At 69.7% G+C, this 57,282-nt stretch carries 51 protein-coding genes (2 of these 51 running past the window's edge); 28 read left to right on the top strand and 23 right to left on the bottom strand.

Going from position 1 to position 57,282, the window contains the following annotated elements:
* Nucleotides 1-1,129, bottom strand: partial view of a cation:proton antiporter gene (locus tag OG194_RS30300; RefSeq protein ID WP_327403956.1) — the 5' portion only. The gene continues 77 nt to the left of window position 1, outside the view; 1,129 of the gene's 1,206 nt are visible here — the first part of the coding sequence; its start codon is at nt 1,127-1,129; its stop codon lies off the left edge, out of view.
* A gap of 61 nt (nt 1,130-1,190) precedes the next feature.
* Between OG194_RS30300 and OG194_RS30295 the strand changes: the two genes are divergently transcribed.
* From OG194_RS30295 to OG194_RS30285, 3 genes are all read left to right on the top strand, one after another.
* A complete protein-coding gene (locus tag OG194_RS30295) occupies nt 1,191-2,141 on the top strand; it encodes a PrsW family intramembrane metalloprotease (RefSeq protein WP_327403955.1) in 951 nt (316 codons plus the stop codon).
* An 83-nt stretch (nt 2,142-2,224) separates the two neighbouring features.
* Nucleotides 2,225-2,464 carry a heavy-metal-associated domain-containing protein gene (locus OG194_RS30290; RefSeq protein WP_327403954.1) on the top strand — a complete coding sequence of 80 codons (240 nt, stop codon included), beginning with the start codon at nt 2,225-2,227 and terminating at the stop codon, nt 2,462-2,464.
* A 185-nt stretch (nt 2,465-2,649) separates the two neighbouring features.
* Nucleotides 2,650-4,917: a heavy metal translocating P-type ATPase gene (locus OG194_RS30285; RefSeq protein WP_327403953.1), complete on the top strand. Its 2,268-nt coding sequence runs from the start codon at nt 2,650-2,652 to the stop codon at nt 4,915-4,917.
* 861 nt (nt 4,918-5,778) lie between these two features.
* On the opposite strand, the gene OG194_RS30280 is transcribed toward OG194_RS30285, so the two are convergent.
* The 4 genes from OG194_RS30280 to OG194_RS30265 all read right to left on the bottom strand — a co-directional run bounded on the left by OG194_RS30280 (nt 5,779) and on the right by OG194_RS30265 (nt 10,598).
* Nucleotides 5,779-7,068 (bottom strand): citrate synthase, encoded by a 1,290-nt coding sequence (locus OG194_RS30280; RefSeq protein ID WP_327403952.1) that lies wholly within the window; start codon nt 7,066-7,068, stop codon nt 5,779-5,781.
* 159 nt (nt 7,069-7,227) lie between these two features.
* Nucleotides 7,228-9,534, bottom strand: a complete 2,307-nt coding sequence (gene recD2, locus OG194_RS30275) for an SF1B family DNA helicase RecD2 (RefSeq protein WP_327403951.1) — start codon at nt 9,532-9,534, stop codon at nt 7,228-7,230.
* A 39-nt stretch (nt 9,535-9,573) separates the two neighbouring features.
* Nucleotides 9,574-9,759: a DUF397 domain-containing protein gene (locus OG194_RS30270; protein ID WP_327403950.1), complete on the bottom strand. Its 186-nt coding sequence runs from the start codon at nt 9,757-9,759 to the stop codon at nt 9,574-9,576.
* Nucleotides 9,760-9,767: 8 nt separating this feature from the next.
* Nucleotides 9,768-10,598, bottom strand: coding sequence for a helix-turn-helix domain-containing protein (locus tag OG194_RS30265; RefSeq protein WP_327403949.1), 831 nt, complete (start codon nt 10,596-10,598; stop codon nt 9,768-9,770).
* Nucleotides 10,599-10,705: 107 nt separating this feature from the next.
* On the opposite strand from OG194_RS30265, the gene OG194_RS30260 reads away from it, so the two are divergent.
* From OG194_RS30260 to OG194_RS30220, 9 genes are all read left to right on the top strand, one after another.
* The gene (locus OG194_RS30260; RefSeq protein WP_442811648.1) at nt 10,706-11,245 is read left to right on the top strand and encodes an ATP-binding protein; all 540 of its coding nucleotides are present in this window, start codon (nt 10,706-10,708) and stop codon (nt 11,243-11,245) included.
* A gap of 315 nt (nt 11,246-11,560) precedes the next feature.
* Nucleotides 11,561-12,151 carry a hypothetical protein gene (locus OG194_RS30255; protein ID WP_327403948.1) on the top strand — a complete coding sequence of 197 codons (591 nt, stop codon included), beginning with the start codon at nt 11,561-11,563 and terminating at the stop codon, nt 12,149-12,151.
* Between the two features lie 14 nt (nt 12,152-12,165).
* Entirely contained in the window at nt 12,166-12,438 is a 273-nt protein-coding gene (locus tag OG194_RS30250) for an FAD-dependent monooxygenase (RefSeq protein ID WP_327403947.1), read from the top strand.
* 353 nt (nt 12,439-12,791) lie between these two features.
* Nucleotides 12,792-13,964, top strand: coding sequence for a LacI family DNA-binding transcriptional regulator (locus OG194_RS30245; protein WP_327403946.1), 1,173 nt, complete (start codon nt 12,792-12,794; stop codon nt 13,962-13,964).
* On the top strand, nt 13,961-15,514 hold the full coding sequence (locus OG194_RS30240) for a sugar ABC transporter ATP-binding protein (RefSeq protein ID WP_327403945.1): 1,554 nt from the start codon (nt 13,961-13,963) through the stop codon (nt 15,512-15,514). The genes OG194_RS30245 and OG194_RS30240 overlap by 4 nt, the downstream gene beginning before the upstream one ends.
* Nucleotides 15,504-17,456 (top strand): ABC transporter permease/substrate-binding protein, encoded by a 1,953-nt coding sequence (locus tag OG194_RS30235; protein ID WP_327403944.1) that lies wholly within the window; start codon nt 15,504-15,506, stop codon nt 17,454-17,456. Before OG194_RS30240 ends, OG194_RS30235 begins: the two co-directional genes overlap by 11 nt.
* 89 nt (nt 17,457-17,545) lie before the next feature.
* Entirely contained in the window at nt 17,546-18,448 is a 903-nt protein-coding gene (locus OG194_RS30230; RefSeq protein ID WP_327403943.1) for a ribokinase, read from the top strand.
* Nucleotides 18,445-18,837, top strand: coding sequence for a D-ribose pyranase (gene rbsD, locus OG194_RS30225; RefSeq protein WP_327403942.1), 393 nt, complete (start codon nt 18,445-18,447; stop codon nt 18,835-18,837). The genes OG194_RS30230 and rbsD overlap by 4 nt, the downstream gene beginning before the upstream one ends.
* Nucleotides 18,838-18,989: 152 nt before the next feature.
* The gene (locus tag OG194_RS30220; RefSeq protein WP_327403941.1) at nt 18,990-19,256 is read left to right on the top strand and encodes a hypothetical protein; all 267 of its coding nucleotides are present in this window, start codon (nt 18,990-18,992) and stop codon (nt 19,254-19,256) included.
* Nucleotides 19,257-19,372: 116 nt separating this feature from the next.
* Here OG194_RS30220 and OG194_RS30215 read toward each other — a convergent pair whose 3' ends face one another.
* Both OG194_RS30215 and OG194_RS30210 read right to left on the bottom strand, forming a co-directional pair.
* Nucleotides 19,373-19,723: a hypothetical protein gene (locus OG194_RS30215; protein WP_327403940.1), complete on the bottom strand. Its 351-nt coding sequence runs from the start codon at nt 19,721-19,723 to the stop codon at nt 19,373-19,375.
* A gap of 313 nt (nt 19,724-20,036) precedes the next feature.
* Nucleotides 20,037-21,116 (bottom strand): Acg family FMN-binding oxidoreductase, encoded by a 1,080-nt coding sequence (locus OG194_RS30210; RefSeq protein WP_327403939.1) that lies wholly within the window; start codon nt 21,114-21,116, stop codon nt 20,037-20,039.
* 144 nt (nt 21,117-21,260) lie between these two features.
* On the opposite strand from OG194_RS30210, the gene OG194_RS30205 reads away from it, so the two are divergent.
* Nucleotides 21,261-21,794, top strand: a complete 534-nt coding sequence (locus tag OG194_RS30205; RefSeq protein WP_327403938.1) for a MarR family winged helix-turn-helix transcriptional regulator — start codon at nt 21,261-21,263, stop codon at nt 21,792-21,794.
* An 85-nt stretch (nt 21,795-21,879) separates the two neighbouring features.
* Here OG194_RS30205 and OG194_RS30200 read toward each other — a convergent pair whose 3' ends face one another.
* Genes OG194_RS30200 through OG194_RS30190 form a run of 3 tightly spaced genes read right to left on the bottom strand, consistent with a single transcriptional unit; the run spans nt 21,880 to nt 25,024 of the window.
* Nucleotides 21,880-22,680: a sugar phosphate isomerase/epimerase family protein gene (locus OG194_RS30200; RefSeq protein WP_327407252.1), complete on the bottom strand. Its 801-nt coding sequence runs from the start codon at nt 22,678-22,680 to the stop codon at nt 21,880-21,882.
* A 35-nt stretch (nt 22,681-22,715) separates the two neighbouring features.
* Nucleotides 22,716-23,870 (bottom strand): dihydrodipicolinate synthase family protein, encoded by a 1,155-nt coding sequence (locus OG194_RS30195; protein WP_327403937.1) that lies wholly within the window; start codon nt 23,868-23,870, stop codon nt 22,716-22,718.
* Nucleotides 23,867-25,024, bottom strand: coding sequence for a Gfo/Idh/MocA family protein (locus OG194_RS30190; protein WP_327403936.1), 1,158 nt, complete (start codon nt 25,022-25,024; stop codon nt 23,867-23,869). Before OG194_RS30190 ends, OG194_RS30195 begins: the two co-directional genes overlap by 4 nt.
* A 265-nt stretch (nt 25,025-25,289) precedes the next feature.
* Between OG194_RS30190 and OG194_RS30185 the strand changes: the two genes are divergently transcribed.
* A complete protein-coding gene (locus tag OG194_RS30185) occupies nt 25,290-26,336 on the top strand; it encodes a LacI family DNA-binding transcriptional regulator (RefSeq protein WP_327403935.1) in 1,047 nt (348 codons plus the stop codon).
* Nucleotides 26,337-27,413: 1,077 nt separating this feature from the next.
* Here OG194_RS30185 and OG194_RS30180 read toward each other — a convergent pair.
* Nucleotides 27,414-28,250, bottom strand: a complete 837-nt coding sequence (locus tag OG194_RS30180) for a helix-turn-helix transcriptional regulator (protein ID WP_327403934.1) — start codon at nt 28,248-28,250, stop codon at nt 27,414-27,416.
* Between the two features lie 55 nt (nt 28,251-28,305).
* On the opposite strand from OG194_RS30180, the gene OG194_RS30175 reads away from it, so the two are divergent.
* Both OG194_RS30175 and OG194_RS30170 read left to right on the top strand, forming a co-directional pair.
* On the top strand, nt 28,306-29,607 hold the full coding sequence (locus tag OG194_RS30175; protein WP_327403933.1) for an MFS transporter: 1,302 nt from the start codon (nt 28,306-28,308) through the stop codon (nt 29,605-29,607).
* A 49-nt stretch (nt 29,608-29,656) separates the two neighbouring features.
* Complete coding sequence (locus tag OG194_RS30170) at nt 29,657-30,679, top strand: NAD-dependent epimerase/dehydratase family protein (RefSeq protein ID WP_327403932.1); 1,023 nt, start codon at nt 29,657-29,659, stop codon at nt 30,677-30,679.
* On the opposite strand, the gene OG194_RS30165 is transcribed toward OG194_RS30170, so the two are convergent.
* A complete protein-coding gene (locus OG194_RS30165; protein WP_327403931.1) occupies nt 30,643-31,341 on the bottom strand; it encodes a Type 1 glutamine amidotransferase-like domain-containing protein in 699 nt (232 codons plus the stop codon). The genes OG194_RS30170 and OG194_RS30165 overlap by 37 nt on opposite strands.
* A 103-nt stretch (nt 31,342-31,444) precedes the next feature.
* Here OG194_RS30165 and OG194_RS30160 point away from each other — a divergent pair, with 103 nt between their 5' ends.
* From OG194_RS30160 to OG194_RS30145, 4 genes are all read left to right on the top strand, one after another.
* Nucleotides 31,445-32,260, top strand: a complete 816-nt coding sequence (locus OG194_RS30160; RefSeq protein ID WP_327403930.1) for a DUF4253 domain-containing protein — start codon at nt 31,445-31,447, stop codon at nt 32,258-32,260.
* A gap of 125 nt (nt 32,261-32,385) precedes the next feature.
* The gene (locus OG194_RS30155) at nt 32,386-33,321 is read left to right on the top strand and encodes a bifunctional helix-turn-helix transcriptional regulator/GNAT family N-acetyltransferase (protein ID WP_327403929.1); all 936 of its coding nucleotides are present in this window, start codon (nt 32,386-32,388) and stop codon (nt 33,319-33,321) included.
* Nucleotides 33,322-33,345: 24 nt separating this feature from the next.
* Complete coding sequence (locus OG194_RS30150) at nt 33,346-34,146, top strand: sugar phosphate isomerase/epimerase family protein (protein WP_327403928.1); 801 nt, start codon at nt 33,346-33,348, stop codon at nt 34,144-34,146.
* A gap of 79 nt (nt 34,147-34,225) precedes the next feature.
* The gene (locus OG194_RS30145) at nt 34,226-35,470 is read left to right on the top strand and encodes an MFS transporter (RefSeq protein ID WP_327403927.1); all 1,245 of its coding nucleotides are present in this window, start codon (nt 34,226-34,228) and stop codon (nt 35,468-35,470) included.
* Here the strand turns inward: OG194_RS30145 and OG194_RS30140 are convergent.
* From OG194_RS30140 to aroA, 3 genes are all read right to left on the bottom strand, one after another.
* Entirely contained in the window at nt 35,448-36,038 is a 591-nt protein-coding gene (locus tag OG194_RS30140; protein ID WP_327403926.1) for an RBBP9/YdeN family alpha/beta hydrolase, read from the bottom strand. The genes OG194_RS30145 and OG194_RS30140 overlap by 23 nt on opposite strands.
* 70 nt (nt 36,039-36,108) lie before the next feature.
* Complete coding sequence (locus OG194_RS30135) at nt 36,109-36,762, bottom strand: GNAT family N-acetyltransferase (protein ID WP_327403925.1); 654 nt, start codon at nt 36,760-36,762, stop codon at nt 36,109-36,111.
* 11 nt (nt 36,763-36,773) lie between these two features.
* Nucleotides 36,774-38,027, bottom strand: coding sequence for a 3-phosphoshikimate 1-carboxyvinyltransferase (aroA, locus tag OG194_RS30130; protein WP_327403924.1), 1,254 nt, complete (start codon nt 38,025-38,027; stop codon nt 36,774-36,776).
* 402 nt (nt 38,028-38,429) lie between these two features.
* Between aroA and OG194_RS30125 the strand changes: the two genes are divergently transcribed.
* Nucleotides 38,430-40,250 carry a glycoside hydrolase family 3 protein gene (locus OG194_RS30125; protein ID WP_327403923.1) on the top strand — a complete coding sequence of 607 codons (1,821 nt, stop codon included), beginning with the start codon at nt 38,430-38,432 and terminating at the stop codon, nt 40,248-40,250.
* A 111-nt stretch (nt 40,251-40,361) separates the two neighbouring features.
* Entirely contained in the window at nt 40,362-41,015 is a 654-nt protein-coding gene (locus OG194_RS30120; protein ID WP_327403922.1) for a hypothetical protein, read from the top strand.
* 40 nt (nt 41,016-41,055) lie between these two features.
* On the opposite strand, the gene OG194_RS30115 is transcribed toward OG194_RS30120, so the two are convergent.
* The 5 genes from OG194_RS30115 to OG194_RS30095 all read right to left on the bottom strand — a co-directional run bounded on the left by OG194_RS30115 (nt 41,056) and on the right by OG194_RS30095 (nt 49,079).
* The gene (locus OG194_RS30115; RefSeq protein WP_327403921.1) at nt 41,056-42,480 is read right to left on the bottom strand and encodes a S28 family serine protease; all 1,425 of its coding nucleotides are present in this window, start codon (nt 42,478-42,480) and stop codon (nt 41,056-41,058) included.
* Between the two features lie 104 nt (nt 42,481-42,584).
* The gene (locus tag OG194_RS30110) at nt 42,585-42,965 is read right to left on the bottom strand and encodes a hypothetical protein (RefSeq protein ID WP_327403920.1); all 381 of its coding nucleotides are present in this window, start codon (nt 42,963-42,965) and stop codon (nt 42,585-42,587) included.
* A gap of 226 nt (nt 42,966-43,191) precedes the next feature.
* On the bottom strand, nt 43,192-46,923 hold the full coding sequence (locus OG194_RS30105; protein WP_327403919.1) for an ABC transporter ATP-binding protein: 3,732 nt from the start codon (nt 46,921-46,923) through the stop codon (nt 43,192-43,194).
* Between the two features lie 187 nt (nt 46,924-47,110).
* Complete coding sequence (locus tag OG194_RS30100) at nt 47,111-48,157, bottom strand: esterase-like activity of phytase family protein (RefSeq protein ID WP_327403918.1); 1,047 nt, start codon at nt 48,155-48,157, stop codon at nt 47,111-47,113.
* Between the two features lie 70 nt (nt 48,158-48,227).
* Nucleotides 48,228-49,079, bottom strand: a complete 852-nt coding sequence (locus OG194_RS30095) for a serine hydrolase (protein ID WP_327403917.1) — start codon at nt 49,077-49,079, stop codon at nt 48,228-48,230.
* Between the two features lie 145 nt (nt 49,080-49,224).
* Between OG194_RS30095 and OG194_RS30090 the strand changes: the two genes are divergently transcribed.
* On the top strand, nt 49,225-51,549 hold the full coding sequence (locus tag OG194_RS30090) for a glycosyltransferase family 39 protein (protein WP_327403916.1): 2,325 nt from the start codon (nt 49,225-49,227) through the stop codon (nt 51,547-51,549).
* 227 nt (nt 51,550-51,776) lie between these two features.
* Nucleotides 51,777-52,580, top strand: a complete 804-nt coding sequence (locus tag OG194_RS30085) for an endonuclease I family protein (RefSeq protein WP_327403915.1) — start codon at nt 51,777-51,779, stop codon at nt 52,578-52,580.
* Nucleotides 52,581-52,668: 88 nt separating this feature from the next.
* On the opposite strand, the gene OG194_RS30080 is transcribed toward OG194_RS30085, so the two are convergent.
* Nucleotides 52,669-53,031 carry a hypothetical protein gene (locus tag OG194_RS30080; RefSeq protein ID WP_327403914.1) on the bottom strand — a complete coding sequence of 121 codons (363 nt, stop codon included), beginning with the start codon at nt 53,029-53,031 and terminating at the stop codon, nt 52,669-52,671.
* Nucleotides 53,032-53,663: 632 nt separating this feature from the next.
* Entirely contained in the window at nt 53,664-54,425 is a 762-nt protein-coding gene (locus OG194_RS30075) for a GntR family transcriptional regulator (RefSeq protein ID WP_327403913.1), read from the bottom strand.
* Nucleotides 54,426-54,622: 197 nt separating this feature from the next.
* Here OG194_RS30075 and OG194_RS30070 point away from each other — a divergent pair, with 197 nt between their 5' ends.
* The 3 genes from OG194_RS30070 to OG194_RS30060 all read left to right on the top strand — a co-directional run bounded on the left by OG194_RS30070 (nt 54,623) and on the right by OG194_RS30060 (nt 55,889).
* Nucleotides 54,623-55,060 carry an ATP-binding protein gene (locus OG194_RS30070; RefSeq protein WP_327403912.1) on the top strand — a complete coding sequence of 146 codons (438 nt, stop codon included), beginning with the start codon at nt 54,623-54,625 and terminating at the stop codon, nt 55,058-55,060.
* Between the two features lie 80 nt (nt 55,061-55,140).
* Nucleotides 55,141-55,440 carry a hypothetical protein gene (locus OG194_RS30065; protein WP_327403911.1) on the top strand — a complete coding sequence of 100 codons (300 nt, stop codon included), beginning with the start codon at nt 55,141-55,143 and terminating at the stop codon, nt 55,438-55,440.
* The gene (locus tag OG194_RS30060) at nt 55,437-55,889 is read left to right on the top strand and encodes a type II toxin-antitoxin system VapC family toxin (protein WP_327403910.1); all 453 of its coding nucleotides are present in this window, start codon (nt 55,437-55,439) and stop codon (nt 55,887-55,889) included. Before OG194_RS30065 ends, OG194_RS30060 begins: the two co-directional genes overlap by 4 nt.
* Here the strand turns inward: OG194_RS30060 and OG194_RS30055 are convergent.
* A complete protein-coding gene (locus OG194_RS30055) occupies nt 55,846-56,439 on the bottom strand; it encodes an HXXEE domain-containing protein (protein WP_327403909.1) in 594 nt (197 codons plus the stop codon). The genes OG194_RS30060 and OG194_RS30055 overlap by 44 nt on opposite strands.
* A 163-nt stretch (nt 56,440-56,602) precedes the next feature.
* Here OG194_RS30055 and OG194_RS30050 point away from each other — a divergent pair, with 163 nt between their 5' ends.
* On the top strand, nt 56,603-57,282 hold the 5' portion of the coding sequence (locus OG194_RS30050; protein WP_327403908.1) for a VOC family protein. The gene runs 103 nt beyond the window's last position; 680 of the gene's 783 nt are visible here — the first part of the coding sequence; the start codon lies at nt 56,603-56,605; its stop codon lies off the right edge, out of view.

Here is a 57,282-nt window from a genome sequence, read left to right as displayed (position 1 = left end):
GCGGGAACACCAGCACCGACACCATCGCCGCCCCGACCAGCGCCGCCGCGTCCGCCGACTTCAACACCTTGTCGTCGACCCCGATGGTGGTGATCGCGACGACCAGTGGCAGTGCGGTGGACGCGAACAGGGTGAGGGCACGCCGGTCCCGTCGTACGAGATCGCGCGGGGCGAGGACGTAGACCGGAAGGCCGCGGACGAGCAGGAAGAGGGCCAGGAACACCGGGAGCAGCAGCAGGGCGTGGCCCCCGGAGAGCAGGGCGTCCAGGTCGAACTCGATGCCGGTGACCACGAAGAACACCGGCACCAGGAAGCCGAAGCCCATCCCCTCCACCTTCTCCAGGACCGAACCCGCGCTCTCCGGGGCCGCGCCGTGCAGCACCAGGCGGGTGATCAGGCCGGCGGCGAAGGCGCCGAGGAGGGTGTCGAGGCCGAGGGCCCCGGAGATGCCCAGCATGACCGCCAGGAGGAGCACCACCAGCCGTACGGCGAACTGGCCGCTGCTGTGCAGGGTCTTGGCGATGACCCGGGAGAACCATGGCGGGCGGGGACGTAGCGCCCACCACACGGCCGCGGCGGTGAGCAGTGCGAACGCGGCCAGGAGTGCTGTGGAACGGCCCGGCGCCCGCCCGCTCAGCAGCAGCGCCATCGCGATGATCGGGCCGAACTCCCCCACCGCGCCGACCGCCAGCATCACGGAGCCGAAGCGCGAGTGCAGGTCCCCCGCGTCGCGCAGCACCGGCAGGACCGTGCCCAGGGCGGTGCTGGTGAGGGCCGTGCCGACGTAGACGCCCTTGGACCAGCCGGAGAGGAGGGTCGCCAGGGCCAGGCCGAAGGCCAGGGAGATCAGCCACGCGCGTACCGACCGTTTGAGGGTGTCCCCGCGGATCTTGTCGAACTCGATCTCGTACCCGGCGAGGAAGATCAGCATCGTCAGACCGAGGTCGGACAGGGTGTCGATCACTTCTCCGTCGCCCGCCCAGCCGAGTACGTCGGGACCGACCAGGATGCCGAGGACGATCTCGAAGATGACCAGCGGGACCGGGAGCAGGCGGCTGATTCCGTAGGCCAGCAGGGGGGCCAGTACCGCGATGGCCATGATCAGAACGAGCGTCCCGGACTGCGACATGAGGCCTATCTACCATAAAGTGCCGGTAAATCTGCCCTGTAGGAGTACGAGGGGATTTGCCGTGACCTACTCTCCGCCGCCCGGTGCGCCCCGGGCCCGTATCCCCGGGCCGCAGCAGCCGCCGCCGACGTACCCCCAGATCCGCACCGGCCTGTGGAAGCACTGCCTGGGCGGCGGGCTGGCGCTGTGGGTGCTGACCGCGCTGGTCACGTACGCGACGAAGAACACCACCCTGCTGCCGACGCTGATCCTGCTCGGCAGCTTCCTGGTGCCGGTGACCTTCGTCCTGTGGGCGTACGAACGGCACGGGCGCGACCTGGGCGTCAGCGTGATCCTGGGCTGCTTCCTGACCGGCGGCACGCTCGGGGTGCTGGGCGCCTCGGTGATGGAGTACTACCTGTTGCACCCCTCCTTGTGGATGTTCGTCGGCGTCGGTCTCATCGAGGAGGCCGTGAAGCTGGGGGCGCTGATGTTCGTGCTGCGCCGGCAGCCCCGGCTGCACGGGATGCGTGCCGGGCTGATCCTCGGCGCGACGGTCGGCTTCGGGTTCGCCGCCCTGGAGAGCGCCGGGTACGCCTTCAACGCGGCCGTCTCCGCGAAGGGCATCGATCTGCGCGCGCTCCTGGAGACCGAGATCCTGCGCGGGGTCCTCGCCCCCTTCGGGCACGGCCTGTGGACGGCGATCGCGGGTGGCGTGCTGCTCACGTACCGGCAGTTGAACGGGCGCTTCCGGTTCACCGCGCCGGTCGTCGGCACGTATGTCGGCGTCTCCTTGCTGCACGCCCTGTGGGATTCGACGCACGGCATCGCCATCTGGCTGGTGGCCCGGCTCTCGGGCACGGGCCTGGACAGACAGCTCTTCGCCCAGGGGTACATCCCGACCCCGACCGACCGACAGGAGCATCTGTTCACGATGTTCTCGGTGGGCGGGATGGTGCTCGTGGCCCTGCTCGGCATCGCCTGGGTGCGGTCGCTGGCCCGGCGCGACCCCTCTTGGAGAAATACCCCCTAGGGGTATAGTGTGGAGCACAGAGTGAGCCACCGTGGGCCACTCCGACCCCATCTGCCTCCACACGCCTCCACGAGGAGAACGACATGACCGCCCAGACCGACACCCAGGGTTCCGTCACCACCGTCTACAAGGTGAGCGGGATGAGCTGCGGACACTGCGAGGGCTCCGTCTCCGGCGAGATCTCCGGGCTGCCGGGCGTCACCTCGGTGAAGGCCGTCGCGTCGACCGGCGAGGTCACGGTCGTGTCGGCCGCCCCGCTCGACGACGAGACCGTCCGCGCGGCGGTCGACGAGGCGGGCTTCGAGCTCGTCGACCAGGCCTGAATGACCCGCGCCCCGAAGGGGGCGCGGGGAACTGCGCGACCAGCCACGGCGCCGCAGACGACCGACGGCACATCGCAGCACTCCCAGCGGAACGCCCCCGCACGACACTTCCGTTTTTCGACCGGGCCGTGCCGACCAGCTGATACTGGCTCCGTGCGGTCCGGTCCGATGTCTGGAGTCCGGACATGACCAGCACCACCACAGCGACACCCACCGCAGAGACACCCATAGCCGCGGCCCCCGAGTCCGCCGCCGAGGTCGAGCTGCTCATCGGCGGGATGACCTGCGCCTCCTGCGCGGCCCGCGTCGAGAAGAAGCTCAACCGCATGGACGGCGTCAGCGCCACGGTCAACTACGCGACCGAGAAGGCGAAGGTCAGCTACCCCGCGGGCATCCAGGTCGCCGACCTCATCGCGACCGTGGTGAAGACCGGGTACACCGCCGCGGAACCCGCGCCCCCGGAGCCGGAGACGGAAGCTCCCGAGGACGCCCCGGATCCCGAACTGGCCTCCCTGCGCGAGCGGTTGACCGTCTCCGCCCTCCTCGCCGTGCCCGTCGTACTGCTCTCGATGATCCCGGCCCTCCAGTTCGACAACTGGCAGTGGCTCGCGCTCACCCTCGCCGCGCCCGTCGTCGTCTGGGGCGGACTCCCGTTCCACAGGGCCGCGTTCACCAACGTCCGGCACGGCGCCGCCACCATGGACACCCTCGTCTCGGTCGGCACGCTCGCCGCGTTCGGCTGGTCGCTGTGGGCGCTGTTCTGGGGCGACGCGGGCATGGCCGGCATGCACGACGAGTTCCGCCTCACCGTCTCGCGCACGGACGGCGCCTCGACGATCTACCTCGAAGTGGCCGCAGGAGTCGTCGCGTTGATCCTGCTGGGCCGCTATCTGGAGGCCCGCTCGAAGCGCCGTGCGGGCGCGGCCCTGCGCGCGCTCATGCAACTGGGCGCCAAGGACGTGGCAGTTCTGCGGGACGGTCGTGAAGTGCGGCTGCCCGTGGCCGAGTTGGCGGTCGGCGACCGTTTCGTCGTACGGCCCGGGGAGAAGATCGCGACCGACGGCACCGTCGTCGAGGGCGCCTCGGCGGTCGACGCGTCGATGCTGACCGGCGAGTCGGTGCCGGTGGACGTGGCACCGGGTGACAGGGTCACCGGCGCGACCGTGAACGCCGGCGGGCGACTCGTCGTAGAAGCGAGCCGGGTCGGGGCGGACACTCAACTCGCGCGGATGGCGCGGCTGGTGGAGGACGCGCAGAACGGCAAGGCCGAGGTGCAGCGGCTCGCGGACCGGATCTCCGGGATCTTCGTGCCGGTGGTGCTGTTGATCGCGGTCGGCACGTTCGGGGTGTGGCTCGCGGTCACCGGCGATGTGGCCGCCGCGTTCACCGCGGCCGTCGCCGTGCTGATCATCGCCTGCCCGTGCGCGCTGGGCCTGGCCACCCCGACCGCCCTCATGGTCGGCACCGGCCGCGGCGCCCAGCTCGGCATCCTGATCAAGGGCCCCGAGGTCCTGGAGTCCACCCGCCGTGTCGACACGGTCGTACTCGACAAGACCGGCACGATCACCACCGGCCGCATGACCCTCCAGGAGGTCTACGTCGCCGACGGCACCGACGAGCGGGAGCTGCTGCGGCTCGCGGGCGCCCTGGAGCACGCCTCCGAGCACCCCGTCGCGCGGGCCGTCGCGGCGGGCGCGGAGGAGCGGGTCGGACCGCTGCCGTCCGCCGAGAACTTCGAGAACGTGCCAGGGCGCGGCGTCCGCGGCCGCGTGGAGGGCCGTGAGGTGGCCGTGGGGCGCCTCTTCGACGACCTTCCGGAGGAGTTGGCCCGCGCCAGGTCCGAGGCCGAGAGCGGCGGACGTACGGCCGTGGTGGTCGGCTGGGACGGAACCGCGCGCGGAGTCGTCGCGGTCGCCGACGCGGTCAAGGAGACCAGCGCCGAGGCCGTTCGGCAGCTGCGGGCCCTCGGACTCACCCCCGTGCTGCTGACCGGCGACAACCGCGCGGTGGCCGATTCCGTCGCCGCCGCCGTCGGGATCGACCCCGGGGACGTCATCGCCGAGGTGCTGCCCGAGGACAAGGTCGCTGTCGTACGACGGCTTCAGGGCGAGGGGCGGAGCGTCGCCATGGTCGGGGACGGCGTGAACGACGCCGCCGCGCTCGCCACCGCCGATCTCGGGCTCGCGATGGGCACCGGGACGGACGCGGCGATCGAGGCGAGCGACCTGACGCTGGTGCGCGGGGACCTGCGGGTGGCCGCGGACGCGATCCGGCTGTCCCGGCGGACACTCAGCACCATCAAGGGCAATCTCGTGTGGGCTTTTGGATACAACGTGGCGGCGCTGCCGTTGGCCGCCGCGGGGATGCTGAATCCCATGATCGCGGGGGCCGCGATGGCCTTCTCGTCGGTGTTCGTGGTCTCCAACAGCCTGCGACTTCGGACATTTCGCTGAAGTTCCGCAAAGTTACCGGGAGTTACGGGAACTCGAAGTAAGAGTCCCCCTAGAGACGGACGACGGCCTCACATAAGCTCTTCACAAGGCTCGCGCATCATCCTTACGCTGGGGTCCCGACGACGACATCGGGGCTCTTGCGCATCTAACGGACAAATGCAAGAGACGCAGATCACAGTGGTGTGAACGTAACCATCGAAGGGCTTCGAAGGTCTAAGTTGACGATGTCAGCAAGCGTCTTGGGGGGCGCGAACTGGCATCTGAGGATGTCTTGGGGGACTTCCTCAGAGATGCGTTGCCGGGACACGTACACCGGGGAGCTTTGAGCGGCCCTCCCGTCGTGCGATGTCCCGGCAGATCGCACACATCACTGGCTCCACCCAGTAGTACGAGGAGTTTTGCTCGTTCTACTCAACGAGGCTCAGCTTCATCGAGCTTCGGCAGTACGCAGTACAGCGATTCAGGCGCTGGTTCTCTAAGACGCCCGGCCGGATCCCGTGGGGGGAATCCGCACCGGGACATGGGAAGGCGCCCTGTACGCCGGCCCGTGGGGGGACCGTCGGCAGGGCGCCTTCTCCCCTCTTTTTTTCGAGCTCGGTTCGCCTCCGGGGCGCCAAAGCCTGTGTCGAGAGCCCCACCGTGCTCGGCGCTGCGCGCCTCCGCGCGCTGGGGCTCTCGACACAGGCGCGCCCCTTCGGCTCACTCGCCGACTTGAGGCGAGGGGGTCGAAAGGGCGCCGTATTGCCGTGATCCGGAGTTGTTGCCGTGCTGCAACGCCCCTTCTTTTAGGGGCGCGGGGAACTGCGCGACCAGCCCCCGCCGGGCCCGCGGTAAACGAACTACGCGGACCCAGCGGAGCGATCAGCGACCCTCGACCGGGATGAAGTCCCGCTCGACGACACCCGTGTAAATCTGGCGCGGGCGCCCGATACGAGAACCCGGCTCCTTGATCATCTCGTGCCACTGGGCGATCCAGCCCGGCAGGCGGCCCAGGGCGAACAGGACCGTGAACATCTCGGCCGGGAAGCCCATGGCCCGGTAGATCAGGCCGGTGTAGAAGTCGACGTTCGGGTAGAGGTTGCGCGAGACGAAGTAGTCGTCCGACAGCGCGTGCCCTTCGAGCTTCAGAGCGATGTCCAGCAACTCGTCGGACTTGCCGAGGGCCGAGAGGACGTCGTGCGCCGCCGCCTTGATGATCTTCGCGCGCGGGTCGAAGGACTTGTACACCCGGTGGCCGAAGCCCATCAGGCGGACGCCGTCCTCCTTGTTCTTCACCTTGCGGATGAAGGAGTCGACATCGCCGCCGTTCGCCTGGATGCCTTCCAGCATCTCCAGGACCGACTGGTTGGCGCCGCCGTGCAGCGGGCCCCACAGCGCGTTGATGCCGGCCGAGATCGACGCGAACATGTTGGCCTGCGAGGAGCCGACGAGGCGGACCGTGGACGTGGAGCAGTTCTGCTCGTGGTCCGCGTGCAGGATCAGCAGCTTGTCGAGCGCGGAGACGACGACCGGGTCGAGGTCGTACTCCTGCGCCGGGACCGAGAAGGTCATGCGCAGGAAGTTCTCGACGTAGCCGAGGTCGTTGCGCGGGTAGACGAACGGGTGGCCGATCGACTTCTTGTACGCGTACGCCGCGATCGTCGGGAGCTTGGCGAGCAGCCGGATCGTGGAGAGGTTGCGCTGCTTCTCGTCGAACGGGTTGTGGCTGTCCTGGTAGAAGGTGGACAGCGCCGAGACGACCGACGACAGCATCGCCATCGGGTGGGCGTCGCGCGGGAAGCCCTTGTAGAAGTTCTTGACGTCCTCGTGCAGCAGGGTGTGCTGCGTGATGTCGTTCTTGAACACGGTGAGCTCGTCGACGGTCGGCAGCTCGCCGTTGATGAGCAGGTAGGCGACCTCCACGAAGGTGGAGCGCTCGGCCAGCTGCTCGATCGGGTAGCCGCGGTACCGGAGGATGCCCTGCTCACCGTCGAGGTAGGTGATGGCGGATTTATAGGCGGCGGTGTTCCCGTAACCGCTGTCCAGCGTCACCAGACCGGTCTGGGCGCGGAGCTTCCCGATGTCGAAGCCCTTGTCGCCGACGGTGCTGTCGATCACCGGGTAGGTGTACTCGCCGTCGCCGTACCGCAGTACTACAGAGTTGTCGCTCACGTCATCCCTCACCGACGTTGTGCCTCTTCTTCGAGGTTGCCCTGACTGTCTCTACCATCCCCCATTTGGCGCAGGAGAGTGCACTCGGGGTCGACCATTGGGCCTATTGGCGGCACTCAGTGCCGCCAACCTGCTCATCCTGCCCCCTCCACCCCGCTATCAGGAAGTGCTGTGTGACCTTCCTGACTCATTTGATCGATCATTTTTCATGCTCAGTCTGAAGTCCAGTGCCGTGCAGCGTCGTCCCGCCGACACCGTGCGCACGGCCTGTCCGATCGCCTTGCGCGATCCGACCAGCACAACCAGCTGTTTGGCCCGGGTGACGGCCGTATACAAAAGGTTCCGCTGAAGCATCATCCACGCGCCCGTGGTGACCGGGATCACCACGGCCGGGTACTCGCTGCCCTGGGAGCGGTGGATGGTCACCGCGTACGCGTGCGCCAGCTCGTCGAGTTCGTCGAATTCGTACGGCACTTCCTCGTCCTCGTCCGTCAGCACGGTGAGGCGCTGGTCCACCGGGTCGAGTGAAGTGACGACGCCCACCGTGCCGTTGAAGACGCCGTTCTCGCCCTTCTCGTAGTTGTTGCGGATCTGGGTGACCTTGTCGCCGACGCGGAAGACCCGGCCGCCGAACCGCTTCTCGGGGACGTCGGGGCGGCCGGGCGTGATCGCCTGTTGCAGCAGGCCGTTGAGGTTGCCCGCGCCCGCCGGTCCCCGGTGCATGGGCGCGAGGACCTGTACGTCCCGGCGCGGGTCGAGCCCGAACTTGGCCGGAATCCGCCGCGCCGCCACGTCCACGGTGAGCCGGCCGGTCTCCTCCGTGTCGTCCTCGACGAAGAGGAAGAAGTCCTTCATCCCGTCGGTGACCGGCTGCTGCCCGGAGTTGATCCGGTGCGCGTTGGTGATCACGCCGGACTGCTGGGCCTGGCGGAACACGCGCGTGAGGCGTACGGCGGGGATCGGACCGCCGTCGGCCAGCAGGTCGCGCAGCACCTCGCCGGCGCCGACGCTGGGGAGCTGGTCCACGTCTCCGACGAAGAGGATGTGTGCTCCTGGGGGGACCGCCTTCACCAGCTTGTTGGCCAAGAGGAGGTCGAGCATGGAGGCCTCGTCGACCACGACCAGGTCGGCGTCCAGGGGGCGGTCCTTGTCGTACGCCGCGTCGCCGCCGGGCTTGAGTTCCAGCAGGCGGTGGACAGTTGAGGCCTCGGCGCCGGTGAGTTCGGCGAGGCGTTTGGCGGCGCGGCCGGTGGGGGCGGCGAGGACGACCTTGGCCTTCTTGGCGCGGGCCAGCTCGACGATCGAGCGGACCGTGAATGACTTTCCGCAGCCGGGACCGCCGGTGAGGACGGCGACTTTCTTGGTCAACGCGAGCTTGACGGCGGCCTCTTGCTCGGGCGCGAGCTCCACGCCCGTCTTCCCCTTCAGCCATCCCAGCGCCTTGTCCCAGGCCACGTCGTGGAAGCCGGGCATGCGGTCCGCGGTGGTGTGCAGCAGGCGGCGAAGCTGGGCGGCGAGGGAGAGTTCGGCGCGGTGGAAGGGGACCAGGTAGACGGCGGTGACGGGTTCCGAGTCGCCGTCGGGGCCGGGGACTTTTTCGCGTACGACCCCGGGGTCGCCCGACTCCTCGTCCGGGAGGGCGAGTTCGGCGAGGCACTCGATGACGAGGCCGGTGTCGACTTGCAGGAGCTTCACCGCGTCGGCGATGAGCCGCTCTTCGGGGAGGTAGCAGTTGCCCTGGTCGGTGGCCTGCGAAAGGGCGTACTGGAGGCCTGCCTTGACGCGTTCCGGGCTGTCGTGCGGGATGCCTACGGACTGGGCGATCTTGTCGGCGGTGAGGAAACCGATGCCCCAGACGTCGGAGGCGAGGCGGTACGGCTGGTTCTTCACTATCGAGATCGAGGCGTCGCCGTACTTCTTGTAGATGCGGACCGCGATCGACGTCGACACCTCGACGGTCTGGAGGAAGAGCATGACCTCCTTGATCGCCTTCTGCTCCTCCCAGGCCTCGGCGATCTTCTTGGTGCGTTTTGGTCCGAGCCCGGGGACCTCGATGAGGCGCTTGGGTTCGTCCTCGATGATCTGGAGGGTGTCCAGGCCGAAGTGCTGGGTGATGCGGTCGGCGAAGACGGGGCCGATGCCCTTGACGAGGCCGGAGCCGAGGTAGCGCCGGATGCCCTGGATCGTGGCGGGGAGGAGTGTTGTGTAGTTCTCCACGGTGAACTGCTTGCCGTACTGGGGGTGCGAGCCCCAACGGCCCTCCATGCGCAGGGATTCACCGGCCTGGGCGCCGAGCAGCGCGCCTACGACGGTGAGGAGATCGCCGCCGCCTCGGCCGGTGTCGACGCGGGCGACCGTGTAGCCGTTCTCCTCGTTGGCGTAGGTGATGCGTTCCAGGGTGCCTTCGAGGACGGCGAGGTGGCGCTCGCCTGCGGGGGGCCCCGGTTTTGCCGCCTGGTTGGACATGGGTCGACGGTACCGGGCGGGTGTGACAGGGGGGTGGGGTCAGGGGTGGGGGTGCTGTTTCAGGGCTTCCATGAAGGTGGTGAAGGTGGGGGTGGGGAAGGTGAGGGTGGCCCTGGAGGGGGTTTTCGTGTCGCGGACCGCTACTTGGGTGGGGGTGTTCGCAATCTCCACGCAGCTGTTGCCGTCGCCTTCGCCGGAGTAGGACGACTTCCGCCAGTTGTCCATACGTTGCCTCACAGCTCTTTCGCCAGCTTGTGGATGAATTCGCGTGACCGTTCGGGTTCGAGTGACGCGGCCTCCACTCTACGGAAGCTTGTTCGGTAGGTGTTGAGCTGAGCCTCGGAATCGATGAGGACCGAGCCATGGGGCGCATCACGGGCCACGGTGTCCAGCTTCGGCAGCGGGCCGCCCGCATACGTCATCGTGCTTGAGGCTTTGGCGAAGCCGTCCAGGTCGAAGGGGACGACACGCAGGGTGATGTGATCCGCTTCGGAAAGCTCAAGCAGCCGACGGAGCTGAGCCTTTGCTGTGGCACGGTCGCCGACCCTGATGCGCAGCGCCGCCTCGTGAATGACAACCTCGTGCGGGATGACGATCTGCTGGCGTGCCGTGCGGTGGGAGACGCGCAAGTCCAGCTCTTCATGGGTGAGTTCGGGCAGCCTGGATCCGAAGACGGCGCGGGCGTAGTCCTCCGTCTGCAATCGGCCCGGTACATACAGGATCGCCACGTCGCGCAGGAACACGGCATGGTGCTCCAACTCTGCGAGGTCCAGGAACGATGTGGGCAGCAGACCTCGGTACTCCTCCCACCAGCCTCGCGTCCGGTCGGTCGCCATCGCGACCAGAGCATCCACGAACTCCGCGTCCGTGCAGGCGTAGTGGGATGCAAGGCGCCGAAGCCGCTGCTCGCTCACTCCCGCGAGAGCCGACTCGATGTGTGTGATCTGAGCCGGGCTCACTCCGAGCAGAGCAGCCGCCTCACGGGAGCTGAGTCCTGCCGCTTCGCGGAGCCTGCGTAGCTCAGTGGCCAGACGCAACTGGCGGGCCGTTGGTTCGCGCCTCAAAGCTCTCGACCACTCCTCGGTTCAACACGCCTGCGCGCGCTCCTCGTTCGGGGGTCAGACTACGCGAACGGCTTGCCCTATCTCTATATTTAGATCTACCGTCGGTGATGCGACGCACACTCTGCGGAAATGCCGGACCCCGGAAGCGCACCGCCCCGTCCTGCCATGACGGCCGCGGCAGAGCCACAGCCGGCGCTCTCCAACCCCCCATCGCCGAACCGGAGTTGATGCATGCCCGAAAACCCCGCCCGTGCCCTGGGAAGTACTGCCTCTACGTCCCGAACGACCTGCGTGCCGTCACCGTCAGCCGCCGCACCCTCCGGCTGATCCTCACCGTGCACGGACTGATCCGGCTGGCCGACACCTCCGAGCTTCTCGCGACGGAGTTGGTGGCCAACGCCGTACTGCACGCGGAGGGGCCCGCCGCCCTGCGGGTGGGCTGGTCGGCGGGGGTGCTGCGGTTCGGGGCCTGGGACGCCGATCCCGAACCGCCGGAGCCACCAAGGGCGTTGGAGGAACTCGGTGACGCGGAGGACGGGCGCGGTCTCGCGTTGGTCCGGGTCTGTACCGATCAGTGGGGCTGGCAGCCGTTGTCCCGGCACGGCAGGCGGGGGAAGCTCGTGTGGTGCGAGCTCGCTGCGGCTTGAGGAGTCTTCGACGTCGAGTGACGTGCGGGGCGCCCAGCCCCAAGAGAGGTGACCCGCAGAAGTGTGACACTCCTGCGGAAAGTGTCACACTTCTGCGGGGAGGGTCCCCTCCAGCGGGGACGGGCAAAGGGCCGCACCGCTCACGTGGCCGTGTTCGGGATGCCTGGCACCTCTGTGGGCATGGAGATCAAGGCGCCGGGTTTGTAAGCGTGCGGGTCGAGGACACGGCCCGGTACGGGTCAGTCCGGGCAGCGCCGAACACCTCACTTCGCCGGCGGCCTCCGTGTACGGGACCGCCAACGCCAGGTGTGACCTGTGTGTCCCTCGCTGCGCCGGATATTGCTGACGGGGCTGGAGGATGCCGTCAGGTTCGGCAAAAGGTTCACCCACTACCGCACCGGGGCGGACGGCCGGGTCGTGGCCTGCTTCGGCGACGGGACCGAGGCGAGCGGCGATGTGCTCGTCGCCGCGGACGGGGTCAACTCACCTGTACGCCGTCAATATCTGCCGCACGCACGGGTGGTGGACACGGGCCTGCGGCAGCTGCACGGGAAGGTGCCCCTCACGAAGACGACCAGGCCCCTCTTCCGTGAGGAGATGTTTGCCGTGTTCACGCCGGTCATCGGACCGGAAAGGCAGTTCGTCGGAATCGCCCCGGTCGAGTTTCCCGAGCCGCCGAGACGGGCAGCCGACCGCCTCGCGCCGATGGCGGCCCTGGACGACAGCGCGGACTACATGACGGTCTCCTTCGGATCCCACCGGGATCATCTCCCGTACGACGACGCCCAGTTGCAGACAATGACCGGATCCGAACTGCAGCGGGCAACCCTCCAGCTGATCGAGGGGTGGCACCCGCAGGTCCGCCGGATCATCGAACACTGGATTCCTGAAAGCGTCTTCCCCTGACCTTGCGCACCAGCGTGCCCGTCCCCGCATGGCACCCGAGCCGCATCACGCTGCTCGGGGACGCTGTCCACGCGATGAGCCCGGCAGGCGGGATCGGCGCGAACACCGCCCTGCGCGACGCCGGCCTGCTCGCCGCCGCGCTGGGGAAGGCAGCCCATGGCCGGCCGATCATCGACGCGCTCGCCGACTACGAATCCGTGATGACCGGATGTGGATTCGACGCGGTGCGCACCTCGGCCGACAACGGACGGCGCATGCTCGGCCAGGACCCATTGCCGAGGTCCTGACAACATCCGGGCCCCGAGGGCCGTCACGGGCACGATGGCGTCGGCGCTCGTGGGTTCTCCGCCGGCGCCGGCCGGCACGGACCACGGGTTCACGTCGGAGGTCGGCTGCACCGGCATCGCGTCCGACGACCTGACCAGCCCACCTGACCAGCCCCTACAGGAGGCCGATCACGTGAGCGACGTATGACCGGCAGCAGTCCCGCACGGGTGGAAACAGCCGCCGCGTACGCGACGCTCCGGTGAGCAGGGTTCATCACGATCGGGTCTCAGAGGTCGGTCGGGGGCTTGATTTACTCCCGTGTAATCGATTCCAATCCTCCATGTAATCGATTCCACGAGGAGGTGGAACGGCGATGGCGAGCATCAAGGACGTCGCCGCCGAGGCCGGGGTCTCCGTGGCCACGGTGTCGCGGGTGCTGAACGACCATCCGTCGGTCAGTGACGACGCGCGTACCCGCGTGCTGGCCGCCGTAGAGGCGCTGGGTTATCGCCCGAACGCCGTCGCCCGTTCGCTGCGCACCGATCAGACCCGCACCCTCGGGCTGGTCATCAGCGACGTGCTCAACCCGTACTTCACCGAGCTGGCCCGTTCCGTCGAGGAAGAGGCCCGCGCGCTCGGGTACAGCGTCATCATCGGCAACGCCGACGAACGGCCGGAGCTCCAGGACCACCACGTGCGGACGCTGCTGGACCGGCGTATCGACGGACTGCTCGTGTCCCCCACCGACGGCGGCTCCCCCGGCATGCTGGACGCCGCGCGCGCCGGGACCCCGATGGTGTTCGTGGACCGGTGGATCCCGGGCCTGGACGTGCCCGTCGTGCGGGCCGACGGACGGGCCGCGATCCGGGATCTCGTCGCCCATCTGCACGGACTCGGGCATCGCAGGCTCGCCATCATCGGGGGGCCTGCTGCTACGACCACCGGTAGCGAGCGCGTCGCCGCCTTCCGGGACGCGCTCGGTGAGTACGGGATTCCGCTCCCCGGCGTCTACATCGGCCAGGGCGACTTCCAGGTCGAGAGCGGGCGGCGGGTGACTGAAGGGTTTCTCGATCTGCCCGAGCCTCCCGAAGTCGTGTTCGCCGCGGACAACCTGATGGCCCTGGGTGCCCTGGACGCCGTACGCGCGCGTGGGCTGCGGGTTCCGGAGGATCTCGCGCTGGCCGCGTTCGACGACATCCGGTGGTTCGTGCACACCGATCCGCCGATCACCGCGATCGCTCAGCCGACGGGTGACCTGGGGCGGGCCGCTGTACGTGCGCTCGTCGACCGGATCGAGGGGCGGGTGCCGCGGTCCGTCACCCTTCCCGCGCGGCTCGTCGTGCGCCGCTCGTGCGGTGAGCCGGGGGTCGCGCGGTCACCCGGCAGATCCGACCCCGTCCAACCCCCTCATCGGCCGGACCCCGCGCACTCCCCCGCGCAACCCGACCCCACCCCACCCCCCGTCCCGCCGGACCCCACCCCACCCCCCGTCCGACCGGACCCCGCGCAACCCCCTGTTCAACCCGTTCGAAGGAGCCAGTCGTGAGCAACCAGGACGAGTTGCTGCGCATCGAGGGCATCCGCAAGACCTTCCCCGGTGTCGTCGCGCTGGACGGCGTCGACTTCGATCTGCGTCGGGGTGAGGTCCATGTGCTGCTCGGTGAGAACGGTGCGGGCAAGAGCACGCTCATCAAGATGCTCTCCGGCGCCTACCGCCCCGACGGCGGCCGCATTCTGGCCGCCGGCGAGGAGGTGCGCATCCACAGTGCGCAGGACTCCGCGCGGCTCGGGATCGCCACCATCTACCAGGAGTTCAACCTCGTTCCCGATCTGACGGTCGCCGAGAACATCTTTCTGGGGCGGCAGCCGCGTCGCCTCGGGATGATCGACCGGAAGCGGATGGAGGCCGATGCCGCCGTTCTGCTGGAGCGGGTGGGTGTGAACGTCTCGCCGCGCGCTCGGGTGCGTGAACTCGGTATCGCGCGGCTCCAGATGGTCGAGATCGCGAAGGCGCTCAGTCTGAACGCGCGCGTGCTGATCATGGACGAGCCGACCGCCGTGCTCACCTCCGAAGAGGTCGAGAAGCTGTTCGCGATTGTGCGTCAACTGCGCGCTGACGGCGTCGGGATCGTGTTCATCACTCATCATCTTGAGGAGATCGCCGCCCTCGGGGACCGCGTCACCGTCATCCGGGACGGGAAGAGCGTGGGGCAGGTGCCTGCCTCCACGCCCGAGGACGAGCTCGTACGGCTCATGGTCGGGCGGTCGATCGAGCAGCAGTATCCGCGTGAACGGCCGCACACCGGCGCCGCGTTGCTCTCCGTCGAGGGGCTCACCCGGGACGGGGTCTTCCACGACATCAGCTTCGAGGTGCGGGCCGGTGAGGTGGTCGGCATCGCCGGGCTCGTCGGGGCCGGTCGTACCGAGGTCGTACGGGCTGTCTTCGGGGCGGACCCGTACGACCAGGGGGCGGTCACCGTCTCCGGTGGACTGGTCCCCAAGCATGACGTCAACGCGGCCATGTCTGCCGGGATCGGGCTCGTGCCCGAGGACCGTAAGGGGCAGGGGCTTGTCCTGGACCAGTCGGTCGAGGAGAACCTCGGGCTCGTCACCATGCGGGCCGCCACCCATGGTGGGCTTGTCGACCTCAAGGGGCAGCGCGAGGCCGCCGCGCGGATCGCGAAGCAGCTCGGCGTGCGGATGGCCGGACTCGGCCAGCAGGTACGGACGTTGTCCGGCGGCAACCAGCAGAAGGTCGTCATCGGCAAGTGGCTCCTCGCCGACACCAAGGTGCTGATCCTCGACGAGCCGACGCGCGGTATCGACGTCGGCGCCAAGGTCGAGATCTATCAGCTGATCAATCAGCTCACCGCCGGCGGTGCCGCCGTTCTCATGATCTCCAGTGATCTGCCCGAAGTTCTCGGCATGAGCGACCGGGTGCTCGTGATGGCCCAGGGGCGCATCGCGGGTGAACTCTCCGCCGAACAGGCCACGCAGGACTCCGTGATGGCACTCGCCGTCAGCACACCCAGCACACCGACCCAAGCAACAACCGCTCAAGCAACTACCGCTGTGGAGGGCCACCGTGGCCACTGACACGCTCAAGAGCACGCCGGGCGCGAGTGGCGCCTCGGGGATCCGTCGACTGCTGCTCGACAACGGGGCGTTGACCGCGCTCATCGTCCTGGTCATCGCCATGTCGGCGCTGTCCGGTGACTTCCTGACCACCGACAACCTCCTCAACGTCGGTGTCCAGGCGGCCGTGACCGCGATCCTCGCCTTCGGCGTCACCTTCGTGATCGTCTCGGCGGGCATCGACCTGTCGGTCGGTTCGGTGGCGGCCCTGTCGGCCACCGTGCTGGCCTGGAGCGCCACGCAGCACGGCGTCCCGGTCTTCCTCGCCGTCGTCCTCGCGATCGCCACGGGTATCGCGGCCGGTCTCGTCAACGGTTTCCTCATCGCCTACGGCAAACTGCCGCCGTTCATCGCGACGTTGGCGATGCTGTCGGTGGCGCGCGGTCTCTCGCTGGTGATCTCGCAGGGCTCCCCGATCGCCTTCCCGAACTCGGTCTCGCACCTCGGTGACACCCTCGGCGGCTGGCTGCCGGTGCCGGTCCTGGTGATGATCGTGATGGGGCTCATCGCGGCCTTCATCCTCGGGCGGACGTACATCGGCCGCTCGATGTACGCGATCGGCGGCAACGAAGAGGCCGCGCGGCTCTCGGGGTTGCGCGTCTCCAAGCAGAAGCTCGCGATCTACGCCCTGTCCGGTGTCTTCGCCGCCGCCGCGGGCATCGTCCTCGCCTCCCGGCTCTCCTCCGCGCAGCCGCAGGCCGCCGACGGTTACGAGCTGGACGCGATCGCGGCCGTCGTCATCGGCGGCGCCTCCCTCGCGGGCGGCACCGGCAAGGCGTCCGGCACGCTCATCGGCGCGCTGATCCTCGCGGTGCTGCGCAACGGCCTCAACCTCCTCTCGGTGTCGGCCTTTTGGCAGCAGGTCGTCATCGGTGTCGTCATCGCGCTGGCGGTCCTGCTCGACACCGTGCGCCGCAAGGCGGGTGCGACTCCCGCCTCCGGTGCGGGCGGTGGCGGTGGCAGCAAGGGCAGGCAGGCGACCACGTACGCGCTCGCGGCCGTCGTCACCATCGCGATCGTCGGCGCGACCTCCTTCCTGCACAACGACTCCTCCACGACGTCGAAGCCCAAGCTCGGCCTGTCCCTCTCCACGCTCAACAACCCGTTCTTCGTGCAGATCCGGTCGGGCGCGCAGGCCGAGGCGAAGAAGCTGGGCCTGGACCTGACCGTCACGGACGCGCAGAACGACGCCTCGCAGCAGGCCAACCAGCTCCAGAACTTCACCAGTTCGAACTACGGCGCGATCATCGTCAACCCGGTGGACTCGGACGCGGCGAGCAACTCCGTGAAGGCCGCCGACAAGGCGAAGATCCCGGTCATCGCCGTCGACCGGGGCGTCAACAAGGCGGCCGTGGACACGCTGGTCGCGTCCGACAACGTCGTGGGCGGTGAACTCGCCGCCAAGACCGTCGCCGAGAAGCTGGGCGGCAGCGGCAAGATCGTCATCCTCCAGGGCCAGGCGGGCACTTCGGCGGCGCGTGAGCGGGCGGAGGGCTTCGCCAAGGGGCTGAAGGCCTACCCCGGCATCCAGGTCGTCGCCCAGCAACCGGCCGACTTCGACCGCACCAAGGGCCTCGACGTGATGTCGAACCTGCTCCAGGCACACCCCGACGTCCAGGGCGTCATCGCCGCCAACGACGAGATGGCGCTCGGCGCGATCAAGGCGCTCGGCTCCAAGGCCGGCAAGTCGGTCTCGGTCGTCGGTTTCGACGGCACGCCGGACGGCCTGACCGCCGTCAAGCAGGGCACGCTGTACGCGTCCGTGGCACAACAGCCCAGCCAGCTCGGCAGGATTGCCGTGGACAACGCGCTGCGCGCCGCTCAGGGCAAGAAGGTGGAGACGACGGTGAAGGTGCCGGTCAAGGTCGTCACCAAGGAGAACGTGGCCGGCTTCACCGGCTGACCACGACCGCCTGACAGCCACCACCTGACAACAACCGCCTGAAAACGACCGGATCAACGCTCCAAGTCACCACTGTGGGGAGTCAATTGATGTACGACTACGACCTCCTGGTCGTGGGATCGGCCAACGCCGACCTCGTGATCGGCGTCGAGCGGCGGCCGGGCGCCGGCGAGACGGTCCTCGGTTCCGACCTGACCGTCCACCCCGGCGGCAAGGGCGCCAACCAGGCGGTCGCCGCCGCCCGGTTGGGAGCCCGTACGGTCCTGCTGGCCCGGGTCGGCGACGACGCGCACGGCCGGCTGCTGCTCGACTCGCAGCGGGCCGCCGGTGTCGACACGGTGGGCGTGCTGGTCGGCGGCGCGCCGACCGGGGTCGCGCTGATCACCGTGGACCCGTCCGGCGACAACAGCATCGTGGTGTCGCCCGGCGCCAACGGAAAGCTGTTCCCCGTGGACGTCCAGGCCGCCGGGTGCCTCTTCCAGGCCGCCCGGGTGGTCTCCGTACAGCTGGAGATCCCGCTGGAGACGGTCGTGGAGGTCGTACGGAGTCTCGCGGACGGCAGCCGCTTCGTGCTGAACCCGTCGCCGCCGCGGCCGCTCCCGGCCGAAGTCCTGGCCGCCTGCGACCCGTTGATCGTCAACGAGCACGAGGCGAAGGTGATCCTCGGGGACGCGTGTGTGAGCGAGCGGCCCGAGGACTGGGCCCGCATTCTGCTCGCGAAGGGGCCGCGTTCGGTGGTCGTGACGCTGGGCGCGGAGGGCGCGTTGGTGGCCTCGCGGGAGGGGGTCACCCGGGTGCCGTCCGTGAAGGTGGACGCCGTGGACACGACGGGCGCGGGCGACGCGTTCACCGCGGCGCTGGCGTGGAAGCTGGGTGCGGGGTTGTCGTTGGCCGAGGCGGCGGAGTACGCGGCCCGGGTCGGGGCGGTCGCCGTGACCCGTAAGGGTGCCCAGGACTCCTTCCCCACGGCGGACGAGGTCGCCGCGCTGTGAAGAAGGCAGGGATTCTCAACCGTCATCTCTCCGGCGCGCTGGCCGAGTTGGGGCACGGGGACGGGGTGCTGGTGTGCGACGCCGGGATGCCGATCCCCAAGGGTCCCCGGGTGGTGGACCTGGCGTTCCGTGCCGGGGTGCCGTCGTTCGAGGAAGTGCTGGACGGGCTGCTGGCCGAGCTGGTGGTGGAGGGCGCGACGGCGGCGAGCGAGGTGCGCGGCGCCAACCGCGCGGCCACGGCCCTGCTCGACGCCCGCTTCCCCGACGGCCTGGACCTCGTCTCCCACAAGCGGCTCAAGGAGCTGTCGGCGGACGCGCGACTGATCGTACGGACGGGCGAGGCGCGGCCGTACGCGAACGTGCTGCTGCGGTGCGGGGTGTTCTTCTAGCGGAGAAAAATTCGAGGGGGCCGGGTCCGTCGACCAAGCCCCCTCGGGTTTTCCCCTCCAGCATCAGGACCCCCATGATCCCCCCAGATCCCCCTCCAAGAGTCCTGATGCCAAGTACGACCCGCGTGGTAGGGAGAGGGTTGTACGACATCTTGAGAATTCTTCAAGACGGCTTCGAAGTGCCGACAACGGACGAGGCGGGCGCCAGGGAAGTCGTCGGTACGACGGCATCGGCGCTGTCCGGTGAGGCGGCGGCCGGGGTGCTGGCGGCCGGGGTGCTGGCGAAGGCGGCCAGGCCCGTGGCGAACGCGGTGGCCAAGAAGACGGGGCTGCCGCCGGCGGCCGTGGCGCGGGTCGTGGAGATGCTGATCCCGGTGGTGCCGGCGGTGCTCACGAAGCGGGCGGCGAAGAAGAAGTAACCCGTGCGGTGCGGGTGTTGACCGGTCGGTACGGCATACTCCTGACCTCCTGCCCCACCCCGGATCGAACGGGGTGGGGCAGGGCTCAGGGGTGTGTCAGCGCGGGGTGGCCGGCGTCAGCGGACGGTGACCGAGACACCCTTGGACACGGCGGCGCCGTCCTTGACGCGCAGGACCTGGACGCCCTTCTTCTGGAACTTGTCGGTCAGCTTGTAGGCGCTGTGGTTGACCTTGGCGGTCACGGGCAGGGACTTCCAGGTCGGGCCGCTCTTGACCTGGAGCGTCACCTTGCTGCCCTCCTTCAGGCCGGCGGTCTTGCCGGTGAAGGTGACCACGTCGCCGAGCTTCACGGAGGCGTGGTTGGCCTTGAGGGTGATGCTCGGCGCCGGGGCGGCGACAGCGGCGGTGGTGCCGACGGCGACGAGCGCGGCGGAGACCACGGACACGGCGGCGATACGCACGTTCACAGATAACTCCTTGTTTTGTTTCTCGAATTACTTCTCTTATGCACCTCTCAGGCTTCTCTCATACAAGAGAAAGCCCGGAAGACCGCGCTTCCGGGCTTTATCCCGGCCCCGCGGCGAGCACGATCCTACAGACATGACCTGGGGAGATACGGTTCCGGAAAGCTCCGAAAAACCTAAATCGACAGGCTGTTCACAGGAATAGCGCGCACCGCACGGACCCTGATCTGCATTTATAAAAACGAGCTGTGTGAAGGTGACTCTCACATTCCGGGAGTCGAACACCGACAGCGTCGTCGAGCCGGCGCGCCGGCTCTCACCGGGGTCGCAGGATGTCGCGCAGGTCGCGGCGGGGTGAGAGGGCGGGGGTCCGGGTGTGCCCGACGCGGACCAGCATCTGGAGCTTCGCGGGCGGGGTGACGTCGGCGAGGGCGTCCATCCGGGCGCGCAGCCGGTCCATCTGCGGGAACTCCTGGAGGGTCTGGCTGAGCGGCTGGAAGCTCAGGCCGTAGCCGGCCGCGGTGAGCTGCGCGCGCACATAGGCACGCCCGGTGGTGATCCAGTCCGCCATGGTGTTCGCCTGGGTCGTCAGGGTGAGCAGCGCCCTGGTGTCACGGACGGTCTTGGTGAAGGTCCTGAGGTAGCCGGACCGGTTGAACCAGCTGTGCCAGTTGCTCGGCCGGGTCGTCCGGCGGGCCGCGGCCAGGGGCAGGCCGGTCATGCCGGCGGTGTCGAGGTTGAGCCCGTCGCCCTTCGCCGCGACCTCGGCGTCGGTGAACCGGAACCACTGGTTGGTCTCCTCGAACGTGCCGTGATCGTCGGCCTCGACGGTCATGCCCCGCACGGCACACTCGATGGCGTCGGCCATCCGCTGCGCGCCGATCCAGCCCGGTTGTAAGCCGGGACGGGTGGCGGCGGCCGATATCGCGGCCCGCTCCTCGTCGGTGAGCGGCTGCGGTGTGTGCGGCAGGCGGCTGCTGCGCCGACGCAGGATCTGCGCGAACAGCGGGTCCTCGGCCACCTCGGAGTCGGCGACGAGGCTCAGGTGCGCGGTGGGTTTCGTACCGTACTCCGCGAGGGTCATCCCGCCCTCGGGCAGCACGTCGACGTCCGTGCGGTACCCGAGATGGGTGGCGGCGATCGAGGTCATCTCGACCAGAGTGCCGTGGCTGATGTGTACCTGCCTGCCGGGCGGGTCGGTGACGGGAAGCAGCCGGGCCGGGTCGAAAGAGACCCGCGCCTCGGTGTCCGACACCACCTCGACCCGCCACGGCTGGGTGTTGTGCGCGCTCGGCGCGGTGATTCCGTAGCGCAGCGCCCGCACGATCGGCGGGCTGTCCTGGGCCACCGTCGACAGCGGACGGTCTCCCTCGGAGCCGAGGCGGTAGAGGGTCATCCCCGCTCCCCACTCGGTGTCGAGCAGCCCTGCCCCGGCGGACTCTTCTTGCGGATGCCCTCGTTCATACGCCACCCCTCAGATCTCTTCCCAGGAAGTATCTCGCGCGGAAGATATTCCGTTCTGGAGGTAAGGTCAATGCCCGTGGGAAACTCAGAGATCGCGCCGACCGCGTTGGCCGCGCAGGTGGAGCGGGTGCTCGCGGAATGGCGGGTGGCCCGGCCCGACCTCGACCCCACGCCGTTCCGCCTGTTCAGCGCCCTCGCCGTGGCCGGCCGCCAGGTCCAGGAGTTCTACGACGCCAGCACCGCCCAGCACGGCCTGTCGGGCCCGGATTTCTTCCTGCTCGCCGAGCTGCGCCGCCGCGGCGAACCCTTCCAGGCCACGCCCGGGGAGCTCACCCAGGTGCTGGTCCGCTCCTCGGGCGGCACGACGAAGCTGCTCGACCGGCTCGTCGCCGTCGGGCACATCACCCGTGTCGCCAACCCTGACGACCGCCGCTCCACCCTGGTCCAGCTGACCGAGAACGGCCGTCGCCTGATCGACGTAGCCCTCCAGGACCACCTGGCCGCGGAGGCGACGCTCCTACAGGACCTCGACCCCGCCGACACGAGTCGGGTCATCGACCTGCTGTGGGCCCTGACCAGCCGCCTACGCGCCTGGCCCCATCCGGACTAGGCGCTTTCCCGCGCACACCGGCACGAGACGGGAGGCCGTGGCCTGCCCCTCACTGCGGGTAGCAGGCAGGCCACGGACCCGCCCGCTACCGGATCACGTGCTCCACGAACCGCGCCGCCGTCTCCGCCAGCACCTCGCGTCCGTCCCGCGCCCACAGTCCGTCGTTGAACAGCTCGACCTCGATAGGACCGGAGTAGCCCGCCGCCTCGACGTACGACAGCCACTCACGCATGTCGATCGCGCCGTCGCCGATCTGCCCGCGGCCGTTGAGCACGCCCTCGGGCAACGGGGTGGTCCAGTCGGCGAGTTGGAAGGTGTGGATACGGCCGCCCGCACCCGCCCGGGCGATCTGCTCGGGCGCCCGGTCGTCCCACCAGATGTGGTACGTGTCCACCGTGACGCCGACCTGCTGCGCGGGGAAGCGCTCGGCGAGGTCGAGGGCCTGGGTGAGCGTCGAGACCACACAGCGGTCGGAGGCGAACATCGGGTGCAACGGCTCGATGGCCAGCCGTACGCCCCGCTCCTCGGCGTAGGGCCCCAACTCCCCCAGCGCGTCGGCGATCCGCTCCCGCGCGCCGTGCAGGTCCTTGGAGCCGGCCGGCAGACCACCGGACACGAGCACGAGGGTGTCGGTGCCCAGAGTTGCCGCCTCGTCCACGGCACGGCGGTTGTCGTCCAGAGCATGGGCGCGCTCGTCCGGGTCGATCGCCGTGAAGAATCCACCCCTGCACAACGTTGTCACCGTGAGGCCCGCGTCGCGGACCAGCTTCGCGGTCTCCTCCAGGCCGTACGACTGGACCGGCTCGCGCCAGAGGCCGACGCCGGGGACGCCCAACTCCAGGCAGGCGTCTACCAGTTCGGGCATCGACAGCTGCTTCACCGTCATCTGGTTGATGGAGAAGCGGGAGAGGTCGGCGGCGCTCACTGGTTCACTCCGTACAGGGACAGCAGGTTCTTCATCCGTTCCTCCGCGAGCTTCGGGTCGGGGAACAGGCCCAGGCCGTCGGCGAGTTCGTAGGCGCGGGCGAAGTGCGGGAGGGAGCGGGCCGACTGGAGGCCGCCGACCATCGTGAAGTGCGCCTGGTGGCCCGCGAGCCAGGCCAGGAACACCACACCCGTCTTGTAGAAGCGGGTCGGTGTCTGGAAGAGGTGACGGGACAACTCGACGGTCGGGTCGAGGAGTTCGCGGAAACCGGCCGTGTTCCCGGTGTCCAGGACGCGGACCGCCTCCGCCGCCAGCGGGCCGAGCGGGTCGAAGATGCCGAGCAGGGCGTGGCTGAAGCCCTGGTCGTCGCCCGCGATCAGCTCGGGGTAGTTGAAGTCGTCGCCGGTGTAGCAGCGCACACCCTGCGGCAGTCGGCGCCGGATGTCGATCTCCCGCTGAGCCTCCAGGAGCGACACCTTGATGCCGTCGACCTTGTCGGGGTGCGCGGCGATGACTTCGAGGAACGTGTCGGTGGCCGCGTCGAGGTCCGACGAACCCCAGTAACCCTCAAGTGCCGGGTCGAACATGGGACCCAGCCAGTGCAGGACGACCGGCTCGGACGCCTGCCGGAGCAGGTGGCCGTAGACCTCCAGGTAGTCCTCAGGCCCCTTCGCTACGGCCGCGAGCGCCCGCGACGCCATCAGGATGGCCTGCGCGCCCGACGCCTCGACGAGCGCCAACTGCTCCTCGTACGCGGCCTGTACGTCGGCCAGGGACGCCGGGCCGGTGAGCTGGTCGGTGCCGACGCCACACGCAATGCGGCCGCCAACCGCCTTGGCCTCGGCGGCACTTCGGCGGATCAGCTCGGCCGCGCCCACCCAGTCCAGGCCCATGCCGCGCTGGGCGGTGTCCATCGCCTCGGCGACACCGAGGCCGTGGGACCAGAGGTGGCGGCGGAAGGCGAGGGTGGCGTCCCAGTCGACGGCGGCGGCCGAGTCCGGGCTCGTGTCGGCGAAGGGGTCGGCGACGACGTGCGCCGCCGAGAACACCGTACGAGAGGTGAAGGGGGTGCCGGAGGTGACGGCGAGGGGTTCCTGTCGGGGCTCGTATGCCCTCAAGACCCCACCGACGTCCGGGAGTTGGATGGTCACAGGGTGATCTCCGGAACGTCGAAACGGCGGCCCTCGGCGGACGACTTCAGGCCCAGCTCGGCGAGTTGGACACCGCGGGCGCCGGCCAGGAGGTCCCAGTGGTACGGGGCGTCGGCGTAGACGTGGCGGAGGAACAGCTCCCACTGGGCCTTGAAGCCGTTGTCGAAGTCGGTGTTGTCGGGGACTTCCTGCCACTGGTCGCGGAAGACCTCGGTGGCGGGCAGGTCCGGGTTCCAGACCGGCTTCGGGGTGGAACTCCGGTGTTGGGCACGGCAGTTGCGCAGCCCGGCGACAGCCGACCCCTCGGTCCCATCCACCTGAAACTCGACGAGTTCGTCGCGGTTGACGCGGACGGCCCAGGAGGAGTTGATCTGGGCGATGGCGCCGCTGTCGAGTTCGAAGATGCCGTAGGCGGCGTCGTCGGCGGTGGCGTCGTAGGGCTTGCCGTTCTCGTCCCAGCGCTGCGGGATGTGGGTGGTCGCGATGGCCTGGACGGACTTGACGCGGCCGAACAGCTCGTGGAGGACGTACTCCCAGTGCGGGAACATGTCGACGACGATGCCGCCGCCGTCCTCCGAGCGGTAGTTCCACGACGGGCGCTGGGCACTCTGCCAGTCGCCCTCGAAGACCCAGTAGCCGAACTCGCCCCGGATGGACAGGATCCGGCCGAAGAACCCACCCTCGATGAGGCGCTTGAGCTTCAGCAGACCAGGCAGGAAGAGCTTGTCCTGGACGACGCCGTGCTTGATGCCGGCGGCGTCGGCGAGGCGGGCCAGTTCGAGGGCACCGTCGAGGCCGGTGGCGGTCGGCTTCTCGGTGTAGATGTGCTTGCCCGCCGCGATCGCCTTCGTGAGCGCCTCCTCACGGGCCGAGGTGACCTGGGCGTCGAAGTAGATCTCGACGGTCGGGTCGGCGAGGACCGCGTCGACGTCCGTGGAGACGTTCGCCGGGTCCAGCCCGTGCTGCTCGGCAAGCGCCTTCAGCGCGTGCTCGCGGCGGCCCACGAGGATCGGTTCCGGCCACAGAACCGTACCGTCTCCGAGGTCTAGACCACCCTGCTCGCGCAGTGCGAGGATCGAGCGGACGAGGTGCTGTCGGTAGCCCATGCGCCCGGTCACGCCGTTCATGGCGATACGCACCGTCTTGCGTGTCACGTGTTCCCCTTCGTCCACATGCGTCTCGACGCATGTCTCAGCGCATGTCCCAGGATTGCAGCAAGCGCTTTCTATATATGCAGAAGCTAGCCTTTGCCCACTGGTCTGTACAAGACCGTGATGGGGTCGAGTTGTTCGAGGGGGCGAACAACCGGGGCGGGTGGCCTTATGGTCTGCTCGGACGGGGGCTTCCTTTGAGCAGCCTATGTACAACGGCGTACGACAAGATGCGCGACCGAAGATGCGCGACCGGAGGACGAACAACATGACGGTGACCCTGGCGGACGTGGCGGCCCGCGCCCAGGTCTCCCCCGCGACGGTGTCGCGCGTACTGAACGGCAACTATCCGGTCGCGGCCACCACGCGCGAGCGGGTTCTGCGGGCGGTCGACGAGCTGGACTACGTCCTGAACGGTCCCGCGAGCGCGCTGGCGGCGGCCACCTCCGACCTGGTGGGCATCCTGGTCAACGACATCGCGGACCCCTTCTTCGGGATCATGGCGAGCGCGATCCAGGGCGAGATCGGGGGGCCGGGGGGCCGCGCGGGTGGGGAACGGCTGGCGGTGGTGTGCAACACGGGCGGCTCCCCGGAGCGCGAGCTGACGTATCTGACCCTGTTGCAGCGGCAGCGGGCGGCGGCGGTCGTGCTGACCGGCGGCGCGATGGAGAACGCGCCGCACGCGGCGGCGGTCGCGGCGAAGCTGCGGAAGCTGGGCGAGGCCGGGACGCGGGTGGTGCTGTGCGGGCGGCCGCCGGCGCCGGACACGGGGGCGTTCGCGCTGACCTTCGACAACCGCGGCGGCGGCCGGGAACTGACCGAGCACCTCATCGGCCTCGGCCATCGCCGGCTCGGCTACATCGCGGGCCCGGAGGAACGGACGACGACGCGGCACCGGCTGGAGGGCCACCGGGAGGCGCTGGCCGCGCACGGGATCGTGGAGGATCCGCGGTGGACTGTGCACGGCCGCTACGACCGGCGCTCCGGGTACGAGGCCACGCTGGAGCTGCTACGGCGGGATCCGTCACTGACGGCCGTGGTCGCGGCGAACGACTCCGTCGCGGTGGGGGCGTCCGCGGCGCTGCGGGAGTCTGGGCGGCGGATTCCGGAGGACGTCTCGGTCGCCGGGTTCGACGATCTGCCGTTCAGCGTGGACGCGGTGCCTTCGCTTACGACGGTGCGGTTGCCGTTGTCGGAGGCGGGGGCCCGGGCGGGGCGGATCGCGATGGGGCGGGAGGAGCCGCCGCCGGGTGGGATCGCCACGGTTCGGGGGGAGTTGATGGTTCGGGGGTCTTCTGGGGTGCCGCGGAAGTAGGTGTACCGGACCTGAGCCGATACGTGACCGTTGGGCCGCCCGCTTCTTGGCCAGTGTCGGGATTCCGTGACCCGAGTAAAGGGCGCTACGCGTCGGCTACGCCGATTCCGCTCCGCTCCACCCTTGACTCGGCTCACGGAATCCCGTTTTCAGAAGCGCGCGAACGGCCCCGAAAGACGATTGCCCAGGCACATAGACCCTCGGGCGTGTCATGCCCTCACCCAGCACCGAGGAACGCGCCCTCGCGTCTCGCCAGCACGCCGGGTCGGCTAAGCGGCCAACGCCGGGTGGGAGGTGGCGCGTCGACAGGTTGGCGGCACGCCGGGTCGCTTAGCGGCTGACGCCAAGTGGGACGGCGCGCCCACGAGTTGGCGGCACGCCGGGTCGGCTAAGCGGCCACCCCCGAGTGGGGGGCGCGGCGACAGGTTGGCGCCACGCCAGGTCGGCTTAGCGGCTGACGCCGAGTGGGGTGTGTAGGCGGTGTGGTGGGTGGTGGGTCGAGCCTGTCCAGTTGCGAGCGCCTGTTGGTGATAGTTGGTGACAGGGTCCGGGCACGGGGGGGCGGGAAGCTGTGTCTTTTTCTAACCAGTCAAAGGCTGGTTAGGAGGTTACTTTTCGGACAGCTTCCCGACACCCCCCGGCCCGCCCGGACTCGGCCCGGTCCCGCGTCCGCTCGCTCGCAGCCGCGAAGCCACCCCACCACCCGCCCCAGCCCCTCCCCCTCCCAGCCGCAAGCCGCTAAGCCGACGCGGCGTGCCGCCATCCTGTCTCTGCGCCACCCCACTCGGCGTTGGCCGCTGAGCCGACCCGGCGTGCTGGCGAGACGCGAGCGCGTTCCTCAACACCGGCCAGCCACGCAACCGCCGTAACGGGCCCTCTCCCTGAGCCACCCGTTCCTCCGGGCCGCCCGCTCGCTTCTGAAACGGGCTGGAGCGGCCCTAGTCAAGGGTGGCCCGCAGGGCCATCGCCGAAGGCGACGCGACCGCAGGGAGCGCCCTTTACTCGGGCCGCGGAAGCACGACACTGACCAAGAAGCGGGCGGCCCAACGTCCACTTACGAAAGAGCCAGGCGCATCCCTACCCAGCCAATCGCCGGGAAGGGGGGAAACCTGGAGCGCCACGCGCCTGGCCGCCAGGTCCGATGCGGTACGTGCCCGGTGTCTGGCCCATCGTGCGGCTGAACGTGTCGATGAAGGCGCTGGTCGTGGACCAGCCGCACTGGCGTCCCGTTTCGCTGACCGTCGCGCCTTCCGCCAGGAGGACCATGGCGTGGAAGACGCGGACGTTGGTCCGCCATTGCGGGTACGTCATGCCGAACTCGGTTCTGAACAGCCGGGCCAGGGTGCGTTCGCTGACGCCGATGCGGCGGGCGAGCCAGGTGGCGGTGCGAGGCTGCCGTAGGTCGTCCGTCACCAGTGAACATGCCTGCCGGAGCAGGGAGTTGGTGGGGGCGGGGAGCGTCAGCGGCTCCACTTGGGCTCTTCTCAGGCGGTCCCGCAGGACCGCGCGCAGGCGGCGTGACTCCGGCTGCGGAAGGTCCGGTTCGCTGCACGCGATGATCAGTTCGCGGACCAGGGCGTCCACGGCCACCACGACCGGCGTCCCGGAGTCCAGCAGCACGTCGTGGGCGGCGAAGCCGATGGTGTGCACGGAGCTGTGCCCGTGCACCCGGTGCTGGTGCCACATGCCCGCCGGAAGCCAGACGGCCCGCGCACTGGACGCCACCCAGGACGCCTCGCCCGTCTGCACCGCGAGCACACCGGCACTGACGTAGAGAAGCTGGTGGTAGCCGTGCTGGTGGCGGCCGATGACGTCACCCGCGAGGTGGGCGTGGGTGGTGTCCCTGGGCTCCGCGGCCGCGCTGTCCGCCGTATCTGTCTTCTCCGCCGTCTCCGCCTGGCCGTTTTCCGACATGGCTCGGCAGAATAACGGAAGCGCCGCACCTGGCCGTCCTGCCAGCGTGAGAACCATGTCCACGACACCCCCCGCCTCGCCGCCCGCGCTGAAGACCCGCCTCTCCGCCGGGCTGCGCGGTGCCGCGCTCGACACCCGCCCGTTCCAACTCCCTGTCTTCCGGCGCCTGTTGATCGGGCAGAGTGCGGCCTACGTCGGGACCATGGTCACCGACGTCACCATCCCGGTGCAGGTGTACGACCTGTCCCGGTCGTCGCTGTCCGTGGGACTGACGGGGGTGGCCGGCCTCGTACCGCTCGTGGTCTTCGGGCTGTACGGCGGCGCCGTCGCGGACCGGTTCGACCGCCGTACGGTGTACCTCGCGTCGGCCTGTCTGACCTGGGTGGTCACACTCGCCCTGCTGTTCCAGGCGGTCGCCGGCGTGCGTTCGGTGCCGCTCGTCCTCGGCCTCGTCGCCGTGCAGGCCGGCGCCTTCGCCGTGTCGTCCGCGGCCCGGGGCGCGATCATCCCCCGTATCGTGCCGACCCCGCTGGTGCCCGCCGCGAACACGCTGTACTTCACCGCCGGCAACGTCGGTCAGGTCGCCGGGCCGCTGATCGCGGGCGTCCTGATCTCCCTCCCGAACGGCTACAGCTGGGCGTACGGCGCCGACGCCGTGCTGTTCTCGCTCCTGCTGTACTCGGCCCTTCGCCTGCCCTCGGTCAAGCCGACCGGCTCGGAGGCCCCCGCCGGCGGGCTGCGCTCGGTGCTCGACGGGCTGCGGTTCATCGCCGTCGCGCCCGTGCTCTGGATGTCCTTCGCGGTCGACATCGCGGCGATGACACTCGCCATGCCGACCGCGCTGTTCCCGGAGGCGGCGCAGACCCGGTTCGGCGGTAGCGGGGTGGGGCTGCTGTACTCGGCCATCGCGATCGGGTCGGTCGCGGCGGGGCTGTTCAGCGGCTGGATCGGGCGCGTACGCCGCCAGGGTCGGGCGCTTGCCCTCGCCGTCGTCGCCTGGGCGGCGGCGGTCGCCCTCGCGGGTACCGTCCACCAACTCCTCGCCGCGGCAGCCCTGTTGGCGGCCGCCGGAGCGGCCGACCTCGTCAGCGCGGTCTACCGCCAGACCATCCTCCAGACCTACGCCCCCGACGCCCTCCGCGGCCGCCTCCAGGGCGTCTTCACCGTCGTCGTCGCGGGCGGCCCCCGCCTCGGCGACCTGCGCGCCGGCGCCATGGCCTCCACGACGGGCTTCGGCCTCGCGTGGACGGGCAGTTCGCTGGTGTGCGTGTTCGTGGTCATCGCGGGGGCGCTGCTGGTCCGACCGTTCTGGCGGTACGACGTCGCCGCGGCGCAGGCACCGTCCTCGCGGCCGTAGGGCTCCGGGAAGTGACAACTCCTTTGCCCGGCTGGCCTACGATCACTTCATGCCCCGTGCTCTCATCCTCGGCGGAACCGGACCGGTCGGGCGGGCCGCCGCGCATCGGCTGTTGGTCGCCGGATGGCAGGTGGACGTGACCGGCCGGGACCCCGCTCGCATGCCGCCCGAACTGAGCGCGCTCGGGGGCGAGTTCAGGGCCGTGGAGCGCGCGGACTCCTCCGCCCTGCGGGCCGCTGTCGGCGAGGGGACCGATCTCCTCGTCGACTGCCTCTGCTTCACCGCCGCCGATGCCCGTTCGCTGCTGCCGTTGGCCGCGCACGCGACCTCCACCGTGCTGATCTCCGGCCGGGCCGTCTACATCGACGCGGCGGGCAATCACATCAACTCGTCGACCCCGCCCCACTTCTCGGGCCCGATCTCCGAGACCAACCCGACCATGACCCCGCGCGACGACATCGACCACCGCTCACGCGAGGGCTACGGCGCGAACAAGGTCGCCGCCGAACTCGTCGCCCTGGACAGCGGGTTGCCCGTCAGCGTGCTGCGGCCGTCGCGGATCCATGGGGTCGGGGCGTCCCCGGCGCGTGAATGGGCCGTCCTCAAGCGGGTGTTGGACGGTCGTACGGCCCTGCTGCTGGCCCGGCGAGGTGCCGGTGTCGTCCACGCCACCGCCGCCGCGAATCTCGCCGCGCTCATCGAGACGGTCGCCGAGCGGCCGGGCACCCGCGTCCTCAACTGCGCCGATCCGGACGCGCCCAGCGTGCTGGAGATCTGCCGGACGATCGGTACGTACCTGGGCCATGAGTGGGAGGAGGAGGTACTGCTGGACGACACCGCACCTGCCGGCCTGGGCGTCACCCCCTGGGACTCGCCGCACCCGATCGTCCTCGACACCTCCGCCGCGACTGCACTCGGCCACCGGCCGGCCGGTACCTACGCGACCACGATCGCGCCCGTACTGGACCGGCTGGTGGAAGCGGCCGCGAAAGGCCAACCTCCCGTTGGCGATGGTTACTTCGCGGAGTTCTTCGACTACGCGTCCGAGGACGCCTTCCTCTCAGGGCGCTGATGGAACCGCCACCGGCCCTCAGAAATGACATCCACCTTGCCGTCCCTGACGCGGACGGCCGTGTCGTCGTCGATGAAGTAGATCGGGAAGTCCGCCCGCGCGACGATGCGATCCGCCCAGGCGTCGTCACGCTCGGGGAAGTTCGGCGAGTACAGGTGGGGCTTGAGGTACCAGTCGAAGAGGCCGAACGGGGGCTCCACGGTCGTCGCGCCGAGTACGTGGAGGTCCGTGGTGTCGCCGATGACGTCGGCGGAGTGTCCGGTGAGGTTGCGGCTGAAGATCATTGATCCGGCGCTGACTCCCACATAGACCCGGTTCTCCAGCGCCTCCAGGAGGCCGTCGGCCAGGCCGTTGCCGGTGATGCTGCGCGCGAGGTGGTAGTGGTTGCCACCCTCGGCGTAGATGACGTCGGCGTGGAGGAGTCGGTCGAGCACCAGTTGCCGGGGCAGGCCGTTCAGTTCCAGGACGTCGAACTCCCGCCAGCCGAGGCCGTGCAGCCGGTTCAGGTCCGCGACGAACCACCCGTGGTCCCCGGGCTCGGCGACCGACGCCGTGGGGATGTACACGACGTTCGCCGACTCGAACGGCTTGCCCAGCATGTCCCGGAGCGCATCCCGCAGCGTCTCGTTGCGCAGGCCGCTCGCCGTCAGCAGAAGGTTCATCGGGCGAGCCAAGCACGGCGGACGGACGCGCGCAACGAACCCGGATCCGCCCCGGCTCCACTCCCCCGACGGCATTGTCAGTGCCTCCCCTTATCGTCCCGCCATGGCCTTCCCCCTTCCCACCGAACTGCTCCTGTCCTCCGGCCGCTTCGAGCCGCGCGGAGATGTGGAGGTGTGGTTCTCCGACGAACTACCGGACGATCTGGCGGAGTTGTGGCCCCGACTGCTGGAGTCCGCCGAAGTCATGGGGCTGTATCCGTTCATCTGCTGGCGGGACGATCCTTTCCAGCCCACGGACTTGAGTGAGGTCGACGCGATCCGGCTCGATGCCGTGCTCGCGGCGGACTTCGCCGAGTACCGGCGCCGGCGGCTGCCGTACTGGTCGAATCCGGGGGCGGGCGACGGGCGGGACGTACTTCCGGACGACGACGATCCGGAGGACTTCGGACCCTGGCCGCACGACCCGGGGCCGCCCTTCGAGAGCTGGCCCGGTCTCGCGGCCGGCGGGTCCGACACGGGTGCCGGGGTGAGCGCGGCACAGGCCGCCGGGTGGGCCGTAGAGGATCTGCTCGGGACCGAACCCTTCGTGCGCACCTGCCAGTTGGCGCTTGTGCCCGCGCGTCGTAGTGCCGATGTACCGGCGATCGTCGGGTGGGCGGCCGAGGCGTCGCTTCCCCTGTTGTGTGCGCTGTTGCGGAGTTGGGAGGAGCGGTTCGGGGTGCGGGTCGTGTCGGGGTTCGGGAGTGCGTTGACCGTGTCGGTCGCCCGGCCGCCGCTCGATGTCCCGCACGCGGAGCAACTCGCCCTGGAACATGTGCTGTCGACGGCCGACAACATCGTGGACGATCCGCCGACGCCGTTCCCCGAGTACGCGAACGGGCTGGTGGGGCGGCATCAGTGGCGGTTCTGGTGGGACTAGGTCGCCGCTGACGGCTCAGTCCGGAACACCGTAACCATGGACGCGCGGCCCTCCCCGGTACTACCGTCAGACCCGTAATACCTCTGACTGAGTCAACTACCCTGAGCGAGCACCCGGGATCGATCATGACCGTCCAGGACATCCGCGCTTTCAGCCGCTTCTACACGAACGTCATCGGCGCCCTCGACTACAGCCGCCATCTCTACGCCCCGTTCACCCTCACCGAGTCCCGTGTCCTGTACGAACTCGCGCACTCCCCTCGTACGGACGCCGCCGATCTCCGTGCCGAACTCTCCCTCGACGCCGGGTACTTGAGCCGGATCCTGAACCGGTTCGAGCAGGACGGGCTGGTCGAGCGGGCGCCCTCGGAGCGGGATCCGCGGCGGCGGCAGGTCACGCTCACCGTGCGGGGGCGGGAGACCGCCGCGCTGTTGGCGGAGCGGGCGGACGAATCCGTCGGGGCGCTGCTCTCGACCGTGCCGGACGCCGACCGGCCGCGGCTCGCCGAGGCGCTGCGTACCGTACGGACCATCCTGTCGGCGTTGGACAAGCGGCGGCCCCGGCCGGAGGACGTCGTGCTGCGCGAGCCCGGGCCCGGTGATCTGGGCTGGATCGTGCAGCGGAACGCCGCGTTGTATGCCGCCGAGTACGACTTCAACGCCGACTACGAAGGGCTCGTCGCGCGGATCGTCGCCGATTTCGCCGAGGATCACGATCCGCATCTGGAGCGGGTGTGGATCGCCGAGCTCGACGGGCGGGCGGTGGGGTGTGTGATGTGCGTGCGGGACGACGCACCCGGTACCGCCCGGCTGCGGCTGCTGCTCGTCGAGCCGGACGCGCGCGGGCTGCGGATCGGGGATCAACTCGTCGCGGCTCTTGTGGAGTTCGCGCGCGGGGTCGGGTATCGCGACCTCGTGCTGTGGACCAACGACATCCTCGGGGCCGCCCGCCGGATCTACCAACGGCACGGGTTCGTCCTCACCGCCGAGAAACCGCACCGCTCCTTCGGTCAGGATCTCGTCGGCCAGGACTGGCGTCTCGACCTGCACGAGCCACACTGAGCGGTGACGAGTAGGGTCCTGACCATGAAGCTCGCCTTCTCCACCCTCGGTGTCCCGGGCCTCCCCGTGGCCGACGTGCTCCAGCTCGCCGTCACACACGGCTACCACGGCGTCGAGTTGCGCGCGCATCCCGAGGAGCCCGTGCACCCCGGTATCGACGCCGGCCAACGGGCCGACGTGGTCGCCGAGTTCAAGGCGGCCGGGGTCGAAGTCCTGGGTCTCGCCGGGTATGCGCGGGTGGCGGCACCGGGCGACGACGACGCCGTACTCGCCGAGATCCGTGAACTGCTGGAACTGGCACGGGACTTGGGCGCGCCCTTCATCCGTGTCTTTCCCGGTGGTGGTACCGAGCAGTCCGTGGAAGAGGCCGATGCCACGGCCGCGCGGCGGCTCGGTACGGCGGCGGAGTGGGGTGCCGACCTCGGCGTACGGGTGCTGCTGGAGACCCACGACTCGCACCGCACCGGCGCGGACGCGCTCCGCGTGCTCGGGCCGGTCGGGCACCGGCAGGCCGGTGCGCTGTGGGACGTCATGCACACCTGGCTCGGCGGCGAGCAGCCGTCGGAGACGCTCGCCGCGCTGGGCCCGTATCTCGGATACGTGCAGGTCAAGGACATCGCGTCGGCCGATGACACCACCCCGCTGGCGCTCGGGGCCGGTGTCCTCCCGCTCGCCGAGTGCGTCGAGGTCCTCGCCCGGCACGAGTGGGACGGCTGGCTCTGCTGGGAGTACGAGAAGCGGTGGTACGAGGCCGCCGCACCGCTCCCCGAGCTGCTGGCCGCCGGTCACGATCACCTGGCTCGGCTGCTCAACGACTCCGCGTAAACAACTGGCGGTGCCGGCGGGCCGCGGCTTAGGGTCCCCCGGTGCCTCCTCACCCCACCCCGCGCCCCGTCATGCCCTCATGAGTTTCACCCGTACGTTGATCGACGTCCGGCCGCTGCGGACGTCCCCGGTGTTCCGGCGGCTGCTGATCGGGCGGACGGTGTCCGTGCTGGGCTCGTTCATGACCTCGGTGACCGTCATGTACCAGATCTGGGACATGACCCACAGCACGGTCTGGACCGGCGCGGTCGGGCTGGCGAGCGCGGTGCCGACCGTGGTCGTCGGGCTGTTCGCCGGTTCGTGGGTGGACCGCGGCGACCGGCGGCGCATCTACCTCTTCAACACGCTCGGGCAGGCCGTCAGCTCGCTCCTCCTCGCCGTGCAGGGTTTCACCGGGCACGTCCCGGTGCTCGGCGTGCTCGCGCTGATCGCCGCGCAGTCGGGCTTCGGCGCGGTGGGCGGCCCGGCGTCGGGCGTGTTCATACCCCGGCTGCTACCGAAGGACCAGGTGGCCGCGGGGCTCGCCCTCAACACCATGTCCTTCACGACGATGATGCTCGTCGGCCCCGCGCTCGGCGGCCTGCTGATCGGCTGGGTCGGCATCGGCGCCGGCTACCTGGTCGACGCGCTCACCTTCCTCGTCGCTTTCTACGGCGCCTTCGGCCTGCCCGCGCTGCCGCCCGAGGGTGAGCCGTCGCGCGGCGGACTGCACGGTGTCCTGGACGGCCTGCGCTTCCTGGCGGGCCACCGGGTGGTGCGCGGCGCGCTGCTCACCGACCTGGCCGCGACAGTCCTGGCGATGCCGGTCAGTCTGTTCCCGCTGATCAACTCCGAGCGTTTCGGGGGCGATCCGCGCACTCTGGGCCTGTTCCTGTCGGCGGTCTCGGTCGGCGGCATCACCGCGTCCGTCTTCTCCGGCACCGTCACCCGGCTGGGCCGCCCCGGCCCGGTGATGCTGCTCGGGGCGAGTACGTGGGGTGTCGCGCTGGCGGCCTTCGGCCTGATGACGAACCCGTGGGCCGGCCTCGGCTGCCTCGCCCTGGCCGGTGCCGCCGACGCCTGCTCGGTGGTCTCCCGCAGCACGATCATCCAGACCCACACCCCGGACGCCCTCCTGGGCCGCGTCTCCGCCGCCGAGCAGATCGTCGGCCAGGCGGGTCCCAACCTCGGCAACCTCCGCGGCGGCCTCATCGCCGGCTGGAGCTCGGGTGCGACGGCTCTGTTCACCGGGGGGCTGCTGTGCGTGCTGGCGGTGGCGGGGGTGGGCGCGAGCACGCCCGAGCTGCGGGCGGGAGCAGGCGTCACCCCACCGGTCGAGCCGTGAGCCGCGCCGTCCCGTCCAGGCACCAGTCCAGTACGGCGGGCCAGGAGCCGTAACCGGCGACCAGGTCCAAGTGGCCTCCGCCCGGGACGAGTTCGGTGGGGATGCCGAACGGATCGCCGTAGGCGGTGCGGGCGCCTCCCGGGCAGTACGGGTCGTCGTCACCGGCGACGAGACGGACGTTCCCGGGGAGGGTGAAGTCGGGGGCGGGCGGGACGAATCCGGCGACCTCCGGATATCCGGCGACGACGGACGCGGACGGCGGTCCGACCAGCAGCACCCGGTCGGCCTCACCGCCCTTGACCAACCCGCGGGCGACGGCGTGCAGCCAGAGCAGCGCGGAGGCGCTGTGCGCGAGAACGACCCGCTCGGAGTCGGCACCGCCCGGCAACTCACCGATATGGCGCCCGAGTTCACCCAGCCACACGTCCAGGTCGGGCTCGTCGGGGTCGGGCAGCTGGGGGTAGGCGACGTGATGCCCGAGCGCACGGAGCCGGTCGGCAAGCCAGTACTGCCAGTGCTCCTTCGGGCGGTGGTTCTGCCAGCCGTGGAGGATGAGGTAGGAGTTCATGAGACCGATGGTTTCCGATCACCGACCGAACGGTCCAGCCGGTCTGTCGAACGGTCCGGTCGGTTCGCGCTCAACTCAGGCTGTCCGCCCCCGAGTTGCCCCGCGCCAACCGGGCCCGCACCCGCGCCTCCAGCCCCGCCCGGCACTCCCCCCACTCCTCCGCAGTGATCGAGTAGATCGCGGAATCACGCAACCGCCCCTCCTCCCCCGGCGCCCAGGACCGGGACCAGTTGCGCAGGACGCCCTCGAAGCGGGCGCCCACGCTCTGGATCGCGGCGCGGGAGCGGGCGTTGCGGGCATCCGTCTTCAGGTCGACCCGGGACACCCCCCACTCCTCGAACGCGTGCCGGAACAGCAGGAGTTTGGCCTCGGCGTTCACCCCCGTGCCCTGCGCCGAACCCGCCAACCAGGTGAACCCGACCTCCACGGCGTCGAGTTGGTCGTCCGTCAGCCACGAGCGGGGTTCCCAGTAGGCCGTGACGCCGACCGCCTTCCCCGTGGCCGTCGACACCTGGGCGTACGGCGCGAGCCGGCCCGACTCCGCCCTGGCCAACTGGGCGTCGATGTAGGCCTGCACCTCGCCCGCCCCCGGCACCCAGGTGAACGCGTACGAACCCCGGTTCTCCTCCGCCGCCACCGTCAGATCGGCCGCGTGCCGGTGACCGAGCGGCTCCAGACGCACCAACTCGCCCGCCAGGACCGGCGCCTTCAGTTCGAAACCCACCCGCTGACTCCCTACCCCGGCAACTGCCCCCGCAGCACCCGGAACGCCTCATGGAACCCCGGGAAAGTCTTCCGCACACACCCCGGGTCGTCGAACGAAATACCCGGCACCCGCAACCCGGTCACCGCGAAGGACATGACGATGCGATGGTCGCCGTAGGACTTGATCTCCGTGCCTGTGACGGGAGTTGACCCCGGGACGTCACTCGGCCGGATCTCGATCCAGTCCGGGCCCGTCGCCACCTCCACGCCCAACCGCCGGAGGCCCTCCGCACAGGCCTCCAGCCGGTCGCACTCCTTCACCCGGGTGTTGCCCACGTCCTCGATGCGGACCGGGCCCGAGGCGAACGGGGCGATCGCCGCCAGCGTCGGCATGGTGTCCGAGATGTCCCGCATGTTGACCGTGAGGCCGCGCAACTCGCCCGTGCCGCGCACCCGTGTGCCCTTCGCGCCCGTCTCCACCTCCGCGCCCATCCGGCGCAGTACGTCGACGAAGCCCAGGTCGCCCTGGAGCGCGCCCGTGCCGAGGCCGGGGACCGTGACCTCGCCGCCCGTCACGGCCGCCGCCGCGAAGAAGTAGCTCGCGGTGGACGCGTCCGGTTCGATCCCGTAGGTGGTGGCCCCGTAGCCCCCCGGCGGGACGACGTAAGTAGCACCCTCCCTGCCGACCTCCACCCCGAACTCCCGCATCATCGCGATCGTGATCTCGACGTACGGCGCGGAGACCAGGTCCGTGACCCTGATGCGCAGGCCCTTCCTGGTCAGGGGGCCCAGCAGGAGCAGCGCGGTCAGGTACTGAGAGGACTGGCCGGCGTCCAGGACCACCTCTCCGCCTTCCACCCCCGACGCCTCGATGCGCAGGGGGTGGTGGCCCTCCGCCTCCTCGTGGCGCAGGTCCACGCCCAGGTCGCGCAGGGCCCGGGTGAGCGGGAGAAGGGGGCGACGGCGCATCTGCGGGGACGCGTCGAAGCGGAAGCTGCCGTGCCCGGCCGCCGCCAACGTCGGCAGGAAACGGGCCGTCGTCGCGCCGTCCCGGCAGTACACGTCCGCCTCCGCGACCGCCGGTCCCTGCGGGCGGCCGTCGATCTGCCAGGCGTCCGGGGTCCGGCCCACGCGGTAGCCGAGCCGGGTCAGGCCCTCGGCGAAACCCTCGGTGTCGTCCGAGCGGAGGGGGCGCCGGAGGGTGGTGACGCCGTCCGCGGCGGCCGCCAGGAAGAGGGCGCGGGCGGTGATGGACTTGGAACCGGGGATGTCGACTACGGGCATGCCCTCATGATCGGGCGGCGGTCGGCCGCCCCGCCGGGACGTCCACGGGATGGACGACCGCCGTTCGCCCGCTCGTCCCTGTGAGCGGTCGCATCCGTCCCGTTGTGCACAGGTTCACCAACTTCCGGAATCGGCCACCAGGAGGGAACCCGCGTCCCCTCCCCTCCGTCCAACCGGCATGCTGCCGGATGAGTCTCCGCGGTACGGCGTCGGCCTCGCTGCTGGCTGCGAAAGCTGACAAACCCTCTCCTCCGTGTCGCGGCCGGCAGCAAGCCGTCATCGGCGCGCCCCCCTCCAACTGCGCCGATGGCGGCCCCTCCTCCGGTTTACTGTGCGCTCCCTTGACTGGCAGAAACTTCCCGGATATTCGTGAAGTCGTGGAAGTTTCCTTCAGCGGATCCGATGATCCGAAGTGGAACACCTCCGGAAGGAGCGCACGTGCCCTCCAGACGTACCGTCCTCGCCGCGACCATGGGCGTCACCGCGTCCCTCGCGGTCGGCGGCACCGCCCACGCCGACGACAAGAGACTCCGCTCGCTGATCTCCCGCATGACACTGCCGGAGAAGGTCGGCCAACTGTTCGTGATGCGGGTCTACGGCCACTCCGCCACCGCCCCCGACCAGGCCGACATCGACGCCAACCTGAGCGAGATCGGCGTGCGTACCGCCGCCGACCTGATCGCCAAATACCACGTCGGCGGCGTCATCTACTTCACCTGGGCGCACAACACCCGCGACCCCCACCAGATCGCCGACCTCTCGAACGGCATCCAGCAGGCATCCCTCAGCCGACCTCGAGGGCTACCCGTACTGGTCGCCACCGACCAGGAACACGGCATCGTCTGCCGTATCGGCACGCCCGCGACCCTCTTCCCGGGCGCGATGGCGATCGGCGCCGGCGGCTCGCGCGGCGACGCCCGCACCCTCGGCCGTATCGCCGGCGCCGAGCTGCGCGCGATGGGCGTCAACCAGGACTACTCCCCCGACGCCGACGTGAACGTCAACCCGGCCAACCCGGTCATCGGCGTACGGTCCTTCGGCGCCGACCCGGACGCGGTGGCCGCGCTCGTCGCCGCCGAGGTGAAGGGGTATCAGAGCAGCCGGGTCGCCGCTACCGCCAAGCACTTCCCGGGGCACGGCGACACCGCCGTGGACAGCCACTTCGGGTTTCCCGTCATCACGCACAGCCGGGAGGTATGGGAGGCGCTCGACGCCGTGCCCTTCCGGGCTGCCGTCAAGGCGGGCATCGACTCGATCATGACCGCCCACATCATGGTCCCGGCCCTCGACGACTCCGGCGACCCGGCCACCCTCTCCCACCCCATCGTCACCGGCATCCTGCGCGGCGAACTCGGCTACGACGGCGTCGTGATCACCGACTCGCTGGCCATGGAGGGCGTACGCCAGAAGTACGGGGACGACAGGGTGCCGGTGCTCGCGCTGAAGGCCGGGGTGGATCAACTCCTCAACCCGCCCTCCCTGGACGTCGCCTGGAACGCTGTGCTCAAGGCCGTGCGGGGCGGGGAGTTGACGGAGGCGCGGCTCGACGAGTCGATCCTGCGGGTGCTGCGGCTGAAGGAGCGGCTGGGGCTGTTCGAGGACGCGTACGTCAGCCGGGCGGGAGTGGACCGCACGGTCGGGACCGCGGCACATCTCGCCGCCGCCGACCGGATCGCCGAGCGGACCACCACCCTGCTGGTCAACTCGGCGGGGCTGCTTCCGCTGTCCCGCCGTACGCACGGGAAGGTTCTGGTGGTCGGCGCCGATCCGGCCTCCCCTACGGGTACTACGGGTCCACCCACCGGTGTGCTCGCCACGGCACTCGGGGAGTCGGGGTTCACGGCGACCGCCCTCTCCACCGGTACGGCGCCTTCCGCCGCGACCGTCGCGAAGGCCGTGGCGGCGGCGCGTGAGGCGGATGCGGTGGTTGTGGCGACCTACAACGTCACGGCGGCCGACGCGCAGAAGTCGCTCGTCGAGCACCTGGTCGCCACCGGGACACCGGTCGTGGCCGTCGCCGTCCGCAACCCCTACGATGTTGCCCAACTGCCCTCGGTCACCGCCTACTTGGCGTCCTACTCCTGGACCGACGTCGAACTCCGGGCGGCGGCACGGGTGATCGCGGGCCGGGCCCGGCCGCGCGGGAAACTCCCGGTCGCGGTGCAGCGCGCGGATGATCCGACGCAGGTGCTGTATCCCGTAGGGCACGGGCTGTCGTACTAGGGGTACGTTCCGCCCCCGCCCCACCCCCGCCAACTGGCCCAAAGCCCCCCGCACGTCTGGCGTGCCCCCGCTGCCGCGGGTCACGCTGGGCGGGGGCAGTCGGGGGGATCGATGCGTGAGCGATGGTGCGCGGGAGCGGTGTGCGCGGTGCTGCTCGCCGCCCTGACCACGGGCTGCCAGGCCGCGCACGGTTCCGGATCGGGCGAGGGCGACGGCCGGCTCGGCGGGAAGGCCGCCGCGACCTCGTCCACGACCACGTCCGCGACCACCCGACCCACCGGCTACGGCGCGGTGTTCCTCGGCGTCGACGAGTGCAGTTCCTTCGGCACGACGAGTTTCACCGAGGTGCCGTGTACCAGCGAGCGCGCCGCCGCCAGGGTCATCGCCCGCTACGGGGGTGATGTGAGCGACGGTCCCGCCTGTCCGGCCACCACCGACTTCGTGCTGCACATCAGCGCCCAGGGGTCGTCGGGCGCGGGCGGCGACGGGGTCATACCCAAGGGCTACGCCTGTATGCGGAACCTGGAGCCGCCGCATCCCGGTGACCCGGGTGGCGGGGGCGGGCCCCGCACGATCGTCGGTGACTGTGTCTACGGCTCGGGCAGCGGGCAGGTCCGGGAGACGGCGTGCGACGGCTCGGGGCAGCGGAAGCCGCAGTACAAGGTGGTCAAGACCGTGCTCCGGCGCGCGAGTTGCCCCGCGTCGACCGCCTTGTATGTGCAGCTAGGCGGCGAGCAGCCGGTGGGCTGCGCCCGGCCGGTGTAGTCGGGTGACTGTCAACGGCCGGGCGCGGTGAGGAGGTTGCCTACGGCCGGAGCGTCGGCTCGCGCCGCACGTCCTGGCGGTCCAGCCTCGCGTCGTACGGTGCGAGGGGCTTCGCCTGTGCCGTGGTGGTGGCCGGGACGCCGGCCCAGGCCAGGATGCGGGCGGTGGCGAGGTCCTTCTGGTCGGCGGTCAGGCCGGCGACGTTCGCGCCGTGGTTCAGGCCGGGCGCGGTGAAGACGTAGGAGTCCTTCGAGCCCTTGCCGACGGCGAAGCGCTCGGCGCCCCACGGGTCGTTCTGGCCGTAGACGAAGAGCATGTGGTCGGCGTGGTGGCGGACCCAGCTGTCCACGTCCCGCATGGTGTTCGGCCGGAACTTCATCGGGATGGAGCGGGGGACGAAGTTGCGGGGCGGCTGGTAGCCGTAGCGGAGGTACTTGTTCTCGATGTACGGGAACTTGATGGTGGGGGCGCCGAGTTGGGTGCCCGCCTGGTAGTAGTACGGGGTGTACGGGTCCAGGCCCTGGTCGGTGTAGAAGGAGAAGCCGGAGATCGTGTCGACCGAGGTCCAGATCTCGTCGTCGGTGGCGGCCTGTGCGTTCGCGGGGATGGTGTCGCAGTCGGAGAGCAGGCTGTACTGCCAGAAGCCCCAGACGTAGTCGAGGACGACGGCTTCGTAGGCCTTGTCGAGGCTGCCGACGGTGGTGAAGGTGAAGCCGTTCTCGGCCGCGTACGCCGCGTACTCCTTCTCCAGCGAGTCCCTGCGCACCAGCGCCTCGCGCTGCACGGCGTCCAGGCGGTCGCGGCACTCCTTGGTGCCGACCTTCGTGAAGAAGCGGTCGTAGGCCGAATCCTCGTTGTTCACCACGTCGTTGGGGGCGACGTAGGCGACCACGCCGTCCATGTCGCGCGGGTAGAACCGCTCGAAGTAGGTGGCCGTCATACCGCCCTTGGAGCCGCCGGTGGCGATCCAGTTCTTGGTGTAGATCGGCTTGAGGGCCTTGAAGACGCGGTGCTGGTCGCTGGCCGCCTGCCAGATGTCGAGCTTGGACCAGTCGGCAGGGGCGGGCCGGGACGGCGTGAAGTAGCGGTATTCCAGGGAGACTTGGTTGGCGTCCGCGATCCGGGTCGGTTCGCTGCGGCTGGGGGTCGTGGAGACGTTGTAGCCACTGGTGTAGAAGACCGTCGGGCGCGAGACGTCCTTGTGCAGCACGGTGATCCGCTGCTGGAACGTGCCCTTGGACGGGTGCCGGTGGTCGACCGGCTGGGTGTAGTTCAGGACGAAGTAGCGGTAGCCGGTGTACGGCTTCTCCTGGACCAGGCTCATGCCGGGTATCGCCAGCAACTGGTCCTTGATGTCCGCCGGTTGACCGGCTTGGCCGACCTGGGCGGCGGTGGCCGCCCCGGCCGTGCTCAGCGTGCCCATGAGCACGGTGAGCGCCAGCAGCCATCTGAGCGCCTTGCGCATGCCATCTCCCCTGTGAGGCAGTTGTGAACGGGAAGCTATCGGAGCAACTCCCGTCACACCAGGGGCGGTTGTGCGTTTAAGGCGGTGACCAGCGGTTCAGCGACTCAGCAGAGGATCCAGCCCGAGCTGACCGATCCGCCGCCGACCGCGCCCTTCACCAGCACGCACCGGTGACCGGCGTGCACGGTGACCGGTCCGGCCCGGCGCTTGTAGCGGCCCTTGTCGACGACCGGACGGCTGCCGCGCGCCTGCACGCTGACCGACATCGTGCGCTTGGCGCCGGAGGCCTTGGGGACGGTGTACGCGCAGATGTAGTCGCCCCGGCGGAAGACGTGGACGATGCCGGTGGAGAAGCGCAGCGTCTCCACCTCGTGCCCCGGGCAGACCGCGGCCGCCTGGGCGGTGCCGGGGGCGGCGAGCGCGAGCAGCCCGGACGTGCCGAGCACGGCCATGCCGAGCGCGACCCGCCGTCGTAGCGCACCCATGTCCACAGTCGTCCCTCCCGCACAGCACAGCAGCCGAACAGCGTACTGATGTACGGACGCAAGACGTATGTCGCATGGTTGCGCGCCCCTCAGCGGGGCGCGGTGACCTGCTCTTCCGCCCCAGGCACACCGACGAACGTGCGCCGCAGCTCGGCGTAGTCGACGACCCGGCCGTGGGCTGAACCTCCCGATGCCGCTCTCGGTGTGGTCGTAGACCCCGCGCGGGTCAGGCAGCGGCGGCGGGCGCATCCTCCCCGACGAAGTTCCGCCACAACTCGGCGTAAGTCCCTCCGAGTTGCAGCAGCTCGTCGTGCGTGCCGTCCTCCACGACCTGCCCGTGGTCCATCACCACGACCCGGTCCGCGCGGGCCGCCGTCGTCAGGCGGTGGGCGACGACGAGGGTGGTGCGGCGGCCTGCGAGGCGGTCGGTGGCCTGATTGACCTGGGCTTCTGTGGCCAGGTCCAGGGCCGCTGTCGCCTCGTCCAGGAGGAGGATGTCGGGGTCCACCAGTTCGGCGCGGGCCAGAGCGATCAGCTGGCGTTGGCCCGCCGAGAGGTTGCGGCCTCGCTCGGCCACCTCGTGGAGATAGCCGCCGTCGAGCGTGGCGATCATCTCGTGGGCGCCTACCGCGCGGGCCGCCGCCTCCACCTCGGCGTCGGTGGCGTCGGGGCGGCCGTAGGCGATGGCGTCGCGGACGGTGCCCTGGAAGAGGTACGGCTCCTGGGGGACGACGCCCAGGTGGTGGCGGTACGAGGTGATGTCGAGGGCGCGGAGGTCGGTGCCGTCGACCGTGACCCGGCCGCCGGTCGGGTCGTAAAAGCGGGCGACCAGCTTCACGAGGGTCGACTTGCCCGCGCCCGTCTCGCCGACGAAGGCGACCGTCTGGCCGGCGGGGATGCTCAACTCCACTCCCCCGATGGCCTCTTCGTCGTCGCCGTACGCGAAGTGCACGTTCTCGAAGGCTATGTCGCCGCGCAGGGAGAGGACTTCGAGCGGTTCGTCGGCGGCTCGGGTGGACGTCGGTTCCTGGAGCAACTCCTGGATGCGGCCCAGGGACACGGTCGCCTGCTGGTAGCCGTCGAAGACCTGGGAGAGCTGCTGGACCGGGGCGAAGAACAGGTCGATGTAGAGGAGGTAGGCGACCAACGCGCCTGTCGTCAGGGTCGCGTTGTCCACCCTGCCCGCGCCCGCGATCAGTACGGACGCCGCCGCGACCGACGACAGCAGTTGCACGAAGGGGAAGTAGATCGAGATCAGCCACTGGCCCCGGGTACGCGCCGCGCGGTAGCTGCTGCTGCGCTCGGCGAAGCGCCGGCCGCCGTCCTTCTCGCGTCGGAACGCCTGCACGATCCGCAGCCCCGACACCGATTCCTGGAGGTCCGCGTTGACCAACGACACACGCTCACGGGCGAGTTCGTACGCCTTCACGCTCGCGCGGCGGAAGAAGAAGGTGGCGATGACCAGCGGGGGCAGGGTCGCGAACACGACCAGTGCCAGCTGTACGTCGATCACCAGCAGGGCGCCCATGATGCCGAAGAAGGTGACGACCGAGACGAAGGCCGTGACCAGGCCTGTCTGGAGGAACGACGACAGCGCGTCGACGTCCGTCGTCATCCTCGTCATGATCCGCCCCGTCAACTCCCGCTCGTAGTAGTCGAGTCCGAGGCGCTGGAGCTGGGCGAAGATCTTGAGGCGGAGGGTGTAGAGGACCCGTTCGCCGGTACGGCCCGTCATGCGGGTCTCGCCGCGCTGTGCCACCCACTGGACCGCCACGGCCACCAGCGCGAGCAGCGACGCCGACCAGATCGCGCCGATCGCCATCTTGGTGACGCCCTGGTCGATGCCGTGCCGGATCATGATCGGCAGCAGCAGGCTCATGCTCGCGTCCACGGCGACCAGGCCGAGGCTGATCAGCAGCGGGGTGCCGAACCCGCGCAGCAGCCGGCGCAGGCCGTACGAGTCCTCGGCGCGGACCGCGCCCGCCTCGTCGATGTCGGGGACGTCGGTCGCCGGGGGCAACGCGTCGACCTGGGCGAGGAGTTCGGGCGTCGCGGGCATCCCGGACAGCGCGGTGTCCTTGGGCTCGCGGTCGCCGGTCCACAGCCGGGGCGTGAGCCCGCGCTCGGCGTCGAACTCCGCGTCCAACTCGTCGCGTACGGAGGTGTCTTCGGCCGGTGCGGCGGGCTGGGCGTGGCCGGGCGATACGCCGCCGAGTTCGTCGGGGTCGGTGAGGAGGCGGCGGTAGAGGGGTGAGCGTTCCTGGAGTTCGTCGTGCGTGCCGATGTCGGCGAGGCGGCCCCCGTCGAGGACGGCGATGCGGTCGGCGAGGTTGAGGGTGGAGCGGCGGTGCGCGATGAGCAACGTGGTGCGGCCCCGCATGACCTGTTTCAGGGCCTCGTGGATCTCGTGCTCGACGCGTGCGTCCACCGCCGAGGTCGCGTCGTCCAGGACCAGCAGGCGCGGGTCGGTGAGGATCGCGCGGGCGAGGGCGACGCGCTGACGCTGGCCGCCGGAGAGGGTGAGGCCGTGCTCGCCGACCGTCGTGTCGTAGCCCTCGGGGAGTTCCTGGATGAACCGGTCGGCCTGGGCGGCGCGCGCGGCGGTGAGGATCTGCTCGTCGGTCGCGTCGGGGCGGCCGTAGGCGATGTTGTTGCGGACCGTGTCCGAGAAGAGGAAGGAGTCCTCGGGGACCAGGCCGATCGCGGCGCGCAGCGAGTCGAGGGTGAGTTCGCGGACGTCGTGGCCGCCGATGAGGACGGCGCCGTGGGTGACGTCGTAGAAGCGGGGCAGCAACAGCGAGACCGTGGATTTTCCGGAGCCGGAGGAGCCGACGACCGCGAGGGTCTCGCCGGGGCGGATCTCGAAGCTGAGGCCGTTCAGGACGGGGCGCTCGTGGTCGTAGCCGAAGGAGACGTCGTCGAACTCGACCGTGGCCGGGGCGTCGGCGGGGAGTTCCTTGGTGCCGTTCGTCATGGAGGGCTCGGTGTCGATGAGTTGCAGGACGCGTTCGGTGCTGGCGCGGGCCTGCTGGCCGACGGTGAGGACCATGGCCAACATGCGGACCGGGCCGACGAGTTGGGCGAGGTAGGTGGAGAACGCGACGAACGTGCCGAGGGTGATGTGGCCACGCACCGCGAGCCAGCCGCCCAGCGCCAGCATCGCGACCTGGCCGAGGGCGGGGACGGCCTGGAGGGCGGGGGTGTACTTGGCGTTCTGGCGGATCGTGCGGAGGCGGCCCGCGTACAGGCGGCGGCCGACCTCACGGAGTTTTCCGGTCTCCTGGTCCTCCTGGCCGAAGCCCTTCACGACGCGTACGCCGCTGACGGCGCCGTCGACGACTCCCGCCACGGCGGCGGCCTGGGCCTGCGCGTACCAGGTGGAGGGGTGCAGCTTGCTGCGGCTGCGCCGGGCGATGAAACCGAGGGCGGGGGCGACCGCCAGGGCTATCAGGGTCAGGGGGAGGGACAGCCAGGCCATGATCGCGAGGGAGATCACGAAGAGCAGGACGTTCCCGATGGTCATCGGGAGCATGAAGAGCAGGCCCTGGATCAGCTGGAGGTCGCTGGTCGCGCGGCCGACGACCTGGCCGGTGGACAGCTCGTCCTGGCGGCGGCCGTCGAGGCGGGTGATCGTCCCGTACATCTCGGTGCGGAGGTCGTGCTGGACGTCCAGGGCGAGGCGGCCGCCGTAGTAGCGGCGGACGTAGGTCGAGACGTAGACGAGGAGGGCGGCGACGATCAGGGCGGCGGCCCAGGGGGCCATGGAGCGGGTGTGGCCGGTGATCACGTCGTCGATGATCACCTTGGTGACCAGGGGGACGAGGGCGGTGACCGCCATGCCGGCGAGGGACGCGCCGAGGGCGAGTATGACGTCCTTGGGGTAGCGCCAGGCGTATGCGGCGAGCCTTCTTGCCCAGCCCTGCGGCTGCCCCGGTGTCTCCCCCTGTTTCGCTGCCACGCGGTGCCTTCCGTTCGCCCCTGATCTGCTGGTCTTCCGGAAGGCACCAACGCGGAATGGAGCGGATTTCATCCCTCCGCAACATTGCGCTTCGCGCGGGGGTCGTTTTTCGAGTGCAGGTCCGCTGTGGCTGGTCGCGCCCACGCGGCGGAGCCGCACATTGATACAGCCCCATGCCCCTAAAAGACTAAAAGGCGGGGGTTGCTCGTACCCGGAGATAGTAGAAGCGGGTCGTCTGGGCCGTGTTCTGGTTGTCGTCGCTCACCAGCAACACCTTGTAGCGGCCCTTCTCCTTCCCCGTGATCACCATGCCCTCGATGTTGTCGAGGAGGGGGTTCGGCTGGGGCTGCTTCGCTGTCGCGCCCAGGGTCGGGCAGTCGGCGATGTCGGCCAGCAGGGTTTTTTTGATCAGGTGGACTCCGGGCTGGCCGGTGAGGGTGTCGATGCCGCTGGTGTCCGTCGCGTGGCGGGGGTCGCCCAGGTAGAGGCGGACGGTGTTGCCGACGCCGCTGGTGAAGCCGCGTTCCAGGACGAGGAGGCGGCCGTCGGGCAGGGCCTGTACCTCGGGGACGCCGAGGAAGGAGGCGTCGGGCTTGTACGCGTACTGCGCGGCGAGCTTGAAGTGGTCGCCCTTGGTCCGGGTCCAGGTCTGGAAGCGGACGGCCCCCGAGGTCTCCCCGGCGATCGGGTACTCCATCGACGCGAGGAGGGTGTGGCCGCCGGGCAGGAGGGTCAGGCCCTCGAAGGTCTGGTTGGAGACGGCCCGCCCGGCCGGGGCGACCAACAGCGAGGACGGGACCGGGAGGCGGTCGAGGATCTTGCCGTCGCGGGAGTAGCGGCGGATCGACGGCTCGGTCTCGGAGGTGATCAGGCGGGTGCCGTCGCGGTCGATGGCCAGGCCCTCGGAGTCGAGGTCGGCGCCGTTCTCGTCGGCGAGGTGGACGGCGCGCTTCGGCTGGAGCGTCTTCGCGTTCAGATCGAACAGCGAGGAACGGTCCTCCAGGGCTGCGATCGAGCCGTCCTTGTCGACGGCGAGCGCGGAGAAGTTGCCGACGAAGGTGCCGTCGTACGTCGTCTTGTCGAGCGCGTCGGAGAAGCGGTCGATCGAGACGGAGGACGAACAGGGGTTACTGGTACGGGAGTTGCTGGCGTTCGCGGGCCCGGCGGCGGCGGTGAGGCAGGTGGCCGCCGCCAGGCCGGCGGTCGCGGTCGCGAGTACGGTTCTCAGGCGCATGGGCGTCACCGTAGGACGGGTGGATGACGTGCGGGAGACCGCGTAGTAAAGCGTTTCCCCAGGACAGGACCTACGCGAGGTCCTTGTGGATCGCCTTCGCGACGCCTTGGATCGTGGTGATGCCGTAGCTCATCGTGCTGTTGTCCTGGGTGAGCACGGACATCATGTAGTCGTGGCCGCCGCCGTTGAAGGTGCCCAGGCTGTGGACGCGCCAGCCGTGCGTGGAGCGCTGGAGCCAGCCGTTCTTGACGTGCACGGTGACACCGGAGGGGGCGCCGGACGGGGTGCCCCAGCGCTGGCTGGAGATGACCTGGTTCATCAACTTCAGGATGTACGCACGGGAGTTGTCGCTCAGCACCGTGTTCTTGGCGGTGACCAGCTTGAGCAGCTTCTGCTCGTCGGTCACGGTCTCCTGGGTCAGGCCCCAGTAGTTGTTCGCGCCCGGCTTGGTCTGGGTCATGCCGGCGGCGGACAGGAAGCCCTTGATCTTCGTCGGGCCCAGCTGCTTCCACAGGGTGGAGGTCGCGTCGTTGTCCGACTTGGTGATCATGGCCTTGGTGAGCGTCGTCTCGCGCGACGTCAGCAGGCGGTTGTGCTTCTTCGCGTCCCACAGCAGCGTGGCGAGGACGGTGACCTTGACGGTGCTGGCGGAGTCGTAGGCGCTCGTCGCCCGCAGGGTGCAGGTGGTCTTGGTGGTGCGGTCGTAGAGGCCGACGGCGACGGTTCCCTTACGGGTCGCGAGGGCCGCGGTGATGTCCTTCTTCAGCTTGGCGGCGAGGCCCGCCTTGGCCGACGTACAGCTGACCGTCGGGGTGGCCGCGGCAGCGGGCGTCGCGGCGGCCAGCACGGGTATGAGGACGCCGGCGCCCACGCCGACGGCCACCGCTCTGGCTCGGCGGGGTGTCCAAAGAGACTGAGTCATGCATGAGTTGACTCACAGGAAGGCGTGAAAGGTTGTACGGGTTGGGGAACGGTTGTACGACGCGTTACCCGCCCCTTTGCGAATTCACAGCCGGTGGCAAGGTTCGGCACAGCAGGCACCCACCCTGCTTTCGCACGATGCCTGGGTGACATCTGCCACCGATCCACACCCCCACACCGAACCCGCGTCCGCCGACTGGCCGCCGCCGGCCCCACCCGCCGACGCGCCGCCCGAGAAGGCGCCCCGCTGGTCGCTGCCCGCGCTGATCGCCATCATGGTCCTGGCCGCGGTGCTGTACTCCTGGAACCTCTCCGGCTCCAGCCTCAACAGCTTCTACAGCAGCGCGATCTACAGCGGCACCCAGAACTGGAAGGCCTGGTTCTTCGGCTCGCTGGACGCGGGCAACTTCCTCACGGTCGACAAGCCGCCCTTCTCCCTGATGGTGATGGGCCTGTCGTGCCGGATCTTCGGCTTCGGCACCTGGCAGATGATGCTGCCGGAGGTCGCCGCCGCGCTCGGCACGATCTGGATCCTCCACTCCTCCGTGAAGCGGTACTTCGGGCACGTGGCCGCGGCGATCGCCGCACTGGTCCTCGCCCTGACGCCGATCACGGTCGCCATCAACCGCGACAACAACCCCGACACCCTGCTCGTCCTCCTGATGGTGGCGGGCGCGGCCCTCGGCCTGCGCTCCGTACGCACCGAGAAGCTGCTGCCGCTGATCGGCTCCGCGGTCTGCTTCGGCTTCGCCTTCAACACCAAGCTCCTCCAGGGCTACATCGCCCTGCCCGCCGTCTTCGCCGTGTACCTGTTCGCATCGAAGCTCGGCTGGAAGAAGAAGATCGTCCAACTGTCCCTGGCCACGGTCGCGTTGGCCGTCTCCAGCTTCTGGTGGGCCACGGTCGTCTCCCTCGTCCCGGCCTCGGACCGCCCGTACATCGGCGGCTCGACCGACGGCACCGCCTGGGACCTGATCATGGGCTACGACGGCTTCGGCCGCGTGTTCGGCGGCGAGGGCAACGGCGGCGGGGGCGGGGGTGGCGGCGGCGGTACGTTCGCCGGCACCGCGGGCATCGGCCGTATGTTCAACGACATCCTCGGCGGCCAGATCTCCTGGCTGCTCCCCTTCTCCGCCATCGCCCTGATCGCCGGCCTTGCCCTGGTCGGCCGCGCCCCGCGCACCGACCCGACGCGCGCCGCGCTGGTCCTGTGGGGCGGCTGGACCCTGCTGCACTACGTCACGTTCAGCATGGCCCAGGGCACGATGCACCCGTACTACACGACCGCGCTCGCCCCGGGCATCGCGGCCCTGTGCGGTGGCGGCGGCGTCATGCTGTGGCGCGCCTTCCGCGGCGGCGACGCGCGCTGGTCCTGGGTCCTGCCGGCCGGTCTCGCGGTCACGGCGGTCTGGGCGATCGTGGTGCTGCGCCGGGCCTCCGGCTGGAACACCTGGCTGTGGCCGACGGTCGGCGTCCTCATGGTCCTCGCGATCGTGGGCCTGTTCGTCTTCCGCTCGGGCTCCGGCAACCGGGCCCGGCTGCTGACCGCGTCCGTCGTGGCGGCGATCATCGCGGCGCTGGCCGGTCCGACGGCGTACGCCGTGTCCCCGGCGGCCTCCAGCACCACCGGCGGCATGGGCGGCACCAACCCGACGGCCGGCCCGTCGACCGGCGGCGGCATGGGCGGCCCCGGTGGGGGCGGCGGCCGTGGCGGCTTCGGCGGCAACCGCAGCGGCGAGATGCCCGGCGGCACCCAGCAGGGTGGCGGCCAGGCGAGCGGCGAGGCGCCCGGTGGGATGACCCCGGGTGGCGGCGGCACGGGTGAGGTACCGCAGGGCGGTGGCGCGCCGAGCGGGGCGCCGACCGGCGGCACCGGTGGCACGACCGGTGGTCAACAGGGCGGTACCACCGGGGAGTTCCCCGGCGGCGGTACGGCTCCCGGCGGCACGGGCACCGGAACCGGCAGCGGTACGACCCCGGGTGGCGGCACCGGCGGTACGCGCGGCGGCTTCGGCGGCGGCGGTATGGGCGGCGGGGGCGGCATGGGCGGCACCACGTCCAGCGCGCTCGTCTCGTACCTGGAGAAGCACCAGGACGGCGCCAAGTGGCTGCTCGCGGTGTCCAATTCGCAGAGCGCGGGCCAGCTGATCCTCAGCACCCACAAGCCCGTCATCTCCATGTGGGGCTTCACCGGCTCCGACAAGGCGATGACCCTCGCCAAGCTCAAGGAGCTGGTGAAGAAGGGCGAGTTGCACTACATCCAGCTCGGTGGCGGCGGTATGGGCGGCAACAGCAGCCTGAACACCGAGATCACCTCATGGGTGCAGAAGAACGCGACGGCGGTGAAGGAGAGCGCGTACGACAAGAGCGCGTCGACGGAGAAGAGTTCGAGTTCTTCGACCTCCACGACCGGCACCTCGACGACCAGCACGTCGACGATCTACCGGCTGGACCCGTCGGACGTGAAGTGACACCGACGTAGGTGACACCGACGTAGGTGACACCGACGTAGCTGAACGGTCAACGGCCCCCAACCTCACGGTCGGGGGCCGTTTTGGTACGTCAACTCGCGTAGACACGAGGCAAATTGTCGCGTCCGGTCACCTGATCGACACGTCTCGTTTATTTACAGGACCGCATGTGCATGTCACGCTCCCGATTGCCGCCCCATTCAACCCGCGTAGATGGGACACTCTTTATGCTTGGGACACGGATCCACCGCTGGAAATCGTTGGCGTTGACGACCGCCGCCGTCCTGGTCGGCCTCACCGTGCCGACCCTGACCGCGACCCCGGCGTCGGCCACGACCACGGCGTACGACGCGACGTACTACAAGAACGCGGTCGGCAAGACGGGCACCAGCCTCAAGTCCTCGCTGCACACGATCATCAGCAGCCAGACGAAGATCTCGTACTCCGCGGTCTGGGACGCGCTGAAGGCCACCGACCAGGACCCGAACAACAGCAGCAACGTGATCCTGCTGTACAGCGGTGTCTCCCGCGCCAAGTCCCTCAACGGCGGCGACGTCGGCGACTGGAACCGCGAGCACACCTGGGCCAAGTCCCACGGCGACTTCGGCGAGGTGACCGGTCCCGGCACCGACCTGCACCACCTGCGTCCCGCGGACGTCCAGGTCAACAGCATCCGCGGCAACCTGGACTTCGACAACGGCGGCAGCGCGGTCACCAACGGCGGCGGCAGCACCGTCGACTCCGACTCCTTCGCGCCCCGCGCGGCGGACCGGGGCGACGTGGCCCGCATGATCCTCTACATGGCCGTGCGCTACGAGGGCGACGACGGCTTCGCCGACCTGGAGCCCAACGAGAAGGTGGGCAACGGCAGCAACCCCTACATGGGCAAGCTCTCCGTCCTCAAGGCGTGGAACGAGGCGGACCCGCCGAGCGCCTTCGAGGAGAAGCGCAACGAGGTCATCTACAGCACGTACCAGCACAACCGGAACCCGTTCATCGACCACCCGGAGTGGGTCGAGGCGATCTGGTAGGCAGCAGTGCCGGGTCGGGTTCCTCGCCGGTTGCGGGGAGCCCGATCGGCGAGCCGGCTGTCGTCGGCCGACGATGCGGACCGCTACCTCACTCTTCGCGGTAGCGGGTGAACACGTTCCGCTGCTCGTCCTGCCAACTCCAGTCGGCCGGCCGGGAAAAAGGAGAGTCTCGGGCAAGGACGGAGAACTGACCGGACGGCTCCCGACTGGCCTTGTTCACGACGATCGCCGAGAGCATCGGAGCCCGTCCGTCCTCATTGTCGTGGCGGCAGACGTCCTTGAGCAGGTAGGTCATGATCCCGCGGTGCGGCGGGACGGACTCGAAGCCCCGCGTCGCCAGCTCAGCACTCAGGCCTCCGTACGTGATCGTCTCCGCCTGCCGGGCCCGCTCCCTCAAGATCTCCACGGCCGCTTCGACAGCTGCCGAATACTCCGGGTCGTTGACCCTCACTGGCCCTCCCCCATCGCGCACCACACCCAACGCTTGACCCGGCATCGTATCGACCGACGAACGTCAACGGCCCCTCGGACGCACATACTTGGCAAGACCCCGGCAAACCCCAGGGGTTGTGGGAATGTCCGTCCTTGTTTCCGTACCGTTCCGGGGAAAGGCCGTCTGAAGGTCGAGGCCTCCATGACCACTCAACCGCCGGCCATGAGTATGACGATGACCGCTACGGCCCACCAGGGTGGGAACGGCCGGCTGGAGATCCTGTTCGTCGACAAGCTGGCTCACAGCCGCGCCGGCCGTATGGGGACGCGGCGGAGTGGACAACCAGTCCTACGGCATACTGCCAAGTCAGTTGCAGGCAAGCCCAGTTGCGCAGTCCACGCTGCTGACCGGGTCCAAGGGCCCGCGGCTGATCGGGACCGAGACGGTCGACGGCGCCAAGACCACGCACTACAAGGCGACGGTCAACAGCAAGGGCCTGACCGAAGGGAGCCTCGATCAGTTCATACAACTGGAGGTCTCCGACCCGCTCACCATGGACCTGTGGACAGACGGCGACGGCCGCACCAAACAGTTCCGTATGCGGGCCCAGCACAATAGCGACACCTGGCCGGCGCGCGCCACGCTCACACTCAGCCCTCGAAGTCGTACTCCAAGATGTACGACGCCGCGTCCAGCACCATGTCGTTCACCTCGACCGGAACTCCCGCCGCGTCGAAGGCGGTTCGGACGACGAGCACCACCGGCACACCGGACGAGAGGGCGAGCCGGTCGGCCTCGTCCACGCTCGGCATCCGGGAGCGGACCTCCTCACGGAAGCGGACGGGCCTACGGCCGAGTTCCTCAAGCCTGGCGTACATGCCGCCGGGGCCGGTGTCCGGCTGTGCGATCCGCGTGCCGGCGACCAGTTCGGCCGAGAGGTACGAGGTGGCCAGAAGCACCGGCTTGCCGTCGAGAACGTACCGACGGCGGCGCACGCAGACCCGCGCCCCTTCGTCACTCAGGCCCAGCACACCCGCGATCGCAGGCGGCGCGTCCTCCTCACCCACCTCGACCGAGTCGACGACGAGTTCGCGGTCCCCGGCATCGGTCGCCCAGATGGAACGCCCCTCGCCCCACTGCGCGTGCGCGAGGCGTTCGAGCCCGCGCCGCCGGATCGGCTTGAAGTCCCGGACGAACACACCGGCGCCCTTGCGCGCTTCCGCGATGCCCTCCGTCTGCAGAACACCGAGTGCCTGCCGGGCCGTCATCCGCGCCACACCATGCTCGGCCATGAGGTCGTTCTCGCCGGGAAGCCGCTCACCGGGCCCGTACTCGCCGGCCTCGACGGCCGCCCGCAGCCGCGCCGCGATGCGCTGGTACTTCGGCTGACGTCCCGCGTCCCCACCGCTCATCCTGGCCTCTCCTCCGGTCATCTCTAGACATCCTAGGCACCAGGCGCCACACCCTGACAGCCGACCATCGATCCCCGGCGAGCAACTTCGCACATCTCTAGAGATCTATTGACGCACCCATGGATGGGCCGCTTCACTGGACGCAGCTCACATCTCTAGAGATCCGAGCCCGTTCGCTGCCTGCCGTGGAGGTCTTCATGTCAGCCCACACCGCGCCCACACAACCCGCAAGCCCCGACATGCGGGAGGCCCAGTGGCAACTTCCGCACAACCCGCGCAGCGCAAAACACGCTCGCGCACTGCTCCGCCTACAGCTCACGGACTGGAAGATCACCGGCGAAGTCGCCGACACCGCCGAGCTGTTGCTCTCGGAGCTGGTCACCAACTCCATCCGGCACGCACGGACTCCGCCCGGACGCGAGATCGGCGTGCGTTTCGCCACGTACGACGGACGACTGCGCGTGGAGGTCGCCGACGCGAGCAACCGCCGACCCCAGCCCCAGGAAGCGGCCCCCGAGGACGAAAGGGGTCGGGGACTCACCCTCGTGCGGGCCTTGGCGGAACGCTGGGGATGCTGTCCCCGCCTGCACGGCATCGGAAAGGCGACATGGGCGGAGCTGTCGCTGCCACGATGAACGCGAGCAACGCAGCGGTACGGCCGATAGCGTCGAGATCGCCGCACATCGCATCCAACGCCGCACATGAGGAGATCCCCGTGGCCGACGCCTCCGTTCCCCCGCCGGACCGACCGGCCACGCCGGACGACGCCGTCACGGTGACGCTCACCTACACCGGTGACCAGGCCGAAGTGCTGCGCACACTCGCCCTCTTGGAGGGACGTACGCCCGAGGAAGTGGCGTTGGACCACATCGCGCGTGGCGTCCCGCTGTCCTTCTCCTCTCCTTTGGGGGAGGACTCGGAGGCGATGGCCGTTCTGGCGCGGGCCATGTTCGACGGGCCTTCCGACTTGGCCACTCGATCCGGTGAGGACCTGTTCGAGGAAGGTGGCCGTTGAAGCGGCATCTGTTCGGCGTCGCGGACACATCAGTCCTCCTCGCTGTCTACAACCGGAAGGACGCCCATCATGAGTCATCCGTACAAGCTCTCTCCCTCGTCGACCGACTCGTGGTGTCACCGATGGTCCTGGCCGAGTTGGACTACCACCTGACGACGAAGATCAGTGGCAAGGCGGCAGCGGACGCTCTGGCCAGCATGCGTGCCTGGGCAAGCACGGATCGGCTCACGCTCGCCACGGTGGGCTGGCCGCTCCTGAGCGAGGCCGAGCGTCTGATGCGTACGTACGCGGACCAGGACGCCATCGGCATGACCGACGCAGTCAACGCCGTTCTGGCTTGGGCGTTGCCGCATCCGGTTGTCCTCGCCCTCGACCATCACTACCGGGATGTCATCGCGCCCAGGACTACGGCCGAAGTTCCGCTGCACGTGCTCCCAGCAGTCGAATAGCGCGCTCTCCGCGCAGCCGTCCCGCCATCACATGCGCCCCCATCGTCGCCACAGCCGCGAGCGCCGCACCCGTTGCCACACCACACGGTCGCGCGGGACGCAACACACCGGCCCGCGGCAGCCGCCCCCGGGCCCACAGCGTGAAGGGGATGACCACGAGGGACGAGGTGACCACCCCGGGTGTGTATCTCCGGACGGCGACGGCCTGCCCCAGATGCACCAGGGCGTGCAGCACGAACCCGTTGAGGGCCGCTTGGTAGAAGCCGGAACGTCCACCCGTACGGTGCCCGTCGGCGGCCGCACTCGCGGCCACCACGCCCATCACACCGACGGCCGTGGCGAACTCCCGCCCGTCGATGGACTCCAGCCGCCGCCACACCCGTTCCGGCACGCGCGGATACCGCTGCCGCAGCCCGGGCACGCGGCCTCGGGCCCAGCCCGGCAGCGCGGCCGCCTCCTCCAGGTCGTGCACCGCCCACGCGGCCAACAGCCCGAAGGTCACGCCGACTTCGACCGCCCGGCCGCCCTCGCCCACCTCGTGTCCACCCATGGGGGGAAGTCTGTCAGCGCGTGCGGCGGCGGCACCGGCGAACGTTCGGCCGTTCGGCCGTTAGGTGGAAACCGGAGTCCTGGCAGTGCTCGTGCGCGGACGGCGACGGTCGGGACGGCATCGTGGCTCCCGTCCCGGCCCACCCCTCGCCCAGGAGGACTTCATGCTCGGCACCGACTTCATCACCGGATCGCCCAACTGGCTCGACCTCGGCAGCCCCGACACCGACGCGGCCGCCGCGTTCTACGGCGCCGTCCTCGACTGGCGGTTCGTCTCCGCCGGTCCTGACACGGGCGGATACGGCTTCTTCCAGGTGGACGGGAAGACCGTCGCCGCCCTCGGACCACTCACCGAGGAAGGGGCGAACTCCGCCTGGATGATCCACTTCAAGACCGACGACATCACGGCCACCGTCCAGGCCGTCACGGACGGCGGCGGAACCGTCCGCCTGGAGCCCGTGGACGTCATGGGCGAGGGCATGCTGGCCCAGGCCACCGACCCGCAGGGCGCGCAGTTCGCGCTCTGGCAGCCCGGCAGGACCGCGGGCCTGGAGCTCACCTCCGCCCCGAACACCCTGCTCTGGGCGGAACTGCACGCCCCCGACCCGGAGGCGGACATCGCCTTCTACCAGGGCCTGTTCTCCTGGCGCAGCCAGGAGATGCCGGCACCCGGCATGACGTACCGGGTGCTGAGCACCAGCGCCGGGGACCAGCAGGACGCCTCCTTCGGCGGGGTCGCACCGCTGGGCGACGGCGCGGGCGAACTCCCGCGCTGGGTACCGTACTTCCACTCGACGGACGTCGACGCCACGATCGACGCGGCGCGGTCCAACGGCGGTTCCGT

It is taken from the genome of Streptomyces sp. NBC_01288, from assembly GCF_035982055.1.
Lineage (GTDB): Bacteria > Actinomycetota > Actinomycetes > Streptomycetales > Streptomycetaceae > Streptomyces.
This window is presented reverse-complemented; position numbering and strand designations above follow the sequence as displayed.

Coding starts and splice junctions, on each gene's coding strand:
- OG194_RS30290 (WP_327403954.1), top strand. CDS start 2,225: ATGACCGCCCAGACCGACACCCAGGGTTCCGTCACCACCGTCTACAAG.
- OG194_RS30285 (WP_327403953.1), top strand. CDS start 2,650: ATGACCAGCACCACCACAGCGACACCCACCGCAGAGACACCCATAGCC.
- recD2 (WP_327403951.1), bottom strand. CDS start 9,534: ATGTCCAACCAGGCGGCAAAACCGGGGCCCCCCGCAGGCGAGCGCCAC.
- OG194_RS30270 (WP_327403950.1), bottom strand. CDS start 9,759: ATGGACAACTGGCGGAAGTCGTCCTACTCCGGCGAAGGCGACGGCAAC.
- OG194_RS30260 (WP_442811648.1), top strand. CDS start 10,706: ATGCGACGCACACTCTGCGGAAATGCCGGACCCCGGAAGCGCACCGCC.
- OG194_RS30245 (WP_327403946.1), top strand. CDS start 12,792: ATGGCGAGCATCAAGGACGTCGCCGCCGAGGCCGGGGTCTCCGTGGCC.
- OG194_RS30230 (WP_327403943.1), top strand. CDS start 17,546: ATGTACGACTACGACCTCCTGGTCGTGGGATCGGCCAACGCCGACCTC.
- OG194_RS30210 (WP_327403939.1), bottom strand. CDS start 21,116: ATGACCCTCTACCGCCTCGGCTCCGAGGGAGACCGTCCGCTGTCGACG.
- OG194_RS30200 (WP_327407252.1), bottom strand. CDS start 22,680: ATGACGGTGAAGCAGCTGTCGATGCCCGAACTGGTAGACGCCTGCCTG.
- OG194_RS30185 (WP_327403935.1), top strand. CDS start 25,290: ATGACGGTGACCCTGGCGGACGTGGCGGCCCGCGCCCAGGTCTCCCCC.
- OG194_RS30180 (WP_327403934.1), bottom strand. CDS start 28,250: ATGTCGGAAAACGGCCAGGCGGAGACGGCGGAGAAGACAGATACGGCG.
- OG194_RS30175 (WP_327403933.1), top strand. CDS start 28,306: ATGTCCACGACACCCCCCGCCTCGCCGCCCGCGCTGAAGACCCGCCTC.
- OG194_RS30170 (WP_327403932.1), top strand. CDS start 29,657: ATGCCCCGTGCTCTCATCCTCGGCGGAACCGGACCGGTCGGGCGGGCC.
- OG194_RS30165 (WP_327403931.1), bottom strand. CDS start 31,341: ATGAACCTTCTGCTGACGGCGAGCGGCCTGCGCAACGAGACGCTGCGG.
- OG194_RS30160 (WP_327403930.1), top strand. CDS start 31,445: ATGGCCTTCCCCCTTCCCACCGAACTGCTCCTGTCCTCCGGCCGCTTC.
- OG194_RS30155 (WP_327403929.1), top strand. CDS start 32,386: ATGACCGTCCAGGACATCCGCGCTTTCAGCCGCTTCTACACGAACGTC.
- OG194_RS30150 (WP_327403928.1), top strand. CDS start 33,346: ATGAAGCTCGCCTTCTCCACCCTCGGTGTCCCGGGCCTCCCCGTGGCC.
- OG194_RS30145 (WP_327403927.1), top strand. CDS start 34,226: ATGAGTTTCACCCGTACGTTGATCGACGTCCGGCCGCTGCGGACGTCC.
- OG194_RS30140 (WP_327403926.1), bottom strand. CDS start 36,038: ATGAACTCCTACCTCATCCTCCACGGCTGGCAGAACCACCGCCCGAAG.
- aroA (WP_327403924.1), bottom strand. CDS start 38,027: ATGCCCGTAGTCGACATCCCCGGTTCCAAGTCCATCACCGCCCGCGCC.
- OG194_RS30125 (WP_327403923.1), top strand. CDS start 38,430: ATGATCCGAAGTGGAACACCTCCGGAAGGAGCGCACGTGCCCTCCAGA.
- OG194_RS30120 (WP_327403922.1), top strand. CDS start 40,362: ATGCGTGAGCGATGGTGCGCGGGAGCGGTGTGCGCGGTGCTGCTCGCC.
- OG194_RS30115 (WP_327403921.1), bottom strand. CDS start 42,480: ATGCGCAAGGCGCTCAGATGGCTGCTGGCGCTCACCGTGCTCATGGGC.
- OG194_RS30110 (WP_327403920.1), bottom strand. CDS start 42,965: ATGGGTGCGCTACGACGGCGGGTCGCGCTCGGCATGGCCGTGCTCGGC.
- OG194_RS30100 (WP_327403918.1), bottom strand. CDS start 48,157: ATGCGCCTGAGAACCGTACTCGCGACCGCGACCGCCGGCCTGGCGGCG.
- OG194_RS30095 (WP_327403917.1), bottom strand. CDS start 49,079: ATGACTCAGTCTCTTTGGACACCCCGCCGAGCCAGAGCGGTGGCCGTC.
- OG194_RS30085 (WP_327403915.1), top strand. CDS start 51,777: ATGCTTGGGACACGGATCCACCGCTGGAAATCGTTGGCGTTGACGACC.
- OG194_RS30075 (WP_327403913.1), bottom strand. CDS start 54,425: ATGAGCGGTGGGGACGCGGGACGTCAGCCGAAGTACCAGCGCATCGCG.
- OG194_RS30070 (WP_327403912.1), top strand. CDS start 54,623: ATGTCAGCCCACACCGCGCCCACACAACCCGCAAGCCCCGACATGCGG.
- OG194_RS30055 (WP_327403909.1), bottom strand. CDS start 56,439: ATGGGTGGACACGAGGTGGGCGAGGGCGGCCGGGCGGTCGAAGTCGGC.